43 protein-coding genes and 1 tRNA gene (2 of these 44 only partly in view) are annotated in these 57671 nt (G+C 66.0%); 24 read left to right on the forward strand and 20 right to left on the reverse strand.

Annotation, left to right across the window (positions count from 1 at the left end):
* From HWX55_RS15040 to HWX55_RS15075, 8 genes are all read right to left on the reverse strand, one after another.
* Positions 1–399, reverse strand: the 5' portion of a protein-coding gene (locus HWX55_RS15040; protein WP_175976275.1) for a hypothetical protein. It extends 327 nt beyond the left edge of the window; 399 of the gene's 726 nt are visible here — the first part of the coding sequence; its start codon is at positions 397–399; its stop codon lies beyond the left edge, outside the window.
* A gap of 161 nt (positions 400–560) precedes the next feature.
* On the reverse strand, positions 561–1856 hold the full coding sequence (locus HWX55_RS15045) for an aminotransferase class I/II-fold pyridoxal phosphate-dependent enzyme (protein ID WP_175976276.1): 1296 nt from the start codon (positions 1854–1856) through the stop codon (positions 561–563).
* A gap of 192 nt (positions 1857–2048) precedes the next feature.
* The gene (locus HWX55_RS15050; RefSeq protein WP_175976277.1) at positions 2049–3344 is read right to left on the reverse strand and encodes a nitrite reductase; all 1296 of its coding nucleotides are present in this window, start codon (positions 3342–3344) and stop codon (positions 2049–2051) included.
* Positions 3345–3406: 62 nt separating this feature from the next.
* Positions 3407–4555, reverse strand: coding sequence for a DUF1176 domain-containing protein (locus HWX55_RS15055; RefSeq protein WP_175976278.1), 1149 nt, complete (start codon positions 4553–4555; stop codon positions 3407–3409).
* Positions 4556–4820: 265 nt separating this feature from the next.
* Positions 4821–5636 carry a nucleotidyltransferase domain-containing protein gene (locus HWX55_RS15060; RefSeq protein WP_175976279.1) on the reverse strand — a complete coding sequence of 272 codons (816 nt, stop codon included), beginning with the start codon at positions 5634–5636 and terminating at the stop codon, positions 4821–4823.
* A 55-nt stretch (positions 5637–5691) separates the two neighbouring features.
* Positions 5692–6891: an RtcB family protein gene (locus HWX55_RS15065; protein WP_279612684.1), complete on the reverse strand. Its 1200-nt coding sequence runs from the start codon at positions 6889–6891 to the stop codon at positions 5692–5694.
* Positions 6892–6977: 86 nt separating this feature from the next.
* On the reverse strand, positions 6978–8117 hold the full coding sequence (locus HWX55_RS15070) for a slipin family protein (protein WP_175976280.1): 1140 nt from the start codon (positions 8115–8117) through the stop codon (positions 6978–6980).
* A gap of 257 nt (positions 8118–8374) precedes the next feature.
* Positions 8375–8447: transfer RNA gene (locus HWX55_RS15075), tRNA-Phe, on the reverse strand.
* Positions 8448–8785: 338 nt separating this feature from the next.
* On the opposite strand from HWX55_RS15075, the gene rtcR reads away from it, so the two are divergent.
* Positions 8786–10402, forward strand: a complete 1617-nt coding sequence (rtcR, locus tag HWX55_RS15080; RefSeq protein ID WP_175976281.1) for an RNA repair transcriptional activator RtcR — start codon at positions 8786–8788, stop codon at positions 10400–10402.
* A gap of 36 nt (positions 10403–10438) precedes the next feature.
* Here the strand turns inward: rtcR and HWX55_RS15085 are convergent, their stop codons facing one another.
* Positions 10439–11191 carry a class I SAM-dependent methyltransferase gene (locus HWX55_RS15085; RefSeq protein ID WP_175976282.1) on the reverse strand — a complete coding sequence of 251 codons (753 nt, stop codon included), beginning with the start codon at positions 11189–11191 and terminating at the stop codon, positions 10439–10441.
* Positions 11192–11204: 13 nt separating this feature from the next.
* Complete coding sequence (locus HWX55_RS15090) at positions 11205–11831, reverse strand: LysE family translocator (protein WP_175976283.1); 627 nt, start codon at positions 11829–11831, stop codon at positions 11205–11207.
* A 166-nt stretch (positions 11832–11997) separates the two neighbouring features.
* On the opposite strand from HWX55_RS15090, the gene HWX55_RS15095 reads away from it, so the two are divergent.
* The 3 genes from HWX55_RS15095 to HWX55_RS15105 all read left to right on the forward strand — a co-directional run bounded on the left by HWX55_RS15095 (position 11998) and on the right by HWX55_RS15105 (position 14466).
* Positions 11998–12798: a helix-turn-helix transcriptional regulator gene (locus HWX55_RS15095; RefSeq protein WP_124595472.1), complete on the forward strand. Its 801-nt coding sequence runs from the start codon at positions 11998–12000 to the stop codon at positions 12796–12798.
* A gap of 120 nt (positions 12799–12918) precedes the next feature.
* On the forward strand, positions 12919–13338 hold the full coding sequence (locus HWX55_RS15100) for an ATP--cob(I)alamin adenosyltransferase (protein ID WP_175976284.1): 420 nt from the start codon (positions 12919–12921) through the stop codon (positions 13336–13338).
* Between the two features lie 123 nt (positions 13339–13461).
* Positions 13462–14466: a LysR family transcriptional regulator gene (locus tag HWX55_RS15105; RefSeq protein ID WP_175976285.1), complete on the forward strand. Its 1005-nt coding sequence runs from the start codon at positions 13462–13464 to the stop codon at positions 14464–14466.
* Between the two features lie 226 nt (positions 14467–14692).
* Here the strand turns inward: HWX55_RS15105 and HWX55_RS15110 are convergent, their stop codons facing one another.
* Positions 14693–15613 carry a LysR substrate-binding domain-containing protein gene (locus HWX55_RS15110; protein WP_175976286.1) on the reverse strand — a complete coding sequence of 307 codons (921 nt, stop codon included), beginning with the start codon at positions 15611–15613 and terminating at the stop codon, positions 14693–14695.
* Positions 15614–15721: 108 nt separating this feature from the next.
* Here HWX55_RS15110 and HWX55_RS15115 point away from each other — a divergent pair, with 108 nt between their 5' ends.
* Complete coding sequence (locus HWX55_RS15115) at positions 15722–16804, forward strand: tartrate dehydrogenase (RefSeq protein ID WP_175976287.1); 1083 nt, start codon at positions 15722–15724, stop codon at positions 16802–16804.
* A gap of 169 nt (positions 16805–16973) precedes the next feature.
* Positions 16974–18284: an MFS transporter gene (locus tag HWX55_RS15120; protein WP_175976288.1), complete on the forward strand. Its 1311-nt coding sequence runs from the start codon at positions 16974–16976 to the stop codon at positions 18282–18284.
* Positions 18285–18350: 66 nt separating this feature from the next.
* Here HWX55_RS15120 and HWX55_RS15125 read toward each other — a convergent pair whose 3' ends face one another.
* Positions 18351–18866: a shikimate kinase gene (locus tag HWX55_RS15125; protein WP_175976322.1), complete on the reverse strand. Its 516-nt coding sequence runs from the start codon at positions 18864–18866 to the stop codon at positions 18351–18353.
* Positions 18867–19110: 244 nt separating this feature from the next.
* Between HWX55_RS15125 and HWX55_RS15130 the strand changes: the two genes are divergently transcribed.
* The 8 genes from HWX55_RS15130 to HWX55_RS15160 all read left to right on the forward strand — a co-directional run bounded on the left by HWX55_RS15130 (position 19111) and on the right by HWX55_RS15160 (position 39267).
* Positions 19111–21249: a filamentous hemagglutinin N-terminal domain-containing protein gene (locus HWX55_RS15130; RefSeq protein ID WP_244140578.1), complete on the forward strand. Its 2139-nt coding sequence runs from the start codon at positions 19111–19113 to the stop codon at positions 21247–21249.
* Positions 21249–23075: a ShlB/FhaC/HecB family hemolysin secretion/activation protein gene (locus HWX55_RS15135; protein WP_175976289.1), complete on the forward strand. Its 1827-nt coding sequence runs from the start codon at positions 21249–21251 to the stop codon at positions 23073–23075. Before HWX55_RS15130 ends, HWX55_RS15135 begins: the two co-directional genes overlap by 1 nt.
* Positions 23076–23086: 11 nt before the next feature.
* The gene (locus HWX55_RS15140) at positions 23087–24007 is read left to right on the forward strand and encodes a peptidyl-prolyl cis-trans isomerase (RefSeq protein WP_175976290.1); all 921 of its coding nucleotides are present in this window, start codon (positions 23087–23089) and stop codon (positions 24005–24007) included.
* Between the two features lie 154 nt (positions 24008–24161).
* Entirely contained in the window at positions 24162–36035 is an 11874-nt protein-coding gene (locus HWX55_RS15145) for a filamentous hemagglutinin N-terminal domain-containing protein (RefSeq protein WP_244140581.1), read from the forward strand.
* 80 nt (positions 36036–36115) lie between these two features.
* Entirely contained in the window at positions 36116–36490 is a 375-nt protein-coding gene (locus tag HWX55_RS15150) for a hypothetical protein (RefSeq protein WP_244140579.1), read from the forward strand.
* Between the two features lie 698 nt (positions 36491–37188).
* On the forward strand, positions 37189–38067 hold the full coding sequence (locus tag HWX55_RS15155; RefSeq protein ID WP_175976292.1) for a hypothetical protein: 879 nt from the start codon (positions 37189–37191) through the stop codon (positions 38065–38067).
* Positions 38068–38247: 180 nt separating this feature from the next.
* Positions 38248–38370 (forward strand): hypothetical protein, encoded by a 123-nt coding sequence (locus HWX55_RS36340; protein ID WP_279612682.1) that lies wholly within the window; start codon positions 38248–38250, stop codon positions 38368–38370.
* Positions 38371–38460: 90 nt separating this feature from the next.
* A complete protein-coding gene (locus tag HWX55_RS15160) occupies positions 38461–39267 on the forward strand; it encodes a hypothetical protein (RefSeq protein WP_175976293.1) in 807 nt (268 codons plus the stop codon).
* Between the two features lie 127 nt (positions 39268–39394).
* On the opposite strand, the gene argG is transcribed toward HWX55_RS15160, so the two are convergent.
* From argG to HWX55_RS15175, 3 genes are all read right to left on the reverse strand, one after another.
* The gene (gene argG, locus HWX55_RS15165) at positions 39395–40732 is read right to left on the reverse strand and encodes an argininosuccinate synthase (protein ID WP_050018060.1); all 1338 of its coding nucleotides are present in this window, start codon (positions 40730–40732) and stop codon (positions 39395–39397) included.
* Positions 40733–41050: 318 nt separating this feature from the next.
* The gene (locus tag HWX55_RS15170) at positions 41051–42118 is read right to left on the reverse strand and encodes an FUSC family protein (RefSeq protein WP_175976294.1); all 1068 of its coding nucleotides are present in this window, start codon (positions 42116–42118) and stop codon (positions 41051–41053) included.
* A 178-nt stretch (positions 42119–42296) separates the two neighbouring features.
* Complete coding sequence (locus tag HWX55_RS15175) at positions 42297–43829, reverse strand: sensor domain-containing diguanylate cyclase (RefSeq protein ID WP_175976295.1); 1533 nt, start codon at positions 43827–43829, stop codon at positions 42297–42299.
* On the opposite strand from HWX55_RS15175, the gene HWX55_RS15180 reads away from it, so the two are divergent.
* The 5 genes from HWX55_RS15180 (at position 43768) to HWX55_RS15200 (ending at position 48625) form a co-directional block, all read left to right on the forward strand.
* Positions 43768–44049: a hypothetical protein gene (locus tag HWX55_RS15180; protein WP_175976190.1), complete on the forward strand. Its 282-nt coding sequence runs from the start codon at positions 43768–43770 to the stop codon at positions 44047–44049. The genes HWX55_RS15175 and HWX55_RS15180 overlap by 62 nt on opposite strands.
* Positions 44050–44412: 363 nt before the next feature.
* Complete coding sequence (locus HWX55_RS15185) at positions 44413–45948, forward strand: amino acid permease (protein ID WP_175976296.1); 1536 nt, start codon at positions 44413–44415, stop codon at positions 45946–45948.
* 264 nt (positions 45949–46212) lie between these two features.
* Positions 46213–46458, forward strand: a complete 246-nt coding sequence (locus tag HWX55_RS15190) for a DUF3717 domain-containing protein (RefSeq protein ID WP_047901546.1) — start codon at positions 46213–46215, stop codon at positions 46456–46458.
* A 264-nt stretch (positions 46459–46722) separates the two neighbouring features.
* On the forward strand, positions 46723–47640 hold the full coding sequence (locus tag HWX55_RS15195) for a LysR family transcriptional regulator (RefSeq protein ID WP_050018064.1): 918 nt from the start codon (positions 46723–46725) through the stop codon (positions 47638–47640).
* Between the two features lie 115 nt (positions 47641–47755).
* The gene (locus HWX55_RS15200) at positions 47756–48625 is read left to right on the forward strand and encodes an alpha/beta hydrolase (protein ID WP_175976297.1); all 870 of its coding nucleotides are present in this window, start codon (positions 47756–47758) and stop codon (positions 48623–48625) included.
* A gap of 38 nt (positions 48626–48663) precedes the next feature.
* Here the strand turns inward: HWX55_RS15200 and HWX55_RS15205 are convergent, their stop codons facing one another.
* The gene (locus HWX55_RS15205; RefSeq protein WP_175976298.1) at positions 48664–49017 is read right to left on the reverse strand and encodes a hypothetical protein; all 354 of its coding nucleotides are present in this window, start codon (positions 49015–49017) and stop codon (positions 48664–48666) included.
* A gap of 251 nt (positions 49018–49268) precedes the next feature.
* Complete coding sequence (locus tag HWX55_RS15210; protein ID WP_175976299.1) at positions 49269–49889, reverse strand: TetR/AcrR family transcriptional regulator; 621 nt, start codon at positions 49887–49889, stop codon at positions 49269–49271.
* A gap of 93 nt (positions 49890–49982) precedes the next feature.
* On the opposite strand from HWX55_RS15210, the gene HWX55_RS15215 reads away from it, so the two are divergent.
* Positions 49983–51224 carry a glycosyltransferase gene (locus HWX55_RS15215; protein WP_175976300.1) on the forward strand — a complete coding sequence of 414 codons (1242 nt, stop codon included), beginning with the start codon at positions 49983–49985 and terminating at the stop codon, positions 51222–51224.
* 15 nt (positions 51225–51239) lie between these two features.
* On the opposite strand, the gene hutC is transcribed toward HWX55_RS15215, so the two are convergent.
* Entirely contained in the window at positions 51240–51935 is a 696-nt protein-coding gene (gene hutC, locus HWX55_RS15220; RefSeq protein WP_175976301.1) for a histidine utilization repressor, read from the reverse strand.
* 89 nt (positions 51936–52024) lie between these two features.
* Between hutC and HWX55_RS15225 the strand changes: the two genes are divergently transcribed.
* Entirely contained in the window at positions 52025–53077 is a 1053-nt protein-coding gene (locus tag HWX55_RS15225; RefSeq protein WP_175976302.1) for an RNA-guided endonuclease TnpB family protein, read from the forward strand.
* Positions 53078–53275: 198 nt separating this feature from the next.
* Here HWX55_RS15225 and HWX55_RS15230 read toward each other — a convergent pair whose 3' ends face one another.
* Entirely contained in the window at positions 53276–54403 is a 1128-nt protein-coding gene (locus HWX55_RS15230) for a porin (RefSeq protein ID WP_175976303.1), read from the reverse strand.
* A 134-nt stretch (positions 54404–54537) separates the two neighbouring features.
* A complete protein-coding gene (locus HWX55_RS15235) occupies positions 54538–54852 on the reverse strand; it encodes a hypothetical protein (RefSeq protein ID WP_244140580.1) in 315 nt (104 codons plus the stop codon).
* Between the two features lie 645 nt (positions 54853–55497).
* Between HWX55_RS15235 and HWX55_RS15240 the strand changes: the two genes are divergently transcribed.
* The 3 genes in view from HWX55_RS15240 to HWX55_RS15250 are tightly spaced (at most 33 nt apart) and all read left to right on the forward strand, a layout consistent with a single transcriptional unit that may run on beyond the window.
* On the forward strand, positions 55498–56187 hold the full coding sequence (locus HWX55_RS15240; RefSeq protein WP_050018072.1) for an ABC transporter permease: 690 nt from the start codon (positions 55498–55500) through the stop codon (positions 56185–56187).
* Complete coding sequence (locus HWX55_RS15245) at positions 56184–56897, forward strand: ABC transporter permease (RefSeq protein WP_175976304.1); 714 nt, start codon at positions 56184–56186, stop codon at positions 56895–56897. Before HWX55_RS15240 ends, HWX55_RS15245 begins: the two co-directional genes overlap by 4 nt.
* A 33-nt stretch (positions 56898–56930) precedes the next feature.
* Positions 56931–57671, forward strand: partial view of an ATP-binding cassette domain-containing protein gene (locus HWX55_RS15250; protein WP_050018074.1) — the 5' portion only. 27 nt of this gene lie beyond the right edge of the window; 741 of the gene's 768 nt are visible here — the first part of the coding sequence; the start codon lies at positions 56931–56933; its stop codon lies beyond the right edge, outside the window.

Genomic DNA, 57671 nt, shown 5'->3' on the forward strand with positions numbered 1-57671 from the left:
CAGCGCGACGGTCAGGATGATGCCGCTCTCGTCGCTCGCGGAAAAGGCGATGCCGAGCACCAGGCCGTCGACGACGAGGTCGATCGCGGTGACGATGATCAGGCTCACCGGCAAACGCGCTTGCTCGAAGCGCGTTTCGATCGCGCCCGACAGCGCGCGGATCGCCAGCATCAGCGCAATGCCGAGCACGAAGCCGACGACCACCGGAAACAGCGCATGCGCGCGATCCTGCGGCAGCAGTTCGAGCGCCGCGGCTGCGAACACGATGCCGCCGGTGAAATGCTGGATCACGCTCGACGTTATCGGGCCGGGCGCGCGCCACGCGGCCGCGAGCGCGCCGAAGCAGGCCGCCAGCACGGGCGGTAACGTGAGCAGCGCGAGCTTTGCGGTCGGTGTCATGAATCCTCTCGGCGGTTGGCGCGTCGCAGCGGACGCTGCGTTGCACGATCGTACGCGCTGGGCGTCGCCCCAGCATCAACCGGAGATTGAACACCTTGAAGCCGCTCCAGAGTCAAGCGGTTCGATGCATGCGCACCGACAAGCCGGTGCGCCCGTTCCGCTCAAAGCTGCGCGAGCGCCTGGTCGAGATCGGCGAGCAGGTCGTCGATATGCTCGATGCCGATCGACAGCCGCACCGTTTCTTCTTTGACGCCGGCCTTCGCGAGTTCGGCCGGCGACAACTGACGGTGCGTGGTCGATGCCGGATGCGTCGCGAGCGACTTCGTATCGCCGATGTTCACGAGCCGCGTGAACAGCTTCAGCGCGTCCTGGAACTTAGCGCCGCCGTCGCGACCGCCTTTCACGCCGAAGGTCAGGATGCCCGGCGCACGGCCCGACAGGTAGCGGGCGACGAGCGGATGGTCGGGGTGATCGGGCAACCCCGCATAGTTCACCCACTCGACGTGCTCGTGGCGCGCGAGATGCTGCGCGATCTTCAGCGCGTTGTCGCTGATCCGCTCGACCCGCAGCGCGAGCGTCTCGATGCCCTGCAGGATCTGGAACGCATTGAACGGCGAGATCGCCGCGCCCATGTTGCGCAGCGGCACCACGCGGGCGCGGCCGATATACGCGGCCGGTCCGAACGCTTCGGTATAGACGACGCCGTGATAGCTGACGTCCGGCTCGTTCAGTCGCTTGAAGCGGTCCGCGTGTTCGGCCCACGGAAACTTGCCCGAATCGACGATCGCGCCGCCGAGGCTCGTGCCGTGGCCGCCGAGATACTTCGTCAGCGAGTGCACGACGATGTCCGCGCCGTGCTCGAATGGACGCAGCAGGTACGGCGACGGCACCGTGTTGTCGACGATCAGCGGGATGCCGTGGCGATGCGCGACTGCCGCGAGCGCGGCGATGTCGGTGACGTTGCCGAGCGGGTTGCCGACCGATTCCGCGAAGATCGCCTTAGTGCGCGCATCGATCAGCGGCTCGAACGACGCGGGGTCGCGCGGATCGGCGAAGCGCGTGGTGATCCCGTACTGCGGCAGCGTGTGTGCGAACAGGTTGTAGGTGCCGCCGTACAGCGAACTCGCGGACACGATGTTGTCGCCGGCTTCGGCGATCGTCTGGATCGCGTACGTGACCGCGGATTGCCCCGACGCGAGCGCGAGCGCGCCGATGCCGCCCTCGAGCGCGGCGATCCGCTGCTCGAGCACGTCCGTCGTCGGATTCATGATCCGCGTGTAGATGTTGCCCTGGACCTTCAGGTCGAACAGGTCGGCGCCGTGCTGCGTATCGTCGAATGCGTACGCAACGGTCTGGTAGATCGGGACGGCGACCGCGCGCGTGGTCGGGTCGGGACGATAACCGCCGTGCACGGCGATGGTTTCGAGACGCCAGTTCGAATGGGCCTGATCGGTCATGGGTGCTCCGTTTGTTGTTGTGAAGGTCGAGGGGGCCTGCCGTCCGGCGATTATAGGAGCACGTGCGTTGGTGCCTTTAGAACGAATGGTTCGTTGCTTATGGGGCGCGGCGCATAGAATGCGTTTTTTCCGCAGACGATCGTCGGCACCGCGTGACGCGACGCCGGTACGCCCTTGCGAGCGCACCGCGCACTAGCTCTTGTCGGGATTCGAGTCGCTGCACTGGTCGGGATCGTCGCGCAACAGGATGCGGCGGATGCGGCCATTGTCGTAGAACGGCACGTCCGGGCAGAACTTCGTGCCGGCGCGCGTTGACGTACGTTTCCAAGCGACCTTTTCGGTACGCACGAGCGTCGGGGCACTGCCCGACGTACCCGGTTTCCAGATGTCGATATACACGCGCGACATCTGCGGCGAATCACCCACTTCGCAGTCCTTCAGTGCACCCAGCGTCGAGCGCAGCCCGGTATCGGCCTGCTCGATGCGTTGCGGATACTCGATATGGCCGTTGTCGTAGCCGGGCACGACGTAGCAATAGCGGCGCGTGTTCCCGTCGAGCACCGGCAGCAAGTAGCTGCTGGCGGAATCGACCTCCTTCACGTCGTTGCCCTGCCAGCGGTAGGTCGTCACGCCATGCTCGCAGCAGCTCGCGCGCCAGCCCGTCCAGATGATCCGGTGAACCGGATCGAAATCCGGCGACGTGATGTCTTGCAGTCCCTGTGGCGCATCGACGAAGCGCCGCATCTTCGGGTTGAAGATCCACGTCTGATACGGGATGTTCGGGCCGGCCCCCATCGACTGTGCGAGCATCAGGTCGGGCCAGCCATCGAAGTTCACGTCGGCGAAATCCGGTGTGAACAGGTTGCAGGTGCCTCGCGAATCGGTCTTGAGCGTCTGCACGAGACGGTCGTGATCGTACAAGCGGATCGCGGTGACCTGCGGCGCGTCGTTGCACGAACCGCCATCGTCCGGCAGATGGTCGGCGACGAGGCGGATGTCGTAGGGGAACGGTTTGCCTACGCGCTTCTGCGCGAGCGAGACAGGGAATGTGCGCTTGCCGTCCGGGGCGGTCCATGTGCCGGTGACCGCATTGTCGAACGAAGCGACGCGCCACGTGCCCGTCACGCGATCGGCATTCGTCTTCGCGCCGCTGTCGCGTTCCGACAGCGTCGTGCCGTGCGGATCGAGCAAACCCTTCAACGCCAGCCGATAGCGCTTGTCGGATGCGCATGGCGCGTAGCAGTACCAGCCGGATACCGTATCCGCGACGCGCGACAACGAGACTTCTACATGCCGGTTACCGATCGTGCCGGCCCAGTCACGCGACCAGAACGGGATTTCGACCGACTCGTCGGCGTTTGCCGCACGCGCCGGTGTCGACACGAATGCGGTGATGGCGATCAGCGCGAACGCAAGCGCGCTGCGCCAGCCGCGAGTGCGCCGCGTCGCGGCCGCGTGGCGCGACGCGGCGATGAACGGGTGGTGCATGGTTTGGCCCCTCGGTTTGTTATGGGTAATGTCTGCCGACGTGTTTCGGTGCGATACGTGCGTCAGCGGCTTCCGGCCGCATCGGCCCGTCGATACAGGCGTGGCCACTGATCGTCGAACAGGCCGTTGCATGCGCCGTGCGTCGCGATATCGCCGAGCATGAAGCGCCGGCCGTCGAAGATCCACGACGCGGTCGAGCCGCAATCGCCGGCACTGCGCAGCCTCACCTTGCTCGACAGCGTCGCGCTGGCGGGATCGTAGCCGGCGTCGGTCAATTCGTTTGCGAACGACGCCGAATCGAGGCCTGCGTTCGCGTTCTCGCCGAAGTTCATCGCGGCCGGCGCATACGGCGCAGTTCGCCGCACGCGATACCACAGATCGGTGTGGTTATACATGCTGCTGGCCTGGCACGGGATCGCGACGAGCGCCTCGTCGGACGAAATCGCGACGGCTCGCGATGCTTTCCTGCGGTCGCTCGCCGACATTTCGTCTTCGACATCGGCCGCACATTGCTTCACGTCGGCACCGAATTTCGCGAGTACCGCATCGACGAGCGGACGCTGTTCGGCGGCCGACAGGGCCGAGGCGGCCGGCGGCGCGGGCGTGACGGCGGGTGGCAACGCGGGCGCGGCCGGCACCGACGATGCAGGCTTGGTGCCCGGGCGCAGCAGCGCCGTGACCGTACCGACGCGGCCCTGCGTGTCGTCGATCAGCAGCAGCGCGGCATTCAATCCCGACAACGGCGTGCGTGCGGTGGACGCCGCGGCCGGATCGCCGAAGCTCAGCAGTTGCGCATTACGCGCCGCGGCCAGCCACGCGGCCACCGTTGCCGGATCGCTTGTCCGGATCCGGAGCGGGCGGGCGTCGTCGTCGCTCTTGTCGCCGAACGCATGCCATTGCGCCGGCATCGCATCGAACGGCCGGCCATCCACGCGTGCGGTGCGCAAGTCGATCGGCGCCGACGCGTAGAGGTCGAGCGAGGCTTGCGCGTCCGGGCCGGCATCGCGCGTCACACGCAGGATGAGGCGGGTGCGTGCGTCGTCGATATCGTCGGCGTGGTTTTCCGCGATACAGCGGTTGCCGTTGTCGCAGACGACCGACCAGTTCTTGAAGTCGCGTTCGACCGGTGGCCGCGCGAGCGGGCGAGCCTCGGCAACGAACGGGGAAACAGCGAGGAGGGCGGCGATGGCGAGCGAAAGGAGGTGCGACATGACGGTTCGTATCGACTGTGGATGGGCGGGCGGAAGACGTCGGACTGCAAGCGCATCGTCAGCAAGCGGGGCAGGTCGAAGGCTGCGGCGCATGCAGCGGCGCGCATTGGCGAACGGCATCGAGTATACCGCCGCAATGCGCCGCGATCGTGACGACGACATGTAGTAGGCGGGCACGGACGTTGCTGCCTGGCCTGCATTGATCGGACGAGTGCCGATGAAAAGTGAACGGCGCGATCCCCGGAGGCATCGCGCCGTTCACTTTTCATCGGCCGTCGACCGCGTCGCGCAGGAACGCGTCGAGCATCGCCACGTCGCCCCACGGCCGCTTGTATTCGCGATCGTGTTCGGCATCGGCGAGCATCGTCTCGACCAGCGCGTGGATCGCCGGTCGGCGCGGCCCGTATTCGCTTTCGTTCGCGCTCATCTTCAGCGCGAGCAACGCGTCGAGCTCCGCACGCACCGCCGGCTCGTGCACGGTCCCGTCGACGAGATCCGCGAAACGCATCGGCGGCATGCCGAGCCCCATGTCGATCCAGCGCACCGCGAGCAGCGGCCGCAGCACGTACAGGTACTTCTTGTAACGCACCGTGTCGCCTTGCAGATAGCCGCGAAAATTCTTCTTCGCCATCGCGAGGTAGTGATGACGCCCTCGTACCGGCGAGAAGAATGCCGATGCCAGCGACCTGAGCCGCGGCGCCCAGCGCGCATCTTCGCGATACACGACGGGCGAGTCGAGCCATTCGAGCAGCGTCGGGTTCGAGCGGCGCAGCAGTTGCAGCGCCTTGCGCAATTCCCAGCCGCTGACGTCGAGCTCGTCGTCGAGCGGCCGCTCGATCACGTCGCGTTGCTGTTCGACGCTCAAGTACCAGTCGCGCCGGTGTGCGTACACGAAGCGTACGTCGTAATCGCTGTCCGGCGACGCGAATCCCCAGCCGCGGCTGCCCGATTCGCACGCGAACAGCACGCTTACGTCATGGCGGCGCTCGACTTCCGCGAGCTCCGCCATCACGCGCGCCCGCACCGTCGGATCGATCGGATGCGCGCTGCGCACGGTCGTCATTGTCTTGTCGGTTTTCATTGTTGTCGTTTCCTTTTCGTTGTGCGCGGCCGCTGGCCATCGGCCGCACACTGCGCTATCCCTTCACACACACCACCTGGCGCAGCGTATGCACCACTTCGACGAGGCTGCGCTGGGCCGCCATCACCGCGTCGATGTCCTTGTAGGCCATCGGGATTTCATCGACGACACCCGCGTCCTTCCGGCATTCGACGCCCTGCGTCGCCTTCGCCTGATCGTCGGCCGTGAAGCGGCGCTTCGCTGCGGTGCGGCTCATCGTCCGGCCCGCACCGTGGCTGCACGAGCAGAAGCTTTCCGGATTGCCGAGCCCGCGCACGATGAAGCTCTTCGCACCCATCGAGCCCGGGATGATCCCGAGCTGCCCCTTCTGCGCGGACACCGCACCCTTGCGCGTGACGAGCACGTCTTCGCCGAAGTGCCGTTCGCGCTGCACGTAGTTGTGGTGGCAGTTCACCGCGTGCTCGTCGACCGTGAACGGTGTGCCGATCACGCCGCGCGCCGCGCCGATCACCGCGTCCATCATCGCCTGCCGGTTGCGTCGCGCGTAGTCCTGCGCCCAGCCGACCGCCTCGACGTAATCGTCGAAGTGCCGGCTGCCTTCGGTGAAATACGCGAGATTGCGGTCCGGCAGGTTCGCGATGTGCTGGCGCATGTCGGCCTGCGCGAGTTCGATGAACAGGCTGCCGATCGCATTGCCGACGCCACGCGAGCCGCTGTGCAGCATGAACCACACGCGGTCCGCTTCGTCGATGCACACTTCGATGAAGTGATTGCCGGTGCCGAGCGTGCCGAGATGCGCATAGTGGTTCGTCTTTTCCAGCTTCGGATACTTGTCGACGATCCGCTGGAAGCCCGGTTGCAGCGACTTCCACGCGTCGGTCACGGCGGCCGGCGTGCGATCGCCCCATGCGCCCGGATCGCGGCGGCCCGGCGCGCGGCCGTGCGGCACCGCGCGCTCGATCGCGCTGCGCAGCCCACCCAGCGAATCCGGCAGGTCGGACGCCGTCAGCGTCGTGCGCGCGGCCATCATCCCGCAGCCGATGTCGACGCCGACCGCGGCCGGAATGATCGCGCCCTTCGTCGGAATCACGCTGCCGATCGTCGAGCCCTTGCCGAGGTGCACGTCCGGCATCACCGCGACGTGGCCGAAGATGAACGGCATCTGCGCGGTGTTGCGCAGTTGCGCGCGCGCTTCCTCTTCGACGGCGACGCCTTGCGTCCACATCTTCACCGGCTTGCCGTTCGCCAGTTCCATCACCTGATATTCCATGTCTGTCAATTGCTTCACCTGATTCATTTCGGGGTCCGGCGCGATACACGTGCACCGCACCGGCTCCTGCATTACGCGCCCTTGATGCTGACGAGTCCGTTCAGCACCTGGTCGAGACCACCGAACACCGAGATGCGGTCGATCCGTTCCGCGACGCGCTCGAGCGTTTCCAGCTCCTTGAGCCGCAGCGCGGTCGGGTTCTCTTCCATCACCTTCGCGGTGTTCAGCAGCGAACGCGTGGCCGCCGTTTCCTCGCGGCGGCGAATCACGTTCGCCTGCGCGGACTTCTCCGCTTCGACCACCTGCGCGAGGATCGTCTTCATGTCGCCCGGCAGCACGATATCCTTCACGCCGACGCTGCGCACGTCCACGCCCGAATCGTCGAGACGGGCGCGTACTTGCGCAATCACGACGTCGTCGAGCGACTGCTTGTCCTCCAGCAGCTCGTCGAGCGAGCGCGTGCCGACCGCCGAACGCAGCGCGAACTGCAGTTCGCGATACAGGTGTTCGACCGGCTTCTGCAACTGGCCGAACGCGTGCAGCACGTCCGCATAGCACCACGTCGCCGACAGGTTCAGCCGCAGCGCGACCTTGTCGCGCGTCAGGATTTCCTGCCCGCCGACTTCGATCGCCTGCAAGCGCAGATCGACGAGTTCGACCGCGACGTCGCGGTTGAAGCGCCAGAACGCCGACGTACCCGCGTCCAGCAACCGCTCGATCTTGCCGTCGATCTTCAGTACACCGACGTGGTACGCCGGCACCTGCGCCAGCAGCACGCCCGTGAGCCCCGCCACGCCGCGCGCACGCAGCGACGGTTGCGCGATGCGCTTCACGAGCGCGGCGGGCAGCATGCTGTCCGCCGCGAGATCGATGCGCTCCAGCCGATGCGCGGTCAGGCCGCGCCAGTACAGCCGGCGCGTGCCGGGCGCCAGAATCTCGACCAGCACGTCGTCTTCGTAGCGCAGGCCGGCTTCGTCGTCGGCGAGATCCATCGCGACGAAATGCTGCGCGAGCACATCCTGTGCGTCGTGACGCAGGTAATCGGCCAGCGCTTCGTCGGCGAGCGGCGCATCGAGACGCGCGGTCTGCACCGACAGGCGCTTGAACGGATCGACGGCCTTGAACACACCCGGTTCCAGCACCTTCACGAAATCGCCTTCGCTCATCAGCAGCGCGCGTTCGTTCTTTTTTACGACATGTCGCATCCACATATTCTTGTCCTTTTCTTCAATGGCCGCCGGATGACGCGCATCGTGCGGATCGCGGTGCGACGCAACCGGGCGGGCGGCGCGCTGGCCCGACGTCGAAGTGCACGGCGACGCATCCTGCATCGCGTCGTCGTGCGCCTTCGCGCGGGCCGTGCGGCCGCCCGGCCGATCGCGCGGAACCGCAACCGGTCCGACGCGCGGCGGGCCTTGCGGCCCGCACCGGCGGGTACTGCTTTCATACGAGACCGTCCTTGCGGACAGCGTTCGAGCGGGATTCGAACCCGCCACCGGCCGGCTTTCGCCGGCTGCTCCACCTGACTGAGCTTCCGAACAATGGGGCGCCCCGGGATTCGAACCCGGGCGAAGCATCCTGGCGCGCGCCCCTTTGCCTTCGTCTGTCCATGGCGGCATGCGCTGCCGCGACGAACGAGGTTCGGCGGCGGCGCACCAGCAGGGCTTGTTGAACCCTGGCTCGTGGGCCAGCGGGACATCCGGCGCCTTCTATTTAGCGAGGAGCGTGCCAGTCCGGGCGTGGGCTTTCGTGGAATTTCCCAGAGGATTGAAAATAAAGGGAATTTTTTATTTGGCGCGGCCCGGTGGCAACGCTCGTTGCACCGCGCCGCCATGAATATCCGATACAATCGGATCGCTTCTTATCTCATGAGATAAACATGCGCAAAACCGTCGCGATCGGTTTTCTCGGCACCGTGCTCGACCAGGGCGGCCGCGCGCCGCGCCGTTACCGCAAATGGCGGCCGACGATTTCGCTGTGCGAGCAGCCCGGTCTGCCGATCGACCGGCTCGAACTGCTGCATTCGCTGGACTACACGCGTCTCGCCAACCAGGTGCGGGACGATCTCGCGCGCGTGTCGCCGCACACCGACGTGCGGCTCACGCCGGTCACGATCCACGATCCGTGGGATTTCGAGGAGGTCTATGCGACGCTGCACGATTACGCACGCGCGTATCCGTTCGACCTCGAGCACGAGGATTACCTGATCCACATCACGACCGGCACGCACGTCGCGCAGATCTGCTGGTTCCTGCTGGCGGAAGCGCGCTACCTGCCCGCGCGTCTCGTGCAGACGGGGCCGCCGCAGCGGACGGACGAAGGGCCGAGCGGGCCGGGCACGATCTCGGTGATCGATCTCGACCTGTCGCGCTACAACCGGATCGCGCAGCGCTTCACGCGCGAGCGCGACGAAACGGTGTCGTTCCTGAAGGCCGGCATCGCGACGCGCAACGCGCGTTTCAACGCGCTGATCGAGCAACTCGAGCGCGTGGCCGTGCGGTCGCGCGCGCCGATGCTGCTGGTCGGGCCGACGGGGGCCGGCAAGTCGTTTCTCGCGAAGCGCGTGTACGAACTGAAGCGCGGCCGGCACCGGCTCGCGGGGCCGTTCATCGAGGTCAACTGCGCGACGCTGCGCGGCGACGCGGCGATGTCGACGCTGTTCGGTCACGTGAAAGGCGCGTTCACGGGCGCGCAGTCGGCGCGCGCGGGGCTGCTGCGCGCAGCGGACGGCGGGCTGCTGTTTCTCGACGAGATCGGCGAACTCGGGCTCGACGAACAGGCGATGCTGCTGAAGGCGATCGAGGAAAAGCGCTTCCTGCCGGTGGGCGCGGACATCGAGGCGAGCAGCGATTTCGAGCTGATCGCGGGCACGCACCGCGACTTGCGGCAGATGGTGGCGGCCGGTACGTTCCGCGAGGATCTCTACGCGCGGATCAATCTGTGGACCTACGAACTGCCGGGGCTCGCCGAGCGCCGCGAGGACATCGAGCCGAACCTCGAATTCGAGCTCGACCGTTTCGGCCGCGAGCAGGGCGAGCAGGTGCGGTTCAACGTGGAGGCGAAGCGGCGCTATCTCGCGTTCGCGGCATCGCCGCGCGCGACGTGGGCCGGCAACTTCCGCGAACTGTCGGCCTCGGTCACGCGGATGGCGACGCTTGCCGATGCGGGGCGGATTACCGAGGCGCTCGCCGAGCAGGAAGTCGAGCGGCTGACGCGCACGTGGTCGTCGCCGGGTGGTGCGGGGGCGTCCGATGCATGCGTCGACGCGGTATTCGGTGCGCGGGCGGCGGAGCTCGACCTGTTCGACCGCGCGCAGCTCGAACGCGTGCTCGACGTGTGTCGCACGTCGGCGAGCCTGTCGGAAGCCGGGCGCACGCTGTTCGCGGTGTCGCGGCAGAGCAAGAAGCAGCCGAACGATGCGGACCGATTGCGCAAGTATCTCGCGCGGTTCGGGCTCGATTGGGACGGGGTGCGGCGCGCGCTCGACGGCGTGTGATGACGAGAGGGGCGCGTGATGTCTGCGCTGCGCCCGTTACGCGCGGCAGATCGCGATGATCTCCGCGCTGGTCGCCTCGTCGAACGGGGCACGGTCCCAATCGCCGCACCAGTCGGCCGACGCGAAGCCGGCCGCCGTCACGCGGGCCTGCAATTCGGATCGAGCGATGAAACGCAGCCGGCTCGTATTCGTCAGCACCGTATCGTCGCGACGGAAGCGGTAGTGGGTGTCGAACGTCACGATCGCGCCGTCGATCGCCCGCACCGCGTGATGGAGATCGACGATGCCGAATGCGTGCGACTCGACGCTGCGTGCCGACTGCGCGGGCGTCCATGCGCGCCACGGTTCGCTGCGCGGGTTGCGGGTGTCGAACAGGAAGCGGCCGCCATCGGCGAGCACGCGTCGCACGCCGCGCAGCGTCGCATCGATGTCGTCGTCGGTCAGCAGGCACTGGAACGCGTGCCCGGTCATCGCGACCGCATCGAACGGCGCGCCGGGCGGCAGGCCGTCGAGCGCGCACGCGAGCCAGCGTACCGCGTCGGCACCCGGCTGGCGCCGCGCGTAATCGATCATCGCCGGTGCGGGATCGATCGCGACGACGTCATGCCCGGCTGCCGCGAGCCGTCGCGCGAACGTGCCGGTGCCGCAGCCGAGATCGAGGATGCGTTGCCCGGCGGCGCCGATCGCGGCCGCGTAGAACGCGAAGTCCCGATCGCCCGCGTTGAACACGTCGTACACCGCGACGAGGCACGGGTCGGTGTAGAGCAGGTCCGCGTCGGCGCGCGTCATGCGGCCGCGCGCATCAGCGCTGCTGCACGGCCACGCGCAGCCCGAGCGCGATGAAGATCGAGCCGATGATCTTGCCCTGCCAGCGCGTGAGCCACGTGAGCTGCTTCACGATGCGGCCGAGCGGGCGGATCGAGCACGCGATCAACGTCGTGTAGAGCGAACTGAGCACGACGAAGATCAGCCCGAGCACCGCGAACTGCACGAACGTCGAACCGCGCTCCGGATGCACGAACTGCGGCATGAACGCGAGAAAGAACAGCGCGGTTTTCGGATTCAGCACTTCGGCGGGAATCGCCTGCAGGTACGCCCTGAGCGGCGTGACGGGCGACACCTGCGGCAGCGACGGGTCGGCTGCCTTATCGAGCAGCGCGCGCACGCCGAGATAGATCAGGTACGCGGCGCCGGCCAGCTTCACGACGTTGAACGCGAGTGCCGATGTCATCAGCAGCGCGGACAGCCCCACGGCCGCGAACAGCGTATGCACGAAGTCGCCGCTCGCGACGCCGAGGCCGGTCAGGATGCCGGTCTTGCGGCCGCCCTGCACGGTGCGGCTCAGCACGAGCAGCACGGCGGGGCCGGGGATCAGGAACAGGCCCAGAACGACGGCCGTGAAGGTGGTCAGCGTGGTCAGGTCGAACATGGCGGCTCCGGCAGGGTGGCGCAGCGGCAGGGGATCGGCGCATTGTATTCGGTTCGGCGCGCGGCCGCAGACGGCCGTTTCGAACGGCGCGGCCGCGCCGGCGCCTTTCTGGTATAAGCACGACAGGGCGCGCCCGCGTCCGGCCTTCTTCACAGCCCGTCGTTCCATGCGCGACCTTCCACCGATCACCGATCCCGCCGCGGACGCCGACGTCTATCACGTGCCGCGTCCGCTCGTCGTGTTCGGCGGCTCGGTCGTCGAGCCCGAATGGCGGCTCGAGCGGCACAGCCATCGTCAGGCGCAACTGCTCTACACGTTGAGCGGCGTCGTCTATTGCGAGATCGACGGCGGCGTGTGGACTGCGCCGCCGCAATGCACGGTCTGGATTCCGGGCGATGTCCCGCATGCGGCGCGCGGCTCGGCCGGCGCGACTTTCTACGCGGTACTGGTCGAACCCGACGCGGCGCTCGAGCTGCCCACGCGCTGCTGCACGCTGGCCATGTCGCCGCTGTTGCGCGAACTGCTGCTGAAGGCGGCCAGCTTCCCGAATCTGTACGACGTCGACGGGCCGCAGGGGCGGCTGGTGGCGACGCTGCTCGACGAACTCGTCGCGGCGCCGGTCGAGGATCTGTACCTGCCGATGCCGGCCGACCGCCGGCTGCGCAAGCTGATCGACCATCTGCTCGACGATCCGGCCGACAAGTCGCCGCTGGCCGAACTCGCGCGGCGCGCGGGCATCAGCGAGCGCAGCCTCACGCGGCTCGCGACGAAGGAACTCGGGATGAGCCTTGGCGACTGGCGCCGTCGGCTGCACGTCGCGCTGTCGCTGCGGATGCTGACGACCGGCCGCCGCGTGCATCAGATCGCCATCGATCTCGGCTACGAGAGCGCGAGCAGTTTCGTCACGATGTTCCGCAAGGCGACCGGCAAGTCGCCGACGCAATACCTGACCGACCGGCAACGCTGAACGCCTACGCTGCGCGCTCGCGCACGTTTGGCCGGATTGAAAAAGCAGTTGGCCGGGATGAGAAATGACGCATCGGGTCTCGATCCATAAGATGAGAATCGTTCTCATCTGGAGGTCGACATGCAAATCGTCACGACTGAATTCCCGTTTGTCTGGCTGCGTTACAGCGGCTCGACCCACACTGATCCCGTCCGCCTGATTGCCGAACTCGACGCGCTGCTCGCGCGCCGCGAACGCTTCGTCTTGCTGACCGACGATGCCCCGTCCGGCGACGATCGCGCGGACAACGATCACGAGATGCGCAAACAGCTTGCGAAGTGGAGCAAGGCCAACCGTGCGCTGTCGCGCGAACGGATCCCCGGGATGATCGCGATCGAGCCCAACGCGGCGCGGCGCGTGGCGCTCAATGCCTTTTCGGGCGCCTTCGAGAAGGTCTGGGGCTATCCGCTGAACGCGGCGGCGAGCCGCGACGACGCACTGGCGCTCGCGCAACGGCTGCTCGCCGAACCGGCGCCCGGCGTCGCGGCGGCCAACGCCTGACCCGACCGATGGCCGCGCGGGTCGCGCGGCTTGCGTCGACATCGACATCGACATCGATATTGACACGCACGCACGGTGCGCGAACGCGCGCCGCGGCATATCGTAACCACGCAGAGGTGTTGGGTGGACAATCCGATCCGCGCGATGCGCATCTTCACGCGCATCGTCGAAATGAACAGTTTCACGCGCGCGGCGCAGGCGCTCGGCATTTCGCGCGCCACCGCGACGCGCACCGTGCAGGAACTCGAAGCGGCGCTCGGCATGCCGCTGCTGGTGCGCACGACGCGCGCGTTGCGGGCGACGCCTGAAGGTGATGCGTATTACCGGCGCTGCGTCAGCATCACGGCGGACGTCGACGAGCTCGAAGCGAGCATCCGCGGCGCCGCGCTGCATCCGAGCGGGCCGTTGCGCGTCGAATTGCCGGCGTCGGTGGCGGGCGCGATCGTGTTGCCGGCGCTCGGCGAATTTCATGCACGGCATCCCGATCTCGAACTGATGCTCGCCATGGCCGGGCGCGCGGGCGATCGCATCGGCGACGCGATCGACTGCAGCGTCCGGCTCGGTGCGCTGCCCGATTCGTCGCTCGTCGCACGCCGGCTCGGCTCGCTCGAGCGCGTGACGTGCGCGAGCCCCGCGTATCTCGACCGCTTCGGCGTGCCACGCACGCCCGACGATCTGGACGCGCATCGCGCGGTAGCCGGGTCGCACGTGTTCGGCCAGCGTCTGGCCGAGCTCGAATTCGTGCTGGACGATGCGGTGCGCAAGGTGCAACTCGACGGCATCGTCAGCGTGGACGACGAGCAAGCGTATCTCGCCTGCGGCGTGCACGGCCTCGGGCTGATCCAGCCGACGCGAGTCGCCGCGCAGCCGCTGATCGACGCGGGGCGGTTGCGGGAAGTGCTGCCGTGTTGGCAACCCGACGCGCTCGCGGTGTCGGCCGTCTATGTGAAGCGCCCGCATGTGTCGCCCGGCGTGCGGGCGTTCGTCGACTGGATCGCGGAGCGCTTCGTGCAGGCCGGGCATGAGCAGGCGGGACTGGCGGCGGCGGGGGCGGTGGGGTGGCGGCCGGCGCTGCCGGGTGCAGTCGCTGCCGGCGATCGCTACAGCGGGCTGGTGGCGGTGGCCTGACGGCGGTATGCGGACGGTAAGTCGTCAAGCGGTTGCGAGGCGGAAGGCGCTGGCCATCCGATCCGTATCGGAGGATGTAAATATTTTGGCGATTTAGCATGAAATTCGCCGGAATATTTACATCGTATGCCGCGGGGCCAGCAGTGCAGCGGCATACGGAGAGGCGCAGGCGTGCGCATGCCCGCAGCACCGACAGCCGACCCGCATGGTGTGCGGAATACCCGCCTTACACCACCCTAAACCGCCCCAATTCTTCCGCCAGGAAATCGACGAACGCGCGAATCCGCGCGGACATCTGGTGACGCTGCGCATACACCGCGTAGATGTCGGCGCTCGGCGTTTCGTGCTCGGGCAGCACGACGACCAGCCTGCCGTCGGCGAGATAGTCGCGCAGATCCCATTCCGCGCGCATCAGGATTCCGTGCCCGTCGAGCGCCCACTTCACCGCGATCTCGCCGTCGTTCGTCGTCAGGTTGCCGTTGATCCGCACGGCTTCCGTGTGGCGGGCCGCGCCGCGTCCGCTCGTCAGGCGCCACACGCCGTAGCCCTCGTCGCCCTGCCGGATGCCGATGCAGTTGTGCCGCGTCAGGTCGTGCGGCGTGCCGGGCGTCCCATGCCGCGCGAGATACGCGGGCGCCGCGCACAACAGCCGGCGGTTCGGCGCGAGCCGCCGCGCGACGACGCGCGTATCGGGCGGTTCGCCGAAGCGGATGCACACGTCGAACGCGTCGTCCGTGAGCGGCGGCGGCATCACCGACAACTGCAGCTGCACCGATACCTCCGGATAGCGCGCGACGAAGCGCGAGATCGCCGGGCCGACGTGGCTGCGCCCGAAACCGAGCGTCGCGTTCACGCGCAGCAGGCCTTTCGGCCGCTGCTTCGCGCTGCCGAGCAGCTCGCCGAGTTCGTCCATCTGGTCAAGGATCCGGCGCGCGTACTCCAGATACACGTCGCCTTCCGGCGTCAGCATCATCCGCCGCGTCGTGCGGTTGACGAGCGTCACGCCTGCGCGCCGCTCCATCTGCGTGAGCCGCTTGCTGACGGCCGCCGCGGTCAGCCCGAGTTCGCGCGCGGCCGCGCTGAGGCTGCCCGACGCGGCCAGCGTCGAAAAGAAGCCGAGATCGGCCGGCTGGACGGTATCCGCCATGACGGGATTCATGAATTGAAGTTAAAGATGCTTTGAGTATAGCCCCGGTTTCTGTACTTCCGGTTCGGTAAAGTGCGTTCACGCTCACGATCAATCGAGGATGTCCGCATGAAGACCTACCGTATCGCAACGATTCCCGGTGACGGCATCGGCAAGGAAGTCGTGCCGGCCGGCAAGCAAGTGCTGGAAGCGCTGGCCCGCGGCAGCGACCGCTTTGCGTTCGCGTTCGAGGATTTCGACTGGGGCGCCGACTACTACCGCCGGCACGGCGCGATGATGCCGGCCGACGGCCTCGACGCGCTGCGCGGCAAGGATGCGATCCTGTTCGGCTCCGCGGGCGACCCGGACGTACCCGACCACGTGACGTTGTGGGGCCTGCGCCTGAAGATCTGCCAGGGCTTCGACCAGTACGCGAACGTGCGCCCGACGCGCATCCTGCCGGGCATCGACGCGCCGCTGAAACGCTGCGGGCCGGACGACCTGAACTGGGTGATCGTCCGCGAGAACTCCGAAGGCGAATACGCGGGCGTCGGCGGCCGCGTGCACCAGGGCCATCCGATCGAGGCCGCGACCGACGTGTCGATCCTCACGCGCGCCGGCGTCGAACGCATCATGCGTTTCGCGTTCCGGCTCGCGCAGTCGCGGCCGCGCAAGCTGCTGACCGTGATCACGAAGAGCAACGCGCAGCGGCATGCGATGGTGATGTGGGACGAGATCGCAAAGCAGATCGCGCAGGAATTCCCCGACGTGACGTGGGACAAGGAACTCGTCGACGCGGCGACCGCGCGCATGGTCAACCGCCCGGCGTCGCTCGACACGATCGTCGCGACCAACCTGCACGCGGACATCCTCAGCGATCTCGCCGCCGCGCTCGCGGGCAGCCTCGGCATCGCGCCCACCGGCAACATCGATCCCGAGCGCCGCTATCCGTCGATGTTCGAGCCGATCCACGGCTCCGCGTTCGACATCATGGGCAAGGGACTCGCGAATCCGGTCGGCACGTTCTGGTCGGTCGTGATGCTGCTCGAACATCTCGGCGAGGCGGATGCCGCCGCGCGCGTGATGCACGCGATCGAGGCCGTGACGGCCGACCCATCGCTGCACACGCGCGACCTCGGCGGCAGCGCGACGACCGCGCAGGTGACGGCGGCCGTCTGCGAGCGCGTCGCGAGCGCGACGGTCGCGGCCTGACACCGGCGACGCGGTGACGGCCGCGCGTGCGCGCAGCCGAGCGCCGCCCGCTCGCTTCACTTACGCATTTTCAGCCCGCGACTCGCGCATGCGACGCGAGCCGGGCGCCGGCCGGCGTTCGAGGTCCATCGACCGACGGCGCACGGCCCGACCTCGAAGGAGGAGACACATGCAAGCGGATCTGGAAACCCGCGTCGCGCGGAAACTGATGTGGCGCATCATTCCGTTCGTGATGCTGCTTTACTTCGTCAGCTTTCTCGATCGCGTGAACGTCGGCTTTGCCGCGATGACGATGAACAAGGCGATCGGCCTGTCGCCGACCGCGTTCGGGTTCGGCGGCGGCCTGTTCTTCATCGGCTACTTTCTGTTCGAAGTGCCAAGCAACCTGATTCTCCATCGCGTCGGCGCACGCATCTGGATCGCGCGCGTGATGATCACGTGGGGGATCGTGTCGGCGGTGTCCGCGTTCGCGGCCGGGCCGACGAGCTTCTACGTGCTGCGCTTTCTGCTCGGCATCGCGGAAGCCGGCTTCTTCCCCGGCATCATCCTGTACCTGAGCCTGTGGTTTCCCGCGAAGCAGCGCGCGGTGGCCGCCGCGTGGTTCATGGCGGCCGCGCCGATCTCGACCGCGATCGGTTCGCCGCTGTCGGGCGCGATCATGCAGATGCCGCCGATGTTCGGGCTCGCCGACTGGCAGATGCTGTACATCGTCGAAGCGCTGCCGGCGGTCGTGCTCGGCTTCGTCGTGCTGAAGCGCCTGACCGATGCGCCGTCGCAGGCGACGTGGCTGCAGGCCGACGAACGCGACTGGCTGATCGCGAAGCTGAAAGCGGAAGCGGACGCGCGCCACACGCATGCCGGGCACACGGCCGGCGCGTGGCAGGCGCTGCGCGACCCGCGCGTGCTGGCGCTCGCGCTGATCTACTTCGGCACGTCGGCGGGGCTCTATACGCTCGGCCTGTGGGCGCCGCTGATGGTCAAGCAGTTCGGTTTCACCGCGTTGCAGACGGGCCTGCTGACCGGCATTCCGAGCATCGCCGCCGTGGTCGCGATGATCGTGTGGGCGCGGCACTCGGATCGCACCGGCGAGCGCACGTGGCACGTCGTGATTCCGTGCGTGCTGGCCTGCATCGGCTTCGTGTTCGCGGGGCAGGCGAGCACTGCGTTGCTGACCGTGCTCGCGCTGGTCGTCGTCAACATCGGGATCAGTGCCGCGAAGGCGCCGCTGTGGGCGATGCCGAGCGCGTTCCTGTCGGGGGCCGGCGCGGCGGCGGGGATCGCGATGATCAACTCGATCGGCAACCTCGGTGGGTTCGTCGGGCCGTTCGCGATCGGCTGGTTGAAGCACGTGACGGGCGGGTATGCGGCGGGGCTGTATGTGGTCGCGGGGACGCTCGCGGTGTCGGCGGTGGTTACGTTGATGTTGAGCCGGAAGGGCGCGCGCGAGCGGGTCGTGCCGGGCGTACGGCAGCATCATTGAGCGTGGTGCGCGTCCGCGGACGTGCATACGGTGCGCTGACGACGGCGCACGACCGAAGCAGCCGCGTCAATGCGCGGGAAGGGCCGCGCGGCGAGCGATTTCCGTCGCGCACACGTCGGCCGACGCGTTCGACGTATCGATCACGCAATCGCTGAACGCACGCGACGCATATCCTTCGCGATACATCTGCGCGATCCGTTGCCGCTCCCAATCCGTCAGTGCACGCGTGCCGCGATTCGATGCCGCGACCGCTTCGGGCGGTGCCAGCGTGACGACGAACAATCGTGCATCGCGTACATCGCACGCCGCGCGCAGCCGCTCGAATTCCGCCTCGCCGATTGGATAGGCGATTACGACGTGGCGTTCGCGCGCTTGCGCGACCTGCGTGACCAGTCGCTCCAGCGCAATGGCCCATTGCACGTCGAACGGCGCATCTTCAGGCGCGTCGTGATCGTCGCCGTCGATGAAGCGCGCGTCGGGCAGCACGCGTGCGAGTGCGCGGCCGATCGTCGTCTTGCCGCTGTTGATCGGGCCGTTCAGATGGATGACGGTGAGTGGCGGGTTTGTCGATGTAGAGGGCATGAGGAGCGGGATGGATCGGACGCCTTCATTGTGCCTCGACGTGAAATCAATTTGTAATGTCGACTCCGAAGCGATTAGAGAAATTATTCGATAAAGCACCCTAAAGAAAGGCGTGGCCCCGCCGTTACTCTTCCTCGGTATCTCAAAAAAGTATGACGAAAGCAGTACGACCACACGACCAAAAAACCGAGGGCGCGCGGCCGGCGAAGCCGTGCGCGGGATCAGAATGGGATGCACCGATTCAATGGGGCGCGCAGGCAGCGGGGGCTGGCGCGCGCTGTGCCTTTGCCTTGCCGTAACGGGACTGCTGCCGCATTGCGCCGCCGCCGCGGGGATCGTCCCGGACGGCGGTACGCCCACGAGCGTGTCGGTCGGGCCGAATGGCCGGCAGCTCGTCAATCTTGCGCCGGCGGTCGCCGGCGTATCGAGCAACACGTATTCGTCGTTCAACGTGACGACCGCCGGCGCGACGCTGAACAACGCCGGCATCAACGCGCGCACGATCGTCAACCAGGTGACGAGCACGAACCGCAGCTTGATCGAAGGCGAGATCGCCGTGGCGGGGCCGCGCGCGAACGTCGTGCTTGCGAATCCGAACGGCATCACGGTCAACGGCGGATCGTTCGTCAATACGGGGCACGTCGCGTTGTCGACCGGCAACGTGAGCTTCAACGACCTGCAGATCGCCCCCGGCGTGATCCAGCGCAACATCGTGCTCGATACGTCGACCGGCACGATCGTCGTCGGTCCGGGCGGCCTGGCCGGCGCGCTGATCGGGCTGGATCTGATCGCGAAGAACATCGTCGTCGGCGGCGCGATCAATAACACGTTTTCGTCGGCGACGGCCGGCGTGCGCCTGCTGGCCGGACGCAGCCGTGTCGAGCTGAACACGGGGCTGTCGCCGAACGACAACGCCAACGACTGGCTCTCGCGTACCGCGACGACCCAGCCGGACACCGCATCGTCCTACGCGATCGACATCACCGCCGCAGGCAGCGTGACGAGCGGGCGCGTGCAGTTGATCGTCACGGACCGCGGCCCCGGCGTGCGCAGCGCCGGCGCGATGAATGCGTCGCTGGGGGATTTCACGTTGACGTCGAACGGCAACGTCGAGATGTCCAATGCGAAGATCGACGTCGCGCGAGACCTCGACGTCACCGTGCAAGGCGGCATGACGCTGACCGACACCGACCTGAAGTCGCGCGGCGGCCACGCGAACGTGTCGGCAGCCGATGCGATCGCGCTGACGGGCAGCAGCCTGATGGCGTCGGGCAGCGTCAAGCTCAATGGCGCGGGCATCGCGCTGAATCCCGACGACGCGATGAAGGGCGCCACCGTGGCATCGTCGCAAAGCGGCGTGGTGCTCAAGAGCGCGGCGGACATCGTGAATGTCGGATCGCTGGTGCAAGGGCAGACCGCGATCGACGCGGACTCGGATTCGGCGGGCGCGGTGACGCTGAACGCGGCGGGCCGCATCCTGAACCAGTCGCTGCCGCAGACGCGAATCGGCATCCTGTTCGGCGTTCAGGGCGACGTGTCGCTGACCGCGGGCGCCGATGTCGTCAACCGGAATGCACGGATCCTGTCGAACCGGAGCGTGTCGATCGACGCGGGCGGAGATCTGCAGAACATCGTCGACCACAGCACCGGCGTGCAGAACGGTGCGGTGGTCGGCTTCTCCGAGCAGGGCGGCCGCTTCCTGTTCTTCAAGCATCGTAGCGACGGCTTCACCGTCGACTATGGCGCGCTGGCCGACGCATCGAAACTCGCGTACATCACGGCCGATGCGGGCAACGTGACCGTGCGCGCCGCGAACGTGACGAATATCGGCGGATCGATCCTGTCGAATGGCGGCGCGATCGACATCGCCGCGCGCGACAACATCCTCACGCAAGCCGTTTTCACCGGGCAGGCAGCGTACCGGCGCTCGTGTTTCGTGTTCTGCCGCGCGAGCGCATCGTCGAACGTGCAGGCGTTCGGCGGCGTGATCGAGGCCAACGCCGACATCCAGCTGAAAGCCGGTGCGCAGATCACGAACACGGGCGGGACCGTGCTCGCGCTCGGCGCATTGACGCTCGACGCGCCGAAGACGCTGGCGCAGGGCGTGCCGGGCTACACGGTGATCAACCGCGACCACGACCTGAAAGCGTGGTTCGGCAATCGTTGGGCGGCGATCTATGCGGCCGATACCGGTGGCGTGTTTACCGGCGGAACCGGCAAGGTACGCCTGACCGGCGAGGCCGACATCGAAGGCGGCGCGTACAGCGCGCCCGAAGGTGTGCTCGCCGCGGGTGGCGTCGTGACGATCCGGCCGCCGCATCGCGATCTCGTGACGATCGGCAACCGCAATCATATGGGCCTCGTGTCGTGGTTCGGCCTGTGATGTCGCACAAGGACTACCGCATCGCCGCCGCGCTCGCGTTGACGATCGGCGCAATGTCGCCGTGCGCGCATGCACAGCTCGCGGGCGGGCCGCCGGCCGGCGCGCTTCCGGGCCTCGGCGCGCTGCCGGCCGGGCTCGCGGTGCCGCGTGCGGAACAGGATCCCGCGCAGCGTCTGCTGCAGGAGCAGCGCGACCGCCAGCGCCGCGACGAGATCGCGCAGCCGCCGGCGCAGATCGCGGTGCCCGAGCAGCCGGCGATGCCCGACCTGCCGCCGGGCGCCGACGTCGACACGCTGCCGGACGTCGCGCCGACGTTCCTGATCGAGCGGATCGAATTCACCGGCGACGCGATCCTCGGGCAGCGCGAACTGGACCGTATCGCGGCGCCGTTCATCGGCAAGCAACTCGGGCGCAACCGGATCAACCTGCTGCTGCGCCGGCTGACCGAAGCGTTCATTTCGCGCGGCTACATCACGACGCGTGCGTACCTCGGGCCGCAGAATCTCGCGTCCGGCACGCTGAAGATCAATCTCGTTCCCGGCCGCGTGGCCGCGTTGACGCTGAACGGCAAGCCGTTGAGGCCGCGCGATCCCGACGAGCACTGGTACGAAGTGCGCGGCGGCGGGTGGCTGACCGAAGCCGGCACGGCATGGGCGTTCGCGAGCACGCCGGGCGACGTGCTGCGTCTGCCCGATCTGGAGCAGGGCGTCGACCAGATCAACCGGTTGCGGCGCAATCAGGCCGAAATCCGCATTCTCCCCGGCGAAGCGCCGGGCGATTCGATCGTCGCGATCTCGAACCGCTACGGCGACCGTCTTCATTACGATTTCGGCATCGACAACTACGGCAGTTCGCAGACGGGCACGACGCGCTATCGCGCCGGTGTCGAAGCCGACAACGTGATCGGACTGCAGGAATCGCTGTCGTTCAGCTACGTCGGGACGACCGACACGAACGCGGTCGTGTTTTCGGCGGCGGTGCCGTACGGCTACCAGACTTTCAGCTACACGGCGTCGATGTCCGAGTACCAGCAGGCGATTGGCGACGTCGCGCTGATCGCGGGGCGCACGTTCAGCCAGATGCTCGGCTGGAACGACGTGCTGATGCGTTCGCCGCGCGGGCGCATGAGCATCGACGTGACGCTCAACAAGCTGCGCACCGAGCGCGATCTCAACGGCATTCCGTTGTCGCCGCAGAACCTGACGGTGTTGCGGGTCGCGCTGAACGGGCTGTCCCGCTTCGTCATGCGCGATCAGGGCGCAGCCGCGACCTGGGATGTCGGCGTGTCGCAGGGTTTGCCTTGGCTGGCGGCCAACCACGATGCGTCGGACATCGGCATCGACGACGCGCACAGCCAGTTCACGAAGCTCGACGCCACCGGCACGCTGCAGTTCACGCTCGGCAATTTCGCCGGTTCGATCTGGGCGTATCGCGGCACGCTTCGCGCGCAGTACAGCCGCGTCGCGCTGTTCGGCAACGAGCAGATCTTTCTGGGCGGCATGGGTTCGGTGCGCGGGTTTACCGAAGGCGGGATCGCGGGCGACAGCGGCGCATTCGTGCGCAACGAGCTGGCCTGGCAGAACGTGCCGGCGTGGCACGACGCGCGCATCGAACCGTACGTGTTTCTGGATGGCGGCAAGACGCACCTGAACGCGCAGGGCGGCTGGCCGTCGCTCGTCGGCACGGGCGTCGGCACGCGCGCGCAATGGCGTTTGAAAGGCGGGACGCTGTCGACCGAAGTGCTGGTCGGGCAGGCGCTCGCGCAACCGGCCGCACTCGGCAAGAAGGCCAGCGTGTTGCTGGCAACACTCAACTGGACGGACTGATGGAGAACTTCATGAATCGCCTGTCGAACGGTCGCGAGATCGCGATGCAACCCAACCTGTCGGCGCGGATTCGCAAGATCGGCGTCGCGCTCGTCGCGGCGATGCTGTGCGGCGCTGTCGCCCCACACGCGTACGCGGTCCCCAAGGCGGCGAAGAAGCCTGCCGATGCGACCGCCGCGATGCCGGCCGATGCGATCGCGAGCGTGAACGGCGTGCCGATCCTGCAAGCGCAGGTCGACGAAGCCGTGCGTGCGTCGAAGGCGCCCGATACGCCGGCGCTGCGCGCGGCGCTGAAGAACCAGCTGATCGCGCGCGAGCTGTTTCGACAGGCGGCGCTCAAGCAGCACTACGACACGAAGCCGCAGGTCGTTGCCGCCGTCGAGCAGGCGAAGGCGCTCGCGATGACGCAGGCGTACCTGCGCGATCAGGTCAAGCCGGCGCCCGTCACGGACGCGGACGTCAAGGCGCGCTACGACGCGGTTGTCGCGACGCTCGGCGAGAACGAATACAAGCCGAGCGTGATCGCGGTCAACGATGCGGACACCGCGAAGCAGATTCTCTCGCGGCTCAAGAAAGGCGAGGACTTCGGCGGGCTCGCGCGGCAGTTCAGCAAGGGGCCGGCCGCGGCGCAAGGTGGCGCGCTGAACTGGATCTCGTTCAAGACGCCGATCGAAGCAGGCCACACGCAGAACTGGCCGCAGCCGCTCGCCGAAGCGCTCGTGAAACTGCCGCAGGGCGGGCTGACGCGCGAACCCGTGCAGGTTGGCGACGCGTACTGGATCGTGCGTGCCGACGACAAGCGCCCGACGCAGGTGCCGCCGTTCGACCAGGCGAAAGACACGCTGCGGCAACAACTCGAGCAGGTCGCGATAGAGAAGGCGACCGCGCAGGTCGTGGCGGATCTGATCCGCAACGCGCGGATCCAGCAGTAAGCGGCAAGCAGCAAGCCGCCAGTAGCAGCGTCGGGCAGCCACCCGGCGAACACGCATGCGATGCCGGGCGGGGAAACCCGGCATTGCTCGGCGCCACGGTCGGCCGGCCGATGGCGTACGGCGCGGGGCCATGAAACGAAGCGAACAACAGAAGATGAACACGTCCAAGCGTAAGACCTTGCAGCAGCTTGCCGCCGCCGGTGCGGCGCGAATCGGTGCACGTGCGCGGTCGGCGGCAAGTGCGCCGCGATTCTTCGCGGTCGAGCAGGTCGCGGGATCGTACCGCTGGTGGCAGCGTGCGACGAGCGCGCTTCTCGCGCTGGCGATGTTCATCGGACCGATCACGGTTACCGTCGAGCAGGGCCGCGATGCAGCCGGCGTGCTCGGCGCGGGCAATCGCCGTCTCGACGACGACGCATGGCAGCGGCTGCTCGATCTCGCGTCGCTGCGCGTCCGATTCTCGATGCAGCTCGCGGCTGCCGCGCCCATCGTCGATCCCACGGCGCCGATCTCGTTTCAGCCTGCCATCACGCAGTCGACCGGCGCAGGCGGCGGCGTGCCGGTCGTCAATATCACCGCGCCGAACGCGGCCGGCATTTCGCTGAACCAGTATCAGCAATTCAACATCGATCCGGTCGGGCTGATTCTGAACAACAGCCTGATGTCGGGCACGTCGCTGACGGGCGGCAACGTGCAGGCCAACCCGAACCTGAACGGCCGCACGGCGAGCGTGATCGTCAACCAGGTCACGTCGACCGGCAATGCATACGCGAGCTTGCTGAACGGTCCGCTCGAAGTGTTCGGCGCACCCGCGGCCGTCGTGATCGCGAATCCGAACGGGATCACGACGCGCGGCACCGGCTTCACCAACACGATCGGCGTGACGTTGTCGACCGGCGCGCCGCAGTTCCTCAGTGGCGTCGGCGGCAGCGCGACCGACTTCGCGAACGCGAAGGCGCTCGGCTACAACGTGACCGGCGGTCACCTGCAGATCGAAGGCAATGCCGGCGTCAACGGGCCCGGCGCGGGGATCGAGGGGACCGTGGGCACGATCGACCTGATCGGCGAGACGATCGGTATCAACGCGCCGCTCTACGCCGGCACGCGCATCAACGTGATCGCCGGGCGTCAGTTCGTGACACCGGCCGCCGTCGATACGTACGGCACCACGTACGGCACGACGTCGAACGGCTCGGACAACTCCGCCGCGGCGATCAATGCCGCGAACGGTGGCGCGAATCGTTCGCTCGCGATCGATGCGACCGCATTCGGCGCGATGACGGCCGGGCAGATCCAGGTGGTCAGCACCGCGGCGGGGATGGGGGTGCGGTCCGACGCGCAACTTGCCGCGAACGCAGGCGACTTGCTGCTGTCGGCGAACGGCGACGTATCGGTCGCGGGCTCGGCCGCGCAGCAGCAGGCGACGGTCCATAGTGCCGGCAACGTGTCGATGACCGGTACGCACATCGGGGTCGGCGGCTACGCGATCGACGCGAATGGCGACGTGACGTCGACCGGATCGATCCAGTCCGGCGGCAAGCTTGCCGTGGCGGCAGGCGGCAACGTGAACGTCGCGAATGCACAGGCGCACGGCGACATGACGGTCGCGGGTGGAACGAACGTCACGCTCGGCGACGTACAGGGCGGCGGTACGTTGTCCGTTACCGCGCGCGGCACCGACGGCACGGGCGACGTGAACCTGAACGGCACGTCGGTCGTGACCGGCGCGACGACCGTGCAGGCGGCCCGCGACGTCAACGTGAACGGGCAGACCAACAGCGACACGCTGCGCGTGACCGCGCAACGCGATGCGACGGTCAACGCGGCGCTGCAGACCTCCGGCGCGCTGGCGTTGACGGCGACGCAGGGCAACGTCGTCACGCACGCGACGGTGAAGAGCGGTGGCGATCTTGCGCTGACGTCCGGACAGGACACCGTCGTCGCGTCGCAGGCGACCGCGCAGAACGCGGTCAGCGTGCAGGCGGGGCGCGACCTGAGCGTGAGCGGGTCGCTCGCGAGCGGAACGACGTTCGCCGCCGATATCGCGCGCGACGCGTCGGTCGCCGGCTCGCTGATGGTCGGGACCGACGCACGTGTGGACGCGGGGCGCAACGTCGATACGTCCGGTGTCGCGATCGTCCAGCGCAACGGGTTACTGAGCGCACGCAACGACATCACGGGAAGCGGTTCGATCGCGTTCGGCCAGAACGGCGCGTTGAATGCCGCGCATGACGTCGCGCTGACCGGCAAGCTGCTCGCCAATGGTCTGCAGGTCGACGCGGGCAACAGCGCGAACCTCGGGACGGTCCAGGCGGGTGGCGCATTCGGTGTGACGGCAAACGGCAACGCTGGCGGCGGCGACGTCGTATTCAACGGCAACGCGGCGGCACTCGGCGCCGCCGACGTGCGCGCGTCACGCGACGTCGTCGTGAACGGCACGCTGGCCGGTGGCGCGCAGGTCGCGCTTGCCGCGCAGCGCGACGTGATCGTCGGCGGCAACGGTACCGTACAGGCAGTCGGCGATCTGGCGATCACGGCGGCCAGCGGCAGCGTCGCGTCGGCCGGCACGTTGAACGGCGCGGGTGCGCTGACGGTGCAAGGCGCGCAGGATGTCGCGCTGACCGGCGCGACGACCGTTACGGGCGACGTGACCGCCACGGCGGGCCGGGATCTCGTGATCGGCGGTGCGTTGGCTGGGCAGGGCGTCGCGACGCTCACGGCCGCGCGCGACATCGTCGCCGGCGGCACCAGCGGCTTCGCGCAGGACACGACGTTGAGCGCGGGGCGCGATATCGGCGTGACCGGTGCGTTCCAGGGGCGCGCCGTCTCGATGACGGCAACCGGCTCGATCGCGCTGAATGACGTGCAGGCCAACGCGGGGCTTCGGCTCGCGACGCGCACGGGCGACGTTTCGATCGGCGGCGACGTGAATTCGCTGACGAGCGGGACGATCGATGCGGCGCGCGACGTGATCGTCAATGGCACGCTGCGCACGGCAAGCGGCCTGGTCATCGGCGGCGGCCGCAATACGTCGATCGGCGGGACGGTCCAGTCGAACGGCGACGTCGCGCTGACGAATGCGGCCGGCTCGCTGACGAGCACCGGCAATATCCAGTCGGGCGGCAATCTGTCGGTGAACGCCGCGCAGTCGGTGGATCTGGGCACGCATTCGACGTCGTCGCTCGGCGACCTGACCGTGAACGCGGGGCGCGACCTGACGATGAACGGCTCCGTCGTCGCGCAGGGCAACGGCACGCTGAACGCCGGCGGCGCGATCGACGGTGCGGCCGCCGTTGCGTTCGGGCTTGCGGCGAACCTCGGTTCCGGCGGCGATACGAATCTCACCGGCTCGCTGCGCGGCGGCAACGTGCGGACGACGGCCGGCGGATCGGCCACGCTGCACGACGTGCAGGCTGCGTCGACACTCGCGCTCGGCGCGGCGAACGACCTGAGCGTGACCGGTGCGGTGACGGGCGGCGCGGACGTGGTGCTGGCCGCCGCGCGCGATATCGGCATCAGCGGTTCGTTGCAGTCGGCCGGCAACACGTCGCTGCGGGCGACCGGCAGTATCGGATCGACCGGTGCGATCGCGAGCAATGGTGCGTTCGACGCGCAGGCAGGCAGCGACATCAATCTTGGCGGCAACACGACCGTGTCGCACGACACGACGCTCGCGGCCGGACGCGACGTTAACGTAAGCGGATCGCTGGCCGGGCAAGGACAAGGCATCGTCAATGCGGCGCGCGACATCGTCGGCGCAGGCACATTGACGTTCGGTCAGCAGGCCACGCTCGAAGCCGGGCGCGACGTCGCGCAGCGAGGGCTGATCCAGGGACAGTCGGTCAGCGTGACGGCAGCCGGCAATGTGGCCGTGAACAACGTCGAATCGACTGGCACGATCGCGCTGCGCGCGAGCGGTACGAACACCGCAACGGGCGCAGGCGATCTGCGCATCGACGGTTCGGTCGCCGCCGCGGGCGCGATCACGGCGTTCGCGCAGAACGACGTTGCGATCGGCGGCAAGGCCGCGAGCGGTTCGACGGTCGGCGTGACCGCGCAGCGGAACATCGCCGTGAGCGGCGCGATCGAGTCGGTCGGCGATACGGCGCTGGCTGCGCGGCAAGGCAGCCTCAACGCGACCGGCGGCATCAACAGCGGCGGCAAGCTCGATATTGCGACGGGCCTCGACCTGTCGCTCGGCGCGAGCACCAGCGCGATCGGCGACGCGACGCTGACGGCCGGCCGCGATGCCACGCTGAACGGCACGATGGTCGGACAGGCGAACGGCACGGTCACGGCCGCACACGACATCAACGGCGGCGGCAAGCAGGCGTTTGCCGCGACCGCGAACTATGCGGCGCAGCATGACGTCGCGCTGACCGGCGGCATGCAGGCGGCCGCGATCGCGGTGACGGGGGGGAACAACGCGACGTTGCACGATGCGTCGTCGTCGACCACGTTGACGCTGACGGCGAATGGCAACGCCGGCGAAGGCGATGCGGGCATCACGGGTGCGGCGTCCGCACAGGGGGCGGCGAACGTGACGGGGGCGCGGGATGTGTCGATCAGCGGCACACTCGGCAGCGGCGATGCGCTCGCATTGACCGCGCAACGTAACGTGACGGTCAACGGCGGCGTGGAGTCGAACGGCGATCTGAAGGCAATCGCCACGAACGGTAGCGTCATGCTCACGGGGGCGACCACGACCGCGGGTGCGTTCAGCAGCCTGTCCGGGCTCGATACGCAACTCGGCGGCCAGATCGCGGCGAAGTCGACGAACGTGCAGGCCGGTCGCGATATCGCGTTGACGGGGACGCTCGCGGGTCAACGCGACGGCACGCTGAGCGCGGGCCGCGACATCAACGGTGTGGGCTCGGCGGCATTCGCCCAGTCGGCGACGTTCGATGCCGCGCACGACGTCGCGCTGACGGGTGCGCTGCAAGCTGCGGCCGTCAACGTGACGGGCGGCAACAATGCGGGGCTCGGCACGGTTCAGGCCGTCAACGGCAATCTCGACGTCACCGCGAAGGGCGGTGCCGGCGGCGGCGATGTGACGCTCGGCGGAGCGGCCACCGCATTCGGCGCGATGCAACTGCAAGCCGCACGAGACGTTTCCGTTGCGGGCGCAATCAACACCGGCGGCACGACGACGATCAATGCGGCGCGCAGTGTCGCGCTTGCGGCGGTCAATTCGGCGGGCGATCTCGCCGTAACCGCTTCGGGCGGCAGCGCAAGTGCGACGAGCCTGACGACGCAGGGCAACCTGAACGTCGGCGCCGCACAGGACATCTCGGTGACCGGGCAGAGTGTCGCGGGCGGCAATGCTTCGCTGAACGCGGGCCGCGACATGACGCTCGCAGGCATTGGCGCGCAGCAAAACGGCACGTTGACGGCGGGTGGCTCGGTGACGGCCGACGCGATCGCGTTCGCGCACCAGGCGAGCGTCACCGCGGGCGGCAATATCGCGGTGACGGGTAACGTCGCGACCAACGGCGATCTCGCGATGACCGCCGGCAACGACTTGTCGGCCGGCTCGGTGCAGGCGGGCGGCGCGATCGGATTGCGGGCGCAGGGCCATAACGGCGCCGGCGACGTGATGGTGAACGGCGCGGTGACGTCCGGCAACGTGACGACGATCGCGGCCGCGCGTGATGCGGGCATCGGCGGCGCGGCATCCAGCGGTGGTGCGCTGAACGTGACTGCGGGGCGCGACCTCGGTGTCGCGGGCGCGATCAATGCGACCGGCGACGCGACGCTGACTGCGACGGCGGGCAATCTCGGTGTCGGTGGCGCGGTCATGTCGACCGGGAATGTGCGGGCCAATGCGGGCGGCGGACTCGCGCTGCTTTCCGGCGGGCTCGTGAACGGCGATACGACGTTGACGTCGGGCGGTGCGATGACGCTCGGCGGCGCGCTGTTCGGTCTCGGGGCCGTCAGTATCAACGCGGGCGGTGCGCTCGGCGGCGGCGCGGCACTGACGTACGGCAAGGACATCGCCGTCAATGCCGGAAACAGCATCACGCTCGGCGCGATTCAGGGCGCCGGCAAGCTGACGGCGGTGTCCGGCGGCGACATGTCGCTCGGTGCGACCACCGCGGTCGGCGACGTGTCGGCAAAGTCAACGGGCGGCAGCGTGTCGTTCGGCGGCTTGTTGCAGTCTGGCGGCAATGTCGCGGTTCAGGCCGCGAACAACGTGTCGCTCGCGGGCGGTGTGGGTTCGATGGGGACGGTCGACGTCAACGGCATCGGCGGCAACGTGTCGGTCGCGGGTGTGTCGGCGAACGGCGACGCGACGCTGCATGCCGGACAAACCGTCGCATTGACCGGCAACAGCATCGTTGCGGGGCAACTGGGCGTGTCGGGCGGCAACGTCACGCTGATCGGTTCGGCCGTCGGATCGAAGAACGTGACCGTTTCCGCGCAGGGAACGGTCGATGCCGGCAATGCATCGCTCGTCGCATCGCAGAACCTGCAGGTGAACGGCGCGAACGTGACGCTCGGCAATGCGACGGTCGGCGGCGCGCTCACCGCGCAGGCATCGAACCAGCTCACGCTGGCGGGTGGCAAGGCGGTGAACGTCGTCGGCAACGCGACGTTGGTTTCGCAGAACGGGCTGTATAACGCCGCGAACGTGCTGGCCGGATCGCTCGACGTGTCGGCGCCGAACCTGACGAATGCGGCCGGTGCATCGCTCGCGTCGATCGGCACGACGACGATCAATGCATCGAGCTTCGCGAACGCCGGGCTGGTGAACGGGACGACGACCAACGTCACCGTCGGCGGCGCGCTGACGAACGTGGGCGGCTCGCTGATGGCGGTGAACGCGCTCAACGTCAATACCGGGACGCTGAACAACCAGAACGGGATCGTTTTTGCCGGCAATCCGCAGGCCGCGACCGGTGCCACCGGCGACGTGTCGCTGACGATCAATGGCGGCAACGGCGCGTTCTACAACGCGGGCGGACAGTTGCTCGCGCAACGGAACATGGGGATCAGCGCGGTCAACATGGCGTTCGATCCGTCGCAGGGGACGATCAGCCAGGGCGGCAACCTGTCGATCACGGCCGGGTACGTGAATGTCGGCGGCACGTGGAATTACGGCGGGCAGAGCGTTTCGCTGACGGGGCTGAACGGGATCACGAACAACGGCACGATCACCGGGACGTCGCCGTTGACGTTGACCGCAGGCGGGAGCTTCGAGAACCACGGGCAGGTCACCGGGGCGGATGTGACGTTCAACGGCACGCTGAATAACGCGGCCGGGGCGGTGGTGCATGCGGATAACGCGTTGACGCTGAACGGCGATACGACGAACCGAGGGACGGTTGAGGCAGGCGGTGTGCTGACCGTGAACGGGGGGAATTACGACAACCAGGGTGCGACGACGCAGTCGAAGGGCGACGCGAATTTCAATCTCGGCGGTTCGCTGCTCAATACGGGTGGTTCGATATTTGCCGGCCGGAACATTGGCATCTCTGCGGCGCAGGTGATCAACGATCAGACTGCGCCGCAGGGGGCCGTCACGACGACCACGCAGGTCAGCGACCCGGCGCTCCTGATGTCAGGGTCGGTGGGCTGGGTGGTCGTTGGCTACGAAGATGTCAAAAATGGAGACCATGGCTACGTTCAGGCTGCGTACAAATCGCTGCCTGCGACGGTCGGTGGCCTGCTGGCGCCGACGGGCTCGACCACGAACACCGGTTTGATGTCGGCTTCCGATCCGGTCGCGACGTCCGGCACGGTGACGTTCTATCAATACAACGTACAGACCGGCACCAATGACCACGGTGTTTCGCAGTCTTCAAACTACTGGTTCATTGGAACCGGGCCCGGGGCCGGTGCACTCAAATCGGCGACGTTCACGTTGCCGACCGTCTATCAAACGACGACTACCCAGCAAGCCGGAACGTCGGGCGTGATTTCCGCCGGCGGCTCGATCTCGCTGACTGCCGGTACCTTGTCAAATAAGGGCGGGCAGATCGCGGCGCAAGGCGACATCGCACTCAACGTCCAGTCGCTGAGCAACGGCGCAGTTGCGCCGACCATGACGGTCAACAACTCGACTTATGTCGATCAGGCCCAGTACGCGAACTTTCTGGCGCAGCTTGCGGCGCTCGGAACGATCGGGGTCCAGGGCACCGGCAATCCGACCGGCGCTTTCAATTGCGACGGCGGCAACTATTGCCAGGTGGGTTCGCCTTACCTGCCGACGACGTTCCAGATCAACAAGGGGGCAGCCGCGCCTGCGGCGACCGGCACGGTGACCTTCACGACGCCGACCGGCATGATCGCGGCGGGCAGCAACCTCACGGTCGGCGGCGGCAATCTGACCAACGAGGGGCTGCTGTATGCCGGCAACAACGTCGCCATCACGTCCGGCTCGCTGACCAATCAGGGTGGCAACCAGCAGAACTACGCGAGTCAGGTCGGCTGCGCATCCGGCGTGCCGAACTCCGCCTGCGGCAACGCGGGCCAACCGCGCGGCAACAACCCGACCACGACGACGTTCGGCTACAGCCAGAACGACGCGACGATCTATGCGGGCCACGATCTCGTGATCGCAGCCGGCCAGATCAACAATACTTACGGCAACCTGCTCGCGGGCCACGACATCGTCATCGGCGGTGTCGGCACGACCGCAAGCTCGACCACGCCCGCACAGAGCTTGAACAACACGTCCGGCAACATCGTCGCGGGCAACGACATCAAGCTCAACGTATCGGGTGCGATCACCAACAATCTGCCGCCGCCCGTGCCGGTACACGAGAACTACGGCAAGCACGAGCAATACTCGGGCTGCATGACAGCGGGCGGCTACAAGGAAAGCTACTGCGAGGGCTATGTCGACCAGCAGTCGGGCAGCTCGTCGGTGATCAGCGCGGGCAACAACCTGCAGATCAACGCGGGCAGCCTGACGAACATCGGCAGCCTGATCGCGGCCGGCAACAACGCGACGATCGCCGTCGCAGGCCCTGTCGTGAACGAGGCGCAGGTGCTGAACGCCTACTGGCACTCGCATTGGGTGCAGGAAACCGGCATGTTCAGCAGCGACAAGCGTCACGACATCTGGGCGTGCGGCACGCCGGAGCAATGCAAGGCGTTGTACGGGAGCGCATACACGAGCACGGGCGGCACCATCGATCCGCCGACGCCGGTCGGCAACATCGCGGCGACGATCCAGGCGCCGAACCTGTCGATCTCGTCGGGCGGGCAGATCCAGAACGTCGGCAACGTGATCGGCACGTACGTGTCGCTGACGGGCCAGAAGCTGATCAACGGGATCACGACCGCTAACACCTACACGCCGCGTGTCAATGCGCCGTCGCAGGTCATTTCGCTGAGCCCGGTGGACTTGCCGGGGCTGAACCTGTCGGTGCCTCGTGCCGTCGGCACCGGCAAGCTGCCGACACCGGTCGCGGGCGCTGCGTCGTACGTCGACGCGTCGCTCGGCGGTTCCGTGCTGGGCTCGCTCGGTCCGCAGGACTTGCTGAACAATCTGCCGTCGGCGCTGCAACCGTCGTCGACGCTGTTCTATTACAACCCGCAGGAAGAGGACCTGCTGTTGCAGCAGGCGGCGCTGAAACAGACCGGCAAGTCGAGCTTCGTCGACGGGCTGACGTACGACAACGAGAAAAACCTGTCGGTGACGGCGCAGGAAAAGATGTACCTGTACCAGAACGCGATCGATTACTCGAAGGCGCACGACCTGCAACTGGGCGCCGCGCTGACGCAGGAGCAGATCAACACGCTCGACAAGCCGATGCTGTGGTACGTCGAGCAGACGGTGCCGGACCCGTCGTGTCATGCGACGGGAGCGGTGTCGTGCCCGACGATTACCGCGCTGATGCCGCAGGTGTATCTGCCGCAGGACACGCAGGCGCTGTCGGCGGGCGGCAACATCTCCGGCCACGACGTCACGCTGAAGTTCAATCAGGACGGTAACGGCAGCATCCTCAATACGGGGAGCATCACCGCGTCGGGGACGCTGAGCGTCGACACGCACACGCTGACGAATCAGGCGAATCAGGTTGATGTCGGCGAGATCTGGCAGAAGGTCGATGGCGGGTATCTGAAGACGACCGGGACGGTGGTGCAGCCCGGTGGGTTCATGAGCGCGGCGAATATGGACCTGAACGTGCAGACGCTCAACCAGATTGGTGGGGCGCTGCAGAAGCTCGCGGCCGACGGAACGATTGATCAAAGTGGGACCCAGCAAGCGCTTGCGGCGCTTCAACACCAACTCGGCGGCAATTTCACGCAGACGGCACTGAGCGACAACCTTCATCAGGATTTCGTGAAGGAAGGCGGCTCGTTCGGGATGACGCAGATCTTCTCGATGGTCGTTGCTGTTGCCGCGGCAATCATGATGCAGCCGGAAATATCCGCTGCGATCGCGTCGATGTCGGGGGCTGCCGAAGCGGCGACCACGGCGGCATTCATGGCGGCTCAGCAGGGGCTGACAGGTGCTGCTATTACAGCGGCGGCAAGTGCGGCAGGCGGTTCGCTGGCCGTTGGTGGGTTGGCCAACACGATGATTGCAGTCGGGCTGAGTTCGTTTGCATCGAGCGCGCTCGGCCAGGTGGTCGCTAGCGGCAAGATCGATTTCGGCGCGAGCCTGAAGAATGGCCTGATCGGAGCCGTGACTGCCGGGCTGACGAACGGCATCACGTTTGACAGCGGTTCGGGCTCGTTCGGGTTCAGCGCGAATGCTGCATTCGAGGGAAGTGCGCCGTCTCTTTCGGCGCTGGCCGGTGTGCAGACGACTGGTAACGCGTTGGTGCCACAGGCTGGAGCGGCGGCAGGATCGCTTCCCACGGCAATGCTTGCGATATCTGCAAACGCAACGATTCAGGCGGGCGTACAAACGCTGATTGGTGGGGGAAGTTTCCTCGATAGTCTGCGTGACAGCCTCGTCAGGGATGCAGCCGCCGCTGCTGCTTATGCGGTCGGAAACGCAAAAGAAGCAGGAGCATTTGGCGACGGGACGACGGCCGAGCTGGCTTATGTGGCGTCGCATGCCGCGCTTGGATGCGTTTCGGGTGCCGCTAACGGACAAGGATGTGGCGGAGGGGCGATTGGCGCGGCGGCCAGTGCGGTGCTTTCACCTGACGTTCTCAAACTGATCGACCCGACGGGGGCTCCGCTTAATCCTGCGCAACAGGCAACGCTGGCCGCGATGGGAACCGTTGTGGGCGGTGGTTTGGCCGACTTGGCTGGTCAAAATGTGCTCGGCGCGGTCGCTGCGGCTCAGAACGAGGTACTCAACAACGACACAGCGAGTCCCGGCCACGTTGCTAGCGCAGCTAGTCGCGGGGGGCTGGTGAGCGCAGCTTGGGACACCGTTCTCACGATGGTTATGCCGTGGAGAAGCCAAACCGTTCAAGCTTACCTGGAGCCCGTTACGTCGACGATAAAGGGTGTCGGCACGCTTGCCCAAGAGAACTACAAGAATCAGTCTCAACCGCCCGCCGATGCGAATAAGCAGCTTTCCGATGGAGACAACAATAACAACCCGAGCGGGACAGCTGGAGCCGTTGTCACACCTCCGTTGTTGATGTGCATGCCGGGCGGCGGATGTATAGTTTTGACGCCTGTCGGGGCTGCCGGAGCGCTGAGCGCGCCGAGTCAGGCAATATTATCAAGCGGGTCCGACAGCGGGAATGGTATTGCAGGGGACGGCAATGGAGGTATTACACCGAATCCGGGTAAGACGACGGTATACGTATCAATCGGTGAAGACGGTGCAACGCAGTATGTAGGAATTACCGATGATTTGGCTGCGCGCGCGGGTGCGCATATGCGCGCGAAAGGAATCGAAATTGAACCGATAACGGGTCTACAGAATATCTCTCGATCGGATGCTAAAGCAGTTGAGCAGGTGCTTATCGAATATAATGGGCTCGGGAAAGACGGGGGAACGCTCATGAACAAGATAAACAGTATCGCTGCACGTAATCCAGTATATTCTGATTCTCTTCGGAGAGGTTTTTATTTGCTGAAGTCCGTCAATTTTCCGGGGTTTAAATAATGGCCCGATATGGTGATGTATATTCGATCAATACGTCTCGCGGAAAGGCATATCTGCAGTATGTATGCAAGATGCCTCCTATGGGGGCGTTGATCCGCGTTCTGCCAGGAATCCATAGTGCGCCGCCGCAGGTCATGGGCGATCTGGTTGCTGAATGGACAAATTTCTGGATATTTTTCCCTATATCGACTGCTGAAAAGCAGGGTGTTGTTGAGAAAATCGGGCATTTCGCCTTGCCCGATCATTCAAAAACGCCTCCTCTATTTAGAGCGGGGAATCGCGATCCATCGACTGGTAAGGTGGTGGATTGGTGGTTTTGGGACGGTGAGAAAGAGTGGCGAGTTGGTGCGATTACAGAGGATCAAAGAAAGCTGCCAATTCGCGGTGCATGGAACGATACTATGCTTATTAAGCGCATTGAGGAGGGGTGGCTTCCTGAGAAAGATTCTCGCTAAAGGAAGATTATTTAAAAATAATGACGCGTAAGGTGGTGGCGCCGCATGCGGTCAAGTCATCAAAATAGAACCGTGCGGCGTACTGGTATGTGGCATTTTTCAAAAACTGCGTGTGACGATCCTGGCGAAAACGTTCCACCCACAACAAAAAAGAATGCGAGCACCTATTCTGTCGGGAATCTGCAACCGATCAACGTACCGTTCTATTGCGAACAGTACGCGCAAACTCTGTAGATCGATCGGCCACGCTTTACAGCATGTCACGGAGGTAGACCAGAGTTGAAGAACTCCGTTCATATTCGATTCTGCAATGGAAAACCATGTTGAGGAACGTATGTTGTTTGATCCAGTTCGTACAAGAGAGGTAGTCATTGACGGTGCCCTTCCCCGGGTTATGCGCACACCCTATGTGGACGGGCAGCCAATGGGAAACATTGCTGCGCACAACATGTCCGACGTGGTTCGGGCATGGCTGGTGGGGTTGGCTGAGGAGGCTACCCCAGTAATCTCTCGCTCGCTTAGTTGGATTGAAAAGGCAATTGCGTCGGATGAGGACTTCGGGGTGAACAGAGATCTTCATCGAGTTACGTTGCATTGGGCGAAAGCGATCGCTGAGTGGATGGATACCGGCTGGAACAGTGCCGAGTGGGAGAGCGCGAGAATCTTCGAAGAGGCCGCCTCACCGGGAGGAAATCGAATTGAATCGGGTAAAGATCGAGCTGATGGAACGGAAGGGTGGGCGGTATTTCCTCTTGGGAAGGGAGTTTTCTGGAGTTGGCTTCGAAATCGGGCTGGATAAAAGGGTGCATGCGATAGAGCTGGTGAATGGTATCGAGGCGGGGGGGTATCATCCATTTTGCGCTAGCCCCGGTGATCAACTTGATCAGGTTGATCTCACCGGAATGCTGTCTGATTACGAGGTGCCGTTGTATCAGGGGCATTCATTCAGTGGAATCGGATACGAATTTGATGATGGGGTGTGTACGCGGGAAGTCTTTATGCGGAATGGCATCATGTATTCAGAGGCCAGGTGGACCGGGGCCGGTCAGATGGTTTATTTTGATGTTCCTAATGATGAGTTTGGCGAGGTTTATGAGTGGTACTCGTCCGGTGAGTTGAGGGGTGTAGATGTAACGACCAATTCCGAGTTTCATGGCGGGATGCGCTTTTCCGAGGACGGGGAGCTCGTAATTTTGAGTGCTTGCAATGGTTTTTTGGAAGCTGTTCCGCGGATAGCAAGAAAGGCTCGATTTTTTCCTATTTCTGATATTCATGATATCGAGAGACTTAAGATATCGAGTGGTCTGACTTTATTCGGAGGGGATATTGAAGGTGAGTTCTTTCGCTATTTGACGGATAGCGGTGTGTTGAAAAAAATTGATGTGCTGAAGTTGATAAATGTAGGGGTGAATTTTTTGAATTTGATTGATCTTCCGAATTTGAGGGAGTTGTATGTGGATGGGGTCGAGTTAAGAGGAATCAAGTGCGGAAGTGGCGAGTGCCTTGATGTCGAGTCATTTGCGAAACAACGAAGGTTATCCATTAAGGTTTTTGTGGAAGGGCGCGAGGTAATGTGATTTTAATTGTCGACGTTTTCTACGCCAATGACAGTGCGCATGCCGCAGGAATAATGATTGAATCATGGGAGAGCAGCGTGGTGGCCGAAAGGCTGACAGCTGCAGTTGACGGACTTCCGAGCTACGTCCCCGGAAAATTCTATTTGCGTGAATTGCCGTGCATCGTCGAATTGCTGAGGCATGTTGAACATCCGCTTGAGCGTGCCGATAACGGGCACCAACGGCTTCAAGCGATCGATCCTCTACGTGCTGCGCGCGGCTGATTACAGCTTCATCGCGTACGGTCAGGTGGTCAAACAATAAACGCACGGTCGCACCGCACACGGCGCGTCGGCGCGCCGCGTGCGACGGCCCGATCAATACGTTCCGTCAACAACGAAAGCCACGCATCCAATGAAGAACTCTTCCAAAGCCGCCCTGTTCGGTTGCGGCCTACTCGTGACGCTGCTGTCCGGCTGCGCCACGGTGCCGAATACCGACATGAAACCCGAAGCGCGTCAGAATCTGCATTCGATCGCGATGCTCGACGTCATCGAGCCGAAGCGTGTCGCGGTCGTCAATTTCGGCGGCGCGGCGGGCGGGTTCGGGCTGATCGGCGCGCTCGCGCAAGGCGCCGTCAACGCAAGCCATACGAGCACCTATACGGATCACGTCGCGGCCGGCAAGATCGTGTTCGCGCCGGACATTGCAGAAGGCGTGGCGGGCCGCCTCACCGGCAACGGCTATCAGGTCGTGAAGCTGGACGGCCAGAAGGTGAAGCTTGCCGATGACGGCAAGTCGGACGACTACTCGGCGATCCAGACCGACGCGGACGCGATCATGAACGTGTGGTTCACGTCGTTCGGTTATATCTCGCCGCCCAACCAGCTCGACTACGTCCCGTGGGTCGTCATCCGCGCGCGCATTCTCGACGCGAAGACGAAGCAGGACCTCTATTACAAGACGTTCGCGTGCGGCTACGACATCAAGGCGAACAGCGTCCACGTCGACAGCGATTTTGCCTACAAGTACGGGAGCTTCAGCGATCTCGAGAAGAATTTCGACAAGTCGGTGGAAGGGATCAAGTCGTGCGAGAAGTTGGTCGCGGACCTGATCGGTCGGGATCTGGCGCGTACGCCGGCGCCGGCCACTGCGTCGACGACGATGACGACGCCTGCAGCCACTGCGACCGCCGCTGCCACTGCGTCGAAAAAACTTTGACGCGCCTGCAGGATCGTCGCGATAAGCGTGGCGAATCCGGCAGTGCTTGAAGAAAAAGCGGGAAGGGAAGGACTGCATGCAGCCGGGCGGTTGTCACGCCGCCCGGCCGCTCGCGAAAGCGACGGGCTTACTTGTCGCTATCGCCCTTGATCTGCGGCAGCGCCGACGCTTCACCCGGCGTCAGCAGCCCGACTTGCGAATACACGCGCAGCTTGTCGCGCGTATCGGTGATGTCGAGATTGCGCATCGTCAGCTGGCCGATACGATCGCGCGGCGAGAACGTCGACGCCACCTTCTCCATCGACAGGCGTTCCGGCTGATACGTGAGGTTCGGCGACTTCGTGCTCAGGATCGAGTAGTCGTTGCCGCGGCGCAGTTCGATCTTCACTTCGCCGGTGATCGCGCGTGCGACCCAGCGTTGTGCCGTTTCGCGCAGCATGATCGCCTGCGGGTCGAACCAGCGGCCTTGATACAGCAGGCGGCCGAGGCGGCGACCGTTCTCGCGGTACTGCTCGATCGTGTCTTCGTTGTGGATGCCGGTGACGAGACGCTCGTACGCGATGTACAGCAGCGCGAGGCCCGGGGCTTCGTAGATGCCGCGGCTCTTCGCCTCGATGATGCGGTTCTCGATCTGGTCGCTCATGCCGAGGCCGTGGCGGCCGCCGATGCGGTTCGCTTCGAGCAGCAGCTCGACCTGATCCTTGAACTCGACGCCGTTCAGCGCGACCGGCTGGCCGGCTTCGAAGCGCACCGTCACTTCCTCGGCGGCGATCTTCACGTCGTCGCGCCAGAACGCGACGCCCATGATCGGGTTCACGATCTTGATGCCGCTTTCGAGGCTTTCCAGATCCTTCGCTTCGTGCGTCGCGCCGAGCAGGTTCGAGTCGGTCGAATACGCCTTCTCGGCCGACATCTTGTACGCGAAGCCGGCCTGGTTCATGAATTCGGACATTTCGGCGCGACCGCCGAGCTCGTCGATGAACGTCTGGTCGAGCCACGGCTTGTAGATCTTCAGATCCGGGTTCACGAGCAGGCCGTAGCGGTAGAAGCGCTCGATGTCGTTGCCCTTGTACGTGCTGCCGTCGCCCCAGATGTTGACGCCGTCTTCCTTCATCGCGGCGACGAGCATCGTGCCCGTCACGGCGCGGCCGATCGGCGTGGTGTTGAAGTACGTGACGCCGGCGGTCGTGATGTGGAACGCGCCGCTTTGCAGCGCCGCGATGCCTTCGGCGACGAGCTGCGCGCGGCAGTCGATCAGGCGGGCGCCGGCTGCGCCGTATTCGATCGCGCGTTTCGGGATCGCGTCGTAATCGTCTTCGTCGGGCTGGCCGAGGTTCGCCGTGTATGCGTACGGGACGGCGCCCTTCAGTTTCATCCAGTGCAGCGCGGCGCTGGTGTCCAGGCCGCCGGAGAAGGCGATACCGACCTTCTGGCCGGTCGGGAGGCTTTCGAGAATCGTGCTCATAGGAATTACCGTGGATTGAAGCCGGTGGGATCGTATTTCGCGGAATATGCGAGTATCGGCTGTCCGGGAAGTTGGGGCAAGGGCTGATTTTGGTGCGGAACCGTCGTCGCGCCTGTTGCGGCGGGCCTGACGGGCGGTTAACCGGCTGGAGAACGCCGTGCGGGACGGCGTTGCATCGCCGCCGAAACGCGCGCTGAAGGGCCGGGCCGCGGCCGAATTCCGGGGCCGGATCGGCGGTCAAGCAGGGGGCGCCGTCGCCAATGCGCCGTCTTGTTGCACAGAAAGGCATATGAAAGACCGGCGCGTGAAACCGAAGCCTCAGATATTCCACGACCGCGCGGTATCGAGCAGCCGCTCGCGCAACTGGTCGACTTCGCCGGCCAGCTTGGCCGTGATCGACACGTAGCCGGACAACTGCGGCGGCGCGTCGTGCAGCGGGTCGACCGGCCGGCGGCGCGGGGCAAGCCGGCTCGGCGTGCCGAACTTGAGCGCGCGGCTCGCGCCGACCAGCGTGTCGCGGATGCGCCGGTTCATGCCCTTCATCTCGACGCGCACGTATTCGCGGGCCGCCACGTCGTCGGCGGCGGGCAGCGCGCTCGACAGGATCTCCAGATACCCGATGCACAGGCGCAGGCTGCGCTGGATCGCCTCGAGCTGCGCCATCGACGTCTCGCATTCCTTCGACACCGACGGCATCAGCGAGCGCAACTGCACGAGCAGCGTGCTCAGCGCGGCCATTTCCTTCAGGTGCGCGTCGTCGCTCACGTGGCGGTCGCCCGCGAGCCGCGCATGCACGGCCGCGCACGCGCGCAGCGCGTCGGCGAGCTTGTAGCGCCACGAATAGGTCGCGTAGAGCGGCAGCGCGAACGAGAACGCCAGCGCGATCGCGATGCCGACCAGCACGTTCACTGCGCGCCACAGGCCGTCGACGATCTCGTTGTCGCCGTGCCCGGCGACGATCACCATCGTGATCGCCGACAGCAGCGCGATGTAGCCGGCCTTGCCGATCGCGTGATACGCGCAGATACCGCACCCGACGGCCATCAGCAGGTAGATCGCGAACGGCGCGTGCAGGAACGAGTAGAGGAGGATCAGCCCCAGGCCCGCCAGCGCGCCGATCGACGTGCCGAGCGCGCGCTCGGCCGCCTTCTTGCGGATGTTGCCGTGATGCTGCAGCCCGCCGACGACGATCAGCACGGTGATCGTCGACCATTCGCCATGCGGCACGTTCAGCCCCGTGGACAGCGCGATCGACACGAGAATCGCGAGCGCGACGCGCGCCGCATGGATCAGCTTCGCGTGCCGGTAGCGGCGGTACGGGTCGAGCAGCGGGCGGAGCGCGTGGCGCACGAGCGGCGGCAGTCGGGTCGGGAGCGGGGCGGTCATGACGGAGCGGGAGTGGCGGGAACGCGCACGGCGGCGTGCGCGGGCCGGCGCCGCGCCGCATGCGCAGCTGACGTAACGCTAGCCGAACGCGCGCGGGCTGTCCACGGCGGGGCCGCCAGGCCGTGGCTGGGCGGCAGGCGGCCGCCTCGTGTCACGCGGCCCGCCGGATCACATCGCGTCAAGCGTCGGCCGCACTCGATTGCGCGTCCAGCACGCGGTTGCGGCCGCCGGATTTCGCGCGGTACAGCGCTTCGTCGGCGCGTCGCAGCAGCGTCGCGGCGTTCATCCGGCCGTCGGCGGCGGTTGCGGTGCCGATGCTGGCCGTGACGCGCCCGTACGGGCTCTTCACGTGTTCGATGTCGAGCCCCGCGATCGCGCGCCGGATGCCTTCGGCGACGATCGCCGCGCCCGGCGCGTCGGTGTCGGGCAGCGTGACGACGAACTCCTCGCCGCCGTAGCGCGCGACGTGGTCGCTGTCGCGGCGCAGGCTGCGCGTCAGCGATTGCGCGACCTGGCGCAGCACGTCGTCGCCGGCCGGGTGGCCGTAGTAGTCGTTGAACGCCTTGAAGTGGTCGACGTCGACGAACAGCACGGACAACGGGCGGCCGCTGCGCGACGCGCGCTGCGCTTCTTTCGCGAGCACCGTGTCGAACGTGCCGCGGTTGTCGAGGCCCGTCAGCGAATCGGTGTGCGCGAGCCGGTACAGCTTCGATTCGGCGTCCTGCCGGCGCTTCAGCTCGCGCGACAGCGCGAGCGAGCCCCACGCGATGAACGCCGTGAACAGGCTCATCAGCACGACGGTCCAGATCGCGCGGTGGCGCCACGCCGCGTAGACGTCGATCTCGGCGGGCGCGACGTCGACGATCAGCGGCAGCCCGGCGAGATGCTTGTAAACATAGATGCGCCGCACGCCGTCGATGGCGCCGACACCGGTCAGCTCGCCGGCGCGGCCGCGCTGCGCGTCGATGAACAGCGGCGAATCGTGCAGGTCGAGGCCGACCACCCGCGTGTCGTAAGGCAGGCGCGACACGAGCGTGCCGTTGTCCTCGACGATCGCCGCGCTGCCGTGCCGGCCGACCGCGAGACCGTCGAGCAGCGCGCGGAAGTAGTCGATGCTGAGCGTACCGACGACGATCCCGCCGAACGTGCCGTCGGGCCGGTTGATCCGGCGGCTCAGCGCGATCGTCAGCGCGCCGCCGCGCAGCCGCGACGCGTACGGCCGGCTGATGTAGAGGCCGGGGGCGAGCCGGTCGCGATGCACGGCGAAATAGTCGCGGTCGGCGAAATTGCCTTGCCGCGCGGGCGACACGCTCGAATCGATCGCGATATTGCCATGCGCATCCATCACGAAAATCGAGCCGAGATAGGCGCCGGTGGCCGCGCGGTCGAACAGCAGCCGGTGGCGCTGGCGCGGCGGCAAGGTCATCAGTTCCGGATCGGCCATGCCGTCGACGACGTTTTGCAGCGACAAATCGTAGAGTTCGATATTGCGCGCGATATCGCGTTCGATCAGCAGCATCAGGTTGCGCGCATTTTCGACCGCATGGCCATACGCGTCGCGCCGTGCCTCGATTAATAGCGACGTGGAAAGTCCCCAACTGAACATCAGCAGGACGATGCCCGCCACGAGTACGCCGCGGGGCGACAGAATGCGTGCCACGATCGACGCGGTATGGCGGCGCAGCGTGGCGGGCAGCGGGAATGACTTCATCCTCGGGGGGCACGGGCGGCGGCTACTCGCGTCGTTGGCGGTTCCGCGCGCGGATTATTTCGAATTAGGCGTCATTATCCCGCGAATTCGTGCATTTCGCCCGCACATGCAAAACATGCATGCGGAGGCGGCGATTCGAAACGGTTACGCATCATTACCTCATGGCGTGCGGGCGACTGATTTGAATCAATTGGCAGTGTCGACCTTTTTGTCTGATTAATCGCATAATCATCAGTCGATTTTGCCTATTGCCGCGGCATTTGGCGGATCGGGACAGGATTACAGGGTCTCCGAAGAATCGAAAATCGAATGACCCGATCGTAGTCGTGGTTTTTGCGACGTGTGGGAAAGGGCGACGGCCGGCGCGGCCAACCCGTTGATTCCGCGAAGTCTCCGGCACGGCGGCGGGCGGCGCGACCTCAGCTGTCCCCCTATCGAATCAGGTAGAATCCGCGCTTCGCCGCAGGCGCCCGCCGCGCAACGCGTATCGGGGCCGCATCGAATGCATCGCAGGACGCGCACCGCGCTCCAATTCCGCATGCGCCGGCTACGGATGCCGGCCCGCTCAACGTTCGTGTCGTTTATGTCCGCCATTCCGAATTCCGACCCACCCGGTTCGTCCGCGAACCCACCCAAGCTTCATCGCGCGCTGAAGGCGCGCCACCTGACGATGATCGCCATCGGCGGCTCGATCGGCACGGGCCTGTTCGTCGCGTCCGGCGCGTCGATCTCGCAGGCCGGCCCCGGCGGCGCGATGGTCGCGTACATGCTGATCGGCCTGATGGTCTACTTCCTGATGACGAGCCTCGGCGAGATGGCCGCGTTCATGCCGGTGTCGGGTTCGTTCGCGACCTACGGCGCGAAATACGTGGACGAAGGCTTCGGCTTCGCGCTCGGCTGGAACTACTGGTACAACTGGGCGGTGACGATCGCGGTGGAGCTCGTCGCCGCGCAGCTCGTGATGCACTACTGGTTTCCGGACGTGCCGGGCGTGTGGTGGAGCGCGGCGTTCCTCGCCGTGATGTTCCTGCTCAATGCGCTCACCGTGCGCGGCTTCGGCGAGGCCGAATACTGGTTCGCGCTGATCAAGGTCGTCACGGTGGTCGCGTTCATCGGCGTTGGCCTGCTGATGATCTTCGGCATTCTGAAGGGCGCGCCGGCGAACGGCTGGGGCAACCTGACGATCGGCGACGCGCCGTTCGCGGGCGGCCTGCCGGCGCTGATGGGCGTCGCGATGATCGCGGGCTTCTCGTTCCAGGGCACCGAGCTGATCGGCGTCGCGGCCGGCGAATCGGAGCACCCGCGCACGACGATTCCGCGCGCGGTGCGCCAGGTGTTCTGGCGGATCCTGCTGTTCTACGTATTCGCGATCTTCGTGATCGGCGTGCTGATTCCGTATACCGACCCGAACCTGCTGAAGACGGACGTGACCGACATCGGCGTGAGTCCGTTCACGCTCGTGTTCCGCCACGCGGGCCTCGCGTTCGCGGCCGGCGTGATGAACGCGGTGATCCTGACGGCCGTGCTGTCGGCCGGCAACTCGGGCATGTACGCGTCCACGCGGATGCTCTACAACCTCGCCACCGAAGGCCGTGCGCCGAAGGTGTTCGCGAAGCTGTCGCCGGGCGGTGTGCCGCGCAACGCGCTGTACGCGACCACTGCTGTCGGCGCGCTGTGCTTCTTCACGTCGCTGTACGGCGACAAGACCGTGTACCTGTGGCTGCTGAACACGTCGGGGATGACGGGCTTCATCGCGTGGCTCGGCATCGCGGTCAGCCACTACCGGTTCCGCAAGGGCTACGTGAAGCAGGGTTATTCGCTCGACCAGTTGCCGTACCAGTCGAAGTGGTTCCCGTTCGGCCCGCTGTTCGCGTTCGTGCTGTGCCTCGTGATCGCGCTCGGCCAGGATTACCAGGCGTTCCTCGCGAACCGGATCGACTGGGCCGGCGTGACCGCGACCTATGTCGGCATTCCGCTGTTCGTCGTCGTGTGGCTCGGCTTCCGGTTCCTGAAGAAGAGCCGGTTCGTGCGCTACGAGGACATGGAGATCGCGCCGTGGATCGCCGCGAATCGCGGCGCGCAGCGGCAGCCGGTGGCGAACCGCGAAACCGCGGGCTGACGCCGGCGCGGCAGGCAGCCGCGCAACGGACGACGAAACGGGAAGCCGCGCGCTTCCCGTTTTTTTTGCCCGGCTTTTGCCTGCGCGGGGTCAAAGCCGGTTATATTGCCCGACCCTACCGGGCCACGGCCCGGCCGGCGCGACAGGCGCGGCGCGGATCGGCATCCGGCGCGCGCGACGCGCGGCGGCCGGCGAGACGCCAGGCGTTTTCATCGTTCCGTCCGGGCCGGCATGGCCCGCGGAGCGCGCAACCCAGAGGAATTCATGAGCGCATCACCCGCCGAGCGGAAGGCCGGACCCGTTTCCATCGTGCGAATCGAAGCCGCGATCAATGCGTGGCGCGAAGTGTACCCGCCGGCGCCGGACGGCGAGGACGGCTACGCGCTCGACGCCGGCAGCAACTGCCTGGCCGAGCTGTACGGCACGATGATCTGCTATCAGTTGCCGGACGTGCCGCTCGACACGCTGAGTAACGAGCAGCGCGACGCGCTGTATGCGACCGAGGTGTGATGCGGTCGGCACGATGCCGCGGCGCGGCGTCGGTGAACGAACGGGAAGCCTCGCGGCTTCCCGTTTTGCTTTGCGCGGCCCCGGACGTCGCCGCCAGCACGACGCTGCTCGAGCCGGGATCGGCGCCGGCTGAGGTATCGTGACGGGATCGGGAAGCAGGCGATCGAGGAGGCCGGTACGGATAGCCGGCAAGGGTGACCGGTGCGGGCGCTGCCCGCGCGGTGCCGGATGAGCGTCCGTCGCCTGTCCCGGGAGGATTCGAACATGGAGTTGAGACACCTCCGCTACTTCGTCGCGGTGGCCGAAGAGCGGAATTTCACGCGGGCGGCGGAACGGCTGCATATCGCGCAGCCGCCGCTGAGCCGGCAGATCCAGCAGCTCGAGGAAGCGCTCGGCGTGCCGCTGTTCGAGCGCACCGCGCGGCCGCTGAAGCTGACCGATGCCGGACGCTTCTTCTATTCGCACGCCGTGCAGTTGCTCGCGCAGACCACCGAACTCGAATCGATGACGAAGCGGGTCGGCAAGATCGAGCGCAGCATGTCGGTCGGTTTCGTCGGCTCGACGCTGTACGGGATGCTGCCGAAGATCATCCGACGCTTTCGTAGCGAATATCCGGCCGTCGAATTGAGCCTGCACGAGATGTCGACGATGGACCAGATCAAGGCGCTGAAGGAAGGGCGCATCGACGTCGGGTTCGGGCGCATCCGCCACGAGGATCCGAGCGTGCGGCGCGTCGTGCTGCGCGAGGAGCGGATGATCGTCGCGCTGCCGGTCGGCCACGTGCTCGACAGCGCGAAGCCCGTGCTGTCGCTGCACGATCTCGTCAACGACACGCTGATCATCTTTCCGAAGGCGCCGCGCCCGAGCTACGCGGACCAGGTGCTCGCGGCCTTCCACGATCGCGCGCTGCAACCGCGCAGGATCTACGAGACGCGTGAACTGCAGATCGCGCTCGGCCTCGTCGCGATGGGCGAGGGCGTGTCGGTCGTGCCGCACAGCGTGTACGGGCTCAAGCGCGACGACATCAGCTACAAGCCGCTCGACGATCCGAACCTCGTGTCGCCGATCATCATGAGCATGCGGATGCTGGACGAGTCGGAGGACATTCGCGCGATGCAGGCGCTGATCTACCGGCTGTACGACGAAGCGCAGATGGAGTATCTGCCGCCGCAGCCCGAATGAGCGCGTGGCCGATAGGGGCTTGCTTGACGCTGTGCGCGCGGCCGGGCCACCATCGACGGCATTCGATGCGGCGCGCCCCCGTGCGCGCTGCCTTCATGTAGATGACGACACACACATGACTGAAATCGTGACCGAGGAGACCTGGGTCGAGACGCCGCAAGGGCGGCTCTTCGCGAAGCGTTGGCGCGGTGCGCCGGCTGAATCGGCTGCCCATGAGCCGGCCGCACCTGAGCCGGCCACGCTTGTGCAGGCCGCACCTTTGCAGGCTGCGCCTTTGCAGGCCGCGCCGATCGTGCTGCTGCACGATTCGCTCGGCTGCGTCGATCTGTGGCGTGACTTCCCCGCGCAGCTCGCCAGCGCGACACAACGCGACGTGATCGCATACGACCGTCTTGGTTTCGGCCGTTCGGCCCGTCATCCTGGGGTACTCGCCACGACGTTCGTGCGCGACGAGGCCGATCATGCGTTCGTCGCGGTGCTGGATCAACTCGGCGTCGATACGTTCGTCGCGTTCGGACACAGCGTCGGCGGCGGGATGGCGGTCGGCTGCGCAGCCGCGCATCCGGCGCGTTGCCGCGCGCTCGTGACGGTCGCCGCGCAGGCGTTCGTCGAGGATCGCACGCTGGCCGGCATTCGCGACGCCGGGCGGCAGTTCGACGAGCCGGGGCAGCTCGACCGGCTCGCGCGCTATCACGGCGACAAGGCCGAATGGGTGCTGCGCGCGTGGGTCGACACGTGGCTGTCGCCGGCGTTTCGCGACTGGACTCTCGACGACGACCTGCCGCGCGTGCAGTGCGCGACGCTCGCGATTCACGGCGAGGACGACGAATACGGTTCGGACGTGCATCCGAAGCGGATCGCCGCGCGCGTCGCAGGGCCGTCGTCGTTCCTGTTGCTCGCCCGCTGCGGACACATGCCGCATCGCGAGCGAACGGACGACGTGCTGGCCGCCGTCGCGACGTTGCTGCGCGACGCGCGCCCCTGAGCGCTCGCCATCGCCACCGGGCGTATGCCCGCCGGCCATCAGAACGAAAGCTGGATCGCGAGATCGATCGCCAGCAATACGATCGACAGACCGATGCCGAGAATCACGTTCGGCAACCGGTGTTCGAAATCGCGATGATCCTTGCGCATCGCGGCGCCGAGCAGGAAGATCGCCTCGACGACGATCTGCAGCCCGACGAACAGCAGCATCAGCAGATACTCGTAGCCCATCTGCTTGAATGCGACGAATTGCATCCCGTGATCGCGGATCCACTGGCCGACGCGCAGCAGTTCGTAGACGAACAGCAACGCAGGGAACAGGTAACTGATGAAGTAGGTCGGCGCGCTGGCGTGCCGTAGTTCGAGGTGGAAGTGCTGATGCGTGGTAGCCATCACAACCCTCCTTGCAACGCATGATTGCGGTCGCGACGGCGGCGCGTGTCGCGTGCAAACTAGGGGATTGCCCGATGCACAGTGCGCAGCCGTACCGCATCAGCATACTGCTGCGCGGGAAATTTGGCATGCGAAGTGTGCGTTCGTTGTAACAATGTGTGTGCGATGCGCGACGCGTTGGCTGCGTCCCGCGTGCCCGTTGCGCTGCGTTGCCCGGCTCCGCGACGTCCTTCCGGGCGCTTGTGCGTGCGTCACCGCTTCGCTTCCGCGCCTTCGATAAACAGCTTCGCGACCGACTGAAACTCCCGTTTCAGCGACAGCCCCGGCACGGTCAGCCAGCGCAGCATCGCCGCGAGATACAGATGATGGAACCAGGTCGCGAGCTGATCGGCCTGCAGCGTGCGGTTCAGTTCGCCGGCCTGCTGGCCGGCTGCGATCAGTTGCTGCCACACCAGTGCGATGTCGCTGCCATTCTCTCCCGCGCGCTCCGGTTCGGCTGCGCCGATACTCAAGAAGCGGTGCCGCAGGTACGCGAGCAGATACACCGGATGTTGTTCGCACCACGCGGCCGACGCGTCGAGCACGCAGCCGATGCGCGACGCAAAGGTCTTGCGCCGCGCGACGTCCTGCTGTAGATGCGCGAGATCGCGCGCGAGTTCGCCTTCGAGCCAGTGCGCGAGCACGGCTTCCTTCGTCGGAAAGTGGTTGTACAGCGTGCGTTTCGCGACATCGGCCTGCGCGGCGATCTGCTCCATCGTGACGGCATCGTAGCCGTGCGCGTCGAACAGGCGCGCGCCGGTCGCGGCAAGATGCGCGAGCATCTGGATGCGCTTGCGCGCGCGGCGGCCCGGATCGTCGGTCGGAATCGTCATGGCAGGGGATTGACTGAAAGTGTACGGATTACATTAGTATACGACGTGCATTTTTTGAATCCAACCTTTTCCGCCATGCACGGGGAGCCCCGCATGAAACTCGTCATCGCCACCTACGGCACCGAAGGCGACACGCGCCCGCTCGCGGCGCTCGGTCGCGCATTGATGGATGCCGGCCATGACGTCCGGTTGCTCGCCGACGCGGCGACGCTCGGGTCGGCTGCCGCGCTCGGCGTGCCGTCGGCGCCGCTGTCCGGCGATATCCGTCGCGCGATTGCGCCAGAAGGCGTGTTGGCCGATGCGGTGCGTGGGCGGGGCGGCTTCACCGATACGTCGAAGGCGCTCGCGGCGATCGCGAATGCGAACACGGGCGCGTGGATGCGCGAAGTGGCGGACGCGTCGGCCGGCTGCGACGCGCTACTCGTGTCGGGACTCGCGTCGTTCGTCGGGTTGTCGGTCGCCGAATATCGCCGCATCCCGGCGATCGGGACGGGCATGATCCCGATCACGCCGACCGCCGAATTCGCGTCGCCGTTCCTGCCGCCGGGCAAGTTGCCGCGCGGGCTGAATCGCGCGAGCCATCGGCTCGTGAACGCGCTGCTGTGGCAGGCGTTCAGGAAGTCGACCAACGCCGCGCGCGCCAGCGTATGCGGATTGCCGCCGCGCAAGCGCGTGTGGACCGATCATCCGATGCTGTATGGCGTGTCGCCCGCGCTGCTGTCCGGTCCGGCCGACTGGCCGGCGAACGCGCAAGCCTGCGGCCAGTGGCGGATCGATGCGCGTGCGTGGGCGCCGCCGCCCGAACTCGCGGCGTTTCTCGACGCGGGCGAGCCGCCCGTGTACGTCGGTTTCGGCAGCATGGCCGGCTTCGATCGCGCGGCGATGGCCGCGGCGCTGACGCAGGGGCTGGCCGGCCGGCGCGCACTGTTTTATCCGGGCTGGAGCGGCATCGATGCGTCGGTGCTGCCGGCGCACGTTCGCGTGATCGGCGACACGCCGCACGACTGGCTGTTTCCGCGCGTCGCGATGGCGATCCATCACGGCGGCTCGGGCACCACGCATTCGGCCGCGCGGGCCGGCATTCCGTCGGTGGTCGTGCCGTTCGCGGGCGATCAGTTCTTCTGGGCGAACCGGCTGCAACGACTCGGCGTCGCGGATGCGCCGGTGCCGGGCCGGCGCATGGAGGCTGCGGCGCTGGCGCGGGCCATCGTGTTTGCCGAACAGAGCGAGACGAAGGCGCGCGCGACGGAACTCGGTACGCGCATCGCGCAAGAAGACGGCTTGAAGCGGGCGGTCAGTGCGATCGAACGATGGGCGCAACCGCGCGCGCGGTAAGCCCGCGCGTCGGCATCAGAAATGCCCGGTGAACCGATAGCGGCTGCCCGGGTGCCACAGATTGGCGACCGATGCGACCAGCCCCTGCGACCATGTGCGCCGATGCAGCAGCAGGCACGGCTCGCGATCGTCCATCGTCAGGTGGCGGCGCGTGTCGGCATCGGGCATCGCGGCCTCGATCCGGTATTCGACGCGCTGCAGCGGCGCGACGCGCGTCAGGTACTGGTTCGGCGTCGTCGCCGTGAAGTCCTGCAACGCGTATTCGGGCGCGCAGGCCGGATTGACCCAGCGTTCCTCGAGCTGCACGGGCGTGTCATTCTCGAAGTGCAGCACGCGCGAATGGAAGATCGGGCTGCCGGTGTCGAGCTGCAGTTCGTCGGCGAGCTTCGCATCGGCCACGGCCGCGCCGACCTGCAGCACCTGCGCGCGATAGCCGTGGCCGCGTGCGGCGACCTCGTCGGAGATGCTGCGGATCGCGACGAGCGTCGATTCGTATTTCGGCGACGCGACATAGGTGCCGGAGCCGCGCGTGCGCGTGAGCACCTGTTCGGCCGTCAGCTCGCGCAGCGCGCGGTTGACGGTCATCCGCGCGACGTTGAATTCGCGCGCGAGCTCGTTCTCCGACGGCACCTGGTCGCCTTCCGCCCATTCGCCGGCATGAATGCGGGCGAGGATGAAGTCCTTGATTTCCTGATAGATCGGTGTGGTCATCGGTTGCTCCGAGAAACCCCGTCCTTCAGGACGGGGAGGAAAGGATTGCTGTTGACAGACAGCTTCTTCCGCGGGTTAGGATCACCGGCATGATCCTTGTCTACCGCTACCGCGTGAAATCGCTCAACGGACTGCTCAACAAGCAGAGCCGCGCGGTGAACTACGTCTGGAACTTCTGCAACGACACGCAGAAGCACGCGCTCAAGTGGGGCAAGAAATGGCCGACGGGTTTTGATCTGAACGTGCTGACGACCGGCAGCAGCAAGGAACTCGGGATCCATTCCGGCACAGTCAACGCGACGTGCGAGCAATATGCGAAGTCGCGCAGTCAGCACCGTCGCCCGTACCTGCGTTATCGCGGCAGGAAGTCGCTCGGTTGGGTGCCGCTGAAGGGCCGAGACCTGAAGCGCGAAGGCGATGCGTTCCGTTTCGCCGGCAACACGTTTCGCGTGTTCAACAGCCGACCGCTTCCCGAAGGCAAGATCAAGGACGGGACCAACTTTGCTCAGGATGCACGCGGTAACTGGTTTCTCAACATCGTGATCGAGATGCCTGATGTGCAGGCCCGCCCGATCCGTTCCGGTGTCGGCATCGATCTTGGCCTGAAAGACTTCGCCACACTTTCGACCGGCGAGAAGCTGCCCAATGACCAGTTCGGTCGACGAGCGGCGGAAAGGCTGGCGAAAGCGCAGCGAGCACGAAAGCACAAGCGACATATCGCGAAGCTGCACGCAAAGATCGCCAATGCCCGCGCCGACTTCCAGCACAAGCTCGCGCTCGATCTCGTGCGGCGCTTCGATTACATCGCGGTCGGCAACGTGTCGGCTGTCAAACTCGCCAGAACCAGGATGGCGAAGAGCGTCTACGACGCATCCTGGTCGTCCTTCCGAAACAAGCTCCGCTACAAAGCGATCGCGCACGGGGCCACGTTCGAGGAAGTCGACGAAAGCGGTTCGACCCAGTCCTGTTCGTCGTGCGGGTCGAAAGACAGCACGACGCGGCCGAAAGGTATCGCGGGACTGAGAATAAGAGAGTGGGCCTGCAGTAGATGTGGTGTCGAACATGATCGAGATACCAACGCTGCGTTGAACATTCTCCGATGCGGACGTGCATCGCCAGGTGTGGGAATCCTCTCCCTTTAGGGAGGGGAGGACGTCAAGGGATCACGATTCAGAGTCGGCAGCGGGCCGCCGCCGAATGCCGATCCGGCGCGCGCCCGGCGCCGAGTGTACCGGTTTCGCGGGCGCGCCGGCCCGGATTCCCCGAATGATCCCTGTTCGGCCGGCGCGCGTCCATGCGGGATTGCACAGAGCGGCCGGCCTTCGACGGCCCGCGCGCGGTCAGAACCGATGCCGGATGCCGACCGTCGCGACCACCTGCGTATGGGTCGACGAAGCCGCGACCCCCGTCACGTTCGCGAACCCGAGCGTCGCGTCCGACGGCACGCCGAACTGGTGCTGGTACACGGTTTCCGCATACACGTCGGTGCGCTTGCTCAGCGCGTAGTCGGCCATCAGCGTCACCTGGTGCCACTTCGGCCGGTGGCTGCCGGTGGCGTCGTCGTAGCGGCCGTCGGTGAACGTATAGGCGCCCGCGAACGAGACGGCCGGCGTCAAGGCATAGCGCGCGTTGAGTTCGTAGTTGTCGAAGCGCAGCGCATTCAGCGCGCCGGGCAGCGATGACGCGGCCGTCTCGTCGAACATCGTATGCGTCCACAACGCGCCGATCGTCAGCCGGTCGAACGCGTAGCTGCCGCCGGCGCCCATCACGCGCTGCCGGACGGCCGGGAAGTTCGGCGCGTCGTTCGTCGACAGTGCGCCGCCGGCCGTCAGGCCGCCGCGGTTGAGTTGCAGGTACGCGGCGCCGAGATTGACCGGCCCGTTCGCATACGACACGCCCGCGCTGTATGCGCGGTTGTTCGCGAAGCCGCCGGCCGCGTTGCCGAACCCGTACAGGCCGCCGAACTGCCAGCCGGCGAGCGTCGGGCTCGCGTATTTCACCGCGTTGTCGATGTAGAACGAATCGTCGAGGTTGTCGTTGTCGAACGGATGCGATGCGAGGTTGTTGCCGTCGCCGTTGTTCGCCATCGCGAGCGGGCCGAGATAGTCGACCACGGCGTCGTACTGGCGGCCGAGCGTCAGCGTGCCGTATCGGTCGCTCTGCAGGCCGACGTACGCACGGCGGCCGAACATCGTGTTTCGATAGGACTGCGTGCCGTTGTTCAGGTTGAAGCCGCTTTCGAGTCGAAACAGCGCATGCAGGCCACCGCCGAGATCCTCGTTGCCGTTCAGCCCGAAGACCGTATTCGACAGCAGCCCGCTGCCTTGCTGCCATGCGCTTTTGCCCGACTGGTTGTTCGTATAGGCGATACCGGCATCCAGCATCCCGTAGAGCGTGACGCTGCTTTGCGCATGCGCGGCGGCGCCGATGAATGCGAACGACAGGGTACCGACGACTGCTTTTTTCATTGAGTGTGCTTCCTGGAAAGGCCCGTTGCGACGGGAACGGCGATCCGCCGCGCGGGTCCGTGCGGACACGCGCGTGCGAATCGATGAAAGGAGGGCGCGTGACGCGTGTCACGCGCGGCGGCGGCAAACGCCGGCTAGTGCAGGAACAGGCGGATCGCGCCGAACTCGGCGGCCGGCAGTACGCGCAAGATCGACAGGATTGCGGGTGACGCTTGCGATCGCGCGACTTCGAGCTCGATGCACGCGCATCCGGTGCGGCTGTCGATCGCGGCCGTGTAGCCGTTGAGCGCGGCGCCGACGGCCTGATGCAGCTGGCGCCGCACGAGCGCGAGGTTGTCCGATTCGACGCGAATCGACAGCAGCACGAGTGCGTCCGTGGGGGAGCGGCGCCGCGAACGATCGGGCGGCAGAGTGCGTGAAGCAGCGGAATCGGTTCTGGTCGGTTTCATGGGCTCATCCCCGGTCGCAGCGAGCTCCGCACCGCGGAGATCTCGTCTTGGACATGGCCCCCATTCTAAAAATCGCCATGGCGATACGGTGTATAGAGTCGCCGCGCGCGTGCAAAGGACGCGTAAACGCACCGTGCCGCGCCGGCCAACGGCCCAACGCATGATGAGCGCGCGCTGGCCTAGTTGTCGTTGGATCAGCGGCTCAACCGACGAAGTCTAGACAGCTACCGCGGCCCGCCCGTACGCCGCGAGAGCACCATCATTCCGCCTCGTGTAATCCATAATTAATTGAAAATTAAGGAAAATCTGGCCAGCGCCTCCAATCAGCCGACAATTAGAGATAAACACGGATTGCTGGCCCTTCCCTGAAAAGGCAAAGTTGTCTGTACAACTTGGAGCATCGCCGGAACGAGCGATTTCCCAGTTGGAAAAGGGTTCACCGCGCGCAGCTTGACCAACATCCGCCCCGGTTCGTCTCTGACAAGGAACGCCATGAAGAAACTCGCGCTCAGTATTGCCCTCGCCACGCCCTTCGCGTGACGCGTCCGGCTTGATGAGCAGGCCGCATCACGTCGTGCGCAGAACTCGTTTGATACGCGCTTAATGGCTATTGACAATCCAGCCACATCGTTCTGGATCCCTAATATGATCTTCCAAGGATTTGGCCCGCTGCTGTGGGCCGGCACGGTCGAGACCGTGAAGCTCGCGGTGCTGTCGCTCGCCGCGTCGCTCATACTGGGCCTCGCCGGCGCGGCCGCGAAACTGTCGGCCAACCGCGCGCTCAAGTCGGTCGGCACGTTCTACACGACGCTGATCCGCGCGGTGCCCGATCTCGTGCTGATGCTGTTGCTGTTCTACGGGATCCAGATCCTGCTGAATGACGTGACCGACGTGCTCGGCTGGGACCAGATAGACATCGACCCGTTCGTGGCCGGCGTCGTGACGCTCGGCTTCATCTACGGCGCGTACTTCACCGAGACGTTCCGCGGTGCGTTCCTCGCGGTGCCGCGCGGCCAGCTCGAAGCGGGCTTCGCGTACGGGATGAGCGGCTGGCGCGTGTTTTACCGCATCCTGTTCCCGCAGATGATGCGCTTCGCGCTGCCGGGCATCGGCAATAACTGGCAGGTGCTCGTGAAAGCCACCGCGCTCGTGTCGATCATCGGCCTCGCCGACGTCGTGAAGGCGTCGCAGGACGCGGGCAAGAGCACGCTCGATTTCTTCTTTTTCACGCTCGCGGCAGGCGCGATCTACCTCGCGATCACGACGGTGTCCAACGTCGTGCTGCACCACCTCGAGAAGCGTTATTCCGTCGGTGTCCGGAGGCTCGCACTGTGATCGAACTCGTCGGCCAGTACTGGCAAAACTATCTCTATTCCGACGGCTACCGCTTCAGCGGCCTCGCGATCACGCTGTGGCTGCTGGTCGTGTCGATCGCGCTCGGTTTCGCGCTCGCCGTGCCGCTCGCGATCGCGCGTGCGTCGTCGAACCGCTGGATCTCCGGCCCCGTGTGGCTCTATACGTACGTGTTCCGCGGCACGCCGCTCTACGTGCAGCTGCTGATGTGCTACACGGGCATCTACAGCCTGCAGGTCGTGCACGACCACGTGCTGCTCGACACGTTCTTCCGCAACGCGATGAACTGCACGCTGCTCGCGTTCGTGCTGAACGAATGCGCGTATGCGACCGAGATCTTCGCGGGTGCGATCAAGGCGACGTCGGCCGGCGAGATCGAGGCCGGGATGGCGTACGGAATGTCGCGCTTCAAGCTCTATACGCGCATCGTCCTGCCGTCCGCGCTGCGCCGCTCGCTGCCGAGCTACAGCAACGAAGTGATCCTGATGCTGCACGCGACGACGCTCGCGTTCACCGCGACCGTCCCCGACATCCTGAAGGTCACGCGCGACGTCAATTCGGCGACGTACATGTCGTTCCAGGCGTACGGCATCGCGGCCGTGCTGTACGCGGTCGTCGTGTTCGCGCTCATCTGGGCGTTCCGCAAGCTCGAGACGCGCTGGCTCGCGTACCTCGCGCCGCGCGGCCATTGACGCATTCGCAAGATCCGCAACGAAGGACCCCGCATGTACAAGCTTACCGTTGACAACCTGCACAAGAAATTCGGCGACAACGAGGTGTTGAAGGGCGTGTCGATGAAGGCGAAGGCCGGCGACGTGATCAGCATCATCGGCTCGAGCGGCTCCGGCAAGAGCACGTTCCTGCGCTGCATCAACTTCCTCGAACAGCCGTGCTCGGGGCAGATCACGATCGGCAGCGAGCCGATCCAGACCCTGCGCGATCGCAACGGCTCGCTGCGCGTAGCCGACCAGAAGCAACTGCAGCGCATGCGCACGAAGCTGTCGATGGTGTTCCAGCACTTCAACCTGTGGGCGCACATGACGGTGCTCGAGAACGTGATCGAGGCGCCGATGGCCGTGCTCGGCGTCGGTAAGGACGAGGCGATCGCGCGGGCGCGCCAGTATCTGGAGAAGGTCGGGCTCGCGCCGCGCGTCGAGGGCATGTATCCGTCGCACCTGTCGGGCGGCCAGCAGCAGCGCGTCGCGATCGCGCGTGCGCTCGCGATGGAGCCGGAAGTGATGCTGTTCGACGAACCGACGTCGGCGCTCGATCCGGAACTGGTGGGCGAAGTGCTGAAGGTGATGCAGAAGCTGGCCGAGGAAGGCCGGACGATGGTCGTCGTCACGCACGAGATGGGTTTCGCGCGCAACGTGTCGAACCACGTGATCTTCCTGCATCAGGGGAAGATCGAGGAAGAGGGCGATCCGCAGCAGATTCTCGTGAATCCGAAGAGCGAGCGGCTCGGG

The organism is Burkholderia sp. BCC1047, assembly GCF_902833155.1.
Taxonomy (GTDB): domain Bacteria; phylum Pseudomonadota; class Gammaproteobacteria; order Burkholderiales; family Burkholderiaceae; genus Burkholderia; species Burkholderia sola.

Excerpts from the sequence above, each read along its gene's own strand:
- HWX55_RS15240 (WP_050018072.1), top strand. The coding sequence starts at position 55,498 with ATGATCTTCCAAGGATTTGGCCCGCTGCTGTGGGCCGGCACGGTCGAG.
- HWX55_RS15070 (WP_175976280.1), bottom strand. The coding sequence starts at position 8,117 with ATGTGGATGCGACATGTCGTAAAAAAGAACGAACGCGCGCTGCTGATG.
- HWX55_RS15100 (WP_175976284.1), top strand. The coding sequence starts at position 12,919 with ATGCAAATCGTCACGACTGAATTCCCGTTTGTCTGGCTGCGTTACAGC.
- HWX55_RS15215 (WP_175976300.1), top strand. The coding sequence starts at position 49,983 with ATGAAACTCGTCATCGCCACCTACGGCACCGAAGGCGACACGCGCCCG.
- HWX55_RS15195 (WP_050018064.1), top strand. The coding sequence starts at position 46,723 with ATGGAGTTGAGACACCTCCGCTACTTCGTCGCGGTGGCCGAAGAGCGG.
- HWX55_RS15050 (WP_175976277.1), bottom strand. The coding sequence starts at position 3,344 with ATGCACCACCCGTTCATCGCCGCGTCGCGCCACGCGGCCGCGACGCGG.
- HWX55_RS15230 (WP_175976303.1), bottom strand. The coding sequence starts at position 54,403 with ATGAAAAAAGCAGTCGTCGGTACCCTGTCGTTCGCATTCATCGGCGCC.
- HWX55_RS15125 (WP_175976322.1), bottom strand. The coding sequence starts at position 18,866 with ATGCCCTCTACATCGACAAACCCGCCACTCACCGTCATCCATCTGAAC.
- HWX55_RS15180 (WP_175976190.1), top strand. The coding sequence starts at position 43,768 with ATGCGTGCCACGATCGACGCGGTATGGCGGCGCAGCGTGGCGGGCAGC.
- HWX55_RS15055 (WP_175976278.1), bottom strand. The coding sequence starts at position 4,555 with ATGTCGCACCTCCTTTCGCTCGCCATCGCCGCCCTCCTCGCTGTTTCC.
- HWX55_RS15170 (WP_175976294.1), bottom strand. The coding sequence starts at position 42,118 with ATGACCGCCCCGCTCCCGACCCGACTGCCGCCGCTCGTGCGCCACGCG.
- HWX55_RS15225 (WP_175976302.1), top strand. The coding sequence starts at position 52,025 with ATGATCCTTGTCTACCGCTACCGCGTGAAATCGCTCAACGGACTGCTC.
- hutC (WP_175976301.1), bottom strand. The coding sequence starts at position 51,935 with ATGACCACACCGATCTATCAGGAAATCAAGGACTTCATCCTCGCCCGC.
- HWX55_RS15140 (WP_175976290.1), top strand. The coding sequence starts at position 23,087 with ATGAATCGCCTGTCGAACGGTCGCGAGATCGCGATGCAACCCAACCTG.
- HWX55_RS15130 (WP_244140578.1), top strand. The coding sequence starts at position 19,111 with ATGGGGCGCGCAGGCAGCGGGGGCTGGCGCGCGCTGTGCCTTTGCCTT.
- HWX55_RS15095 (WP_124595472.1), top strand. The coding sequence starts at position 11,998 with ATGCGCGACCTTCCACCGATCACCGATCCCGCCGCGGACGCCGACGTC.
- HWX55_RS15120 (WP_175976288.1), top strand. The coding sequence starts at position 16,974 with ATGCAAGCGGATCTGGAAACCCGCGTCGCGCGGAAACTGATGTGGCGC.
- HWX55_RS15190 (WP_047901546.1), top strand. The coding sequence starts at position 46,213 with ATGAGCGCATCACCCGCCGAGCGGAAGGCCGGACCCGTTTCCATCGTG.
- HWX55_RS15185 (WP_175976296.1), top strand. The coding sequence starts at position 44,413 with ATGTCCGCCATTCCGAATTCCGACCCACCCGGTTCGTCCGCGAACCCA.
- HWX55_RS15115 (WP_175976287.1), top strand. The coding sequence starts at position 15,722 with ATGAAGACCTACCGTATCGCAACGATTCCCGGTGACGGCATCGGCAAG.
- HWX55_RS15045 (WP_175976276.1), bottom strand. The coding sequence starts at position 1,856 with ATGACCGATCAGGCCCATTCGAACTGGCGTCTCGAAACCATCGCCGTG.
- HWX55_RS15135 (WP_175976289.1), top strand. The coding sequence starts at position 21,249 with ATGTCGCACAAGGACTACCGCATCGCCGCCGCGCTCGCGTTGACGATC.
- HWX55_RS15090 (WP_175976283.1), bottom strand. The coding sequence starts at position 11,831 with ATGTTCGACCTGACCACGCTGACCACCTTCACGGCCGTCGTTCTGGGC.
- HWX55_RS15085 (WP_175976282.1), bottom strand. The coding sequence starts at position 11,191 with ATGACGCGCGCCGACGCGGACCTGCTCTACACCGACCCGTGCCTCGTC.
- HWX55_RS15065 (WP_279612684.1), bottom strand. The coding sequence starts at position 6,891 with ATGGAACTGGCGAACGGCAAGCCGGTGAAGATGTGGACGCAAGGCGTC.
- HWX55_RS36340 (WP_279612682.1), top strand. The coding sequence starts at position 38,248 with ATGTTGAACATCCGCTTGAGCGTGCCGATAACGGGCACCAACGGCTTC.
- HWX55_RS15200 (WP_175976297.1), top strand. The coding sequence starts at position 47,756 with ATGACTGAAATCGTGACCGAGGAGACCTGGGTCGAGACGCCGCAAGGG.
- HWX55_RS15175 (WP_175976295.1), bottom strand. The coding sequence starts at position 43,829 with ATGAAGTCATTCCCGCTGCCCGCCACGCTGCGCCGCCATACCGCGTCG.
- rtcR (WP_175976281.1), top strand. The coding sequence starts at position 8,786 with ATGCGCAAAACCGTCGCGATCGGTTTTCTCGGCACCGTGCTCGACCAG.
- argG (WP_050018060.1), bottom strand. The coding sequence starts at position 40,732 with ATGAGCACGATTCTCGAAAGCCTCCCGACCGGCCAGAAGGTCGGTATC.
- HWX55_RS15150 (WP_244140579.1), top strand. The coding sequence starts at position 36,116 with ATGGGGGCGTTGATCCGCGTTCTGCCAGGAATCCATAGTGCGCCGCCG.
- HWX55_RS15210 (WP_175976299.1), bottom strand. The coding sequence starts at position 49,889 with ATGACGATTCCGACCGACGATCCGGGCCGCCGCGCGCGCAAGCGCATC.
- HWX55_RS15160 (WP_175976293.1), top strand. The coding sequence starts at position 38,461 with ATGAAGAACTCTTCCAAAGCCGCCCTGTTCGGTTGCGGCCTACTCGTG.
- HWX55_RS15110 (WP_175976286.1), bottom strand. The coding sequence starts at position 15,613 with ATGGCGGATACCGTCCAGCCGGCCGATCTCGGCTTCTTTTCGACGCTG.
- HWX55_RS15060 (WP_175976279.1), bottom strand. The coding sequence starts at position 5,636 with ATGAAAACCGACAAGACAATGACGACCGTGCGCAGCGCGCATCCGATC.
- HWX55_RS15205 (WP_175976298.1), bottom strand. The coding sequence starts at position 49,017 with ATGGCTACCACGCATCAGCACTTCCACCTCGAACTACGGCACGCCAGC.
- HWX55_RS15235 (WP_244140580.1), bottom strand. The coding sequence starts at position 54,852 with ATGAAACCGACCAGAACCGATTCCGCTGCTTCACGCACTCTGCCGCCC.
- HWX55_RS15145 (WP_244140581.1), top strand. The coding sequence starts at position 24,162 with ATGAACACGTCCAAGCGTAAGACCTTGCAGCAGCTTGCCGCCGCCGGT.